We start from the raw sequence: 41,768 nt of genomic DNA, 5'->3' as shown, positions 1-41,768 counted from the left end.
GACGAAGCGGCTCTATAGACGAATATACTCTAATCCAACAGATGACTAATATACTTACATCAAAAAAAGACGATAGAACTAAATCTATCGCCTTAAATATTCACCAACACTATTTGACAAAGAACCAACTTTTATCACGATAAAAGTTGGGGGTATTTGTTTAGTCTTCTTGTTCGACTTTAGCAGTACGTTTACGCACGCCTTTGTTGATGTCTAATAAGACAGGTAAGATCATAGGACTGCGTTCTGTTTTCTCATAAATTAGTGGATGAATTTGTTCAAAGATTAAATCTCGAATCATTCGTTCGGTTACATTATTGCCATTTTCATTTAAACCACGATTGATGATTGAACGTAAGTTATTTTGTAAGTCATGAATTAAATCACCAGATTCACGCATGTAAATGAAGCCACGTGACATAATGTCTGGACCACTGACTAATTGTTTATTTTGGTAATCAATGGTTGCAGTAACAATTACTAAACCATCTTCTGACAAACTTTTACGGTCTCTTAGGACAATGCTACCAATGTCACCAATTCCACTACCATCTACATAGACATCGTTAGCAGGGAAACGACCAGCTAAACGAGCTGAGTCGGCAGTTAATGCTAACATTTGTCCATTTTCCATAACATAACAGTTTTCTTTAGCAATACCTGTTCGTTGGGCTAATCCAGCATGAATACTCAGCATACGATATTCACCATGAACTGGGATGAAATATTTAGGTTTCATTAGGCGTAGCATTAAAAGTTGTTCTTGTTGACCACCGTGACCAGATGTATGAATGTTATTAAATTTACCATGAATAACATTAGCGCCAGCTTCTGATAATTGGTTAATGACCCTATTTACACTGATCGTATTCCCAGGAATTGGAGAACTTGAAAAAATAACAGTGTCTTCAGGTTGTAAGTGGATTTGACGGTGAGAACCTGCTGCAATTCGGCTAAGGGCGGCCATTGGTTCACCTTGAGATCCAGTACAAAGAATAATCATTTGTTCAGCTGGGTGATTGTTTATATCACGGTTATCGATGATGACATCATTATTTTCATCTTGGATATAACCTAATTCACGACCAGTCTTTATTGCGCTTTCCATACTTCTACCAAATACGGCAACTTTTCTTCCAGTTTCTTTAGCTGTTTGAATAACTTGTTGCAATCTCGAAACGTTAGAAGCGAATGTCGCAAAAATAACACGACCAGAAACTCTCTGAATAATATTCTTTATAGACTGCCCTACAATTTGTTCTGATTTTGTGAATGTTGGAATTTCAGAGTTAGTACTATCGCTTAGCAAAGCTAGAACACCTTCTTCACCAATTCTAGCCATTCGATGTAAATCTGCTGGTTCTCCAACAGGAGTGAAATCAAACTTATAATCTCCAGTAAATACAATGTTTCCTGGAGGTGTTTTAACAACAACACCATATGCCTCAGGAATACTGTGAGTAGTACGATAAAAACTAACGCTTGTTTTTCTGAAGCGAATGACAGTGTTCTCGTCTATCTCTGTAATATTAGCGTCGCGTAACAAACCTCTCTCGTGTAGTTTGTTACGAATTAATGCGCTAGCTAGCTTTCCAGCATAAATAGGTACATTGATTTGTTGGAGTAAGAAAGGAATTCCTCCAATGTGGTCCTCGTGACCGTGACTAATAATTAAAGCTTTAACTTTATGACGATTTTGTAAAATATATTGATAATCTGGAATGACATAGTCAATCCCTAATAAATCGTCTTCCGGGAACATAACCCCGCTATCTAAAATAATGATCTCGTCTTGAAATTGAACGCCATACATATTCTTGCCAATTTCGTTTAGACCTCCAACAGCGAAGACTCCAGCTTCGTTGTTTTTTAAATTAACTGACATGTTTAGAACTCCACAATTTTGAAGTCTGGATTATTTTCTTGCTCATATTCTAGATGAGCGCCAGAGATTTCTTGGACCAATTCAATATTGTATGGTGTATTGTTAGCCAATTTTTCTCTAGCTTCAATAATGCTTTCAGCTTCTAAAAACATTGATTGTGTTTTCTCGCGATTTGGAATTTGATTTTTGCTTTCTTGGTAAATTACTTTAAATATCATTTGTATATTTAACTCCTTTTATTTATTTTCAACTGAGTGTTGAGCGTTAGCCACTCTTAGCCTCTTTCATTTTAGCATACTTTATTTTTCAAGTATACCAAGTGGACCTTTTGAAAAGGTATTCATTATCTTAATAAAAACTTAAACAATTAAAAAGCACAAATCGCAAAAAAAATTGTATTTATATATGACAAGTAAATTGTTAATAAAATTTGAAAGGAGCGATTAGATGATTGAACAAGATGCAAAAGATTTAATCAAAAGCAGCGGTTAAGATTGGAGTCTCTGATATACATTTGCTTCCGCTTAATGCTGAATCTTATTGTATTTATTTCAGAGTTAATGGGAAGCTCACTCAATTTGAAATAAAAAAAATTGAGTGGGGTAAACGATTGATTAGTTATTTTAAATTTTTAGCAAATATGGATGTTGGCGAGAAACGAAAGCCACAGTCTGGTGCAGCGCATTTGATGGTTGACGACCATCCCATCGAATTACGCTTTTCGACAATAACGAACGTTCTATTACTTGAGTCACTTGTTATTAGAGTGATTCGGCAACAGGCTAAAAATCAACCGACCATTCGAACATATTTCCCAGAGGACATCTTATTGCTAACTTCGTTAATTAGAAGAAAAAGTGGATTGATACTATTCTCTGGACCAGTTGGATCTGGGAAAACTACAACCATTTATCAACTGCTTAGAGCGAGGATGGCAGAAGAAACACTTCAAATAATTACAATGGAAGATCCCGTCGAAATTTACGAAGAAAAATTCCTTCAAACTGAGGTGAATGAAATGGCTGGCATTTCTTATGACGTGTTAATTAAATCATCTTTACGACACCATCCGGATGTATTGATGATTGGTGAAATACGTGATGAAGAAACAGCTCGTATGTCCATTCGCGGGGCTTTAACTGGTCATTTAATGATTGCTACTATCCATGCTAAAGATGCCTTAGGAGTAATCGCTAGATTGCAGGAGTTAAAAGTAACGAATGAACAACTTAAACAAACTTTAATTGGTGTTGTTTCTCAGCGGTTAGTTCCTCGTTATTGCTACAAATGTAAGGGGGATTGTTTACCAGATTGTGACTGGTTACCTCTAGAGAACAAAAGATCCGCAATCCTAGAAATACTAGCGGGCACTGATTTGAAGTCAGCTTTAACAGCTCAAGAACAAGACCTAAATTTTCTGACACTCAATCAAAAATTAAGAAAGGCGTGGGCTTGTGGCTATATCGACAAAAACTCTCTTACTCAATTTGAAATTCTCTAGTAATCAAGCAAAAAAATTGAAACAAAAACATAAAGCATACTTTCTTCTGACTCTCGCTGATTTACTTGAAGAAGGATTTTCAATCTATCAGAGTTTGGTTTTTATTAAATTACTGATGAAGCCTCAAGAGCACCTAATTGATGAAGTGATGGATGCGCTACAAAGTGGTCTGTCTTTTGAAAAAAGCATACATTTCCTAGGTTATTCTAATGAAGTAGTTGCTCAGTTATTTTACGCTCAAAAACAAGGAAGATTCATTCAAGCACTGCGAGCAGCAGGGCTACAAATCGAAAAAATGCATGATTATCAACAAAAAATAAAAAGAGTATTAACTTATCCTTTGCTAATGACAGTGTTTTTAGTTGCGATGATGTTTGGTATGAGATTATTACTTCTTCCTCATATTATGAGTTTCATTACCCAAGAGACTTTTGATAGTAATATTCTTGTACGCATATTAATCGTCTTCTTTAATTACTTGCCGCAAATCAGCATGATAACAGCGGCAGTGTTATTAATCGGCTATTTGATTTTTGATTTTTATTATTTAAACTTGTCATATTTATTACGCTATCAACGTCTTGTAAGAATACCAATGATAAAGCATTGGGTTAGAAGTTATTGTTCTTATAAAATAGCTAAAGAACTTGGTTATTTCTTTGAAGGAGGGTATTCACTGTTGCAAACGATAGAGGTATTGATCCTTTATCCCATAGATCCCTTTCTAACTGAAATAGCAGAGAAGCTAAAAGAAGGTATGACTTTAGGAATGCCTCTGACTGAAATATTGATTGAGTTGGAGCTTTTTACCATTGAATTACCCTTAATTATTTATCAAGGAGAATTGACAAGTCAAACAGCTCAAAAGTGTAAGGTATATTCAGAAAAATTATTTGTTGATTTAATGCAAGATGTATCAAAAAGAATTGGTTATATTCAACCGATTCTATTCTTAGTAATTGCCATATTTGTCATGGCTATGTATTTAACAATTATGTTGCCGATGTTGACAATGGATTTTTAGTAGGAGAAATTTCATGCAAATTAAGAAATTATTGAAGAATAATCGTGGGTTCACTCTTTTAGAAATGCTTATCGTATTGATTGTCGTAGCATTATTGATGGCAATCATCATACCAAACGTGGCAGGTCAAAGAGATCGCATCAACCAGCAAGCGGCCCAGAATATTGCAGATATTATTGAGACTCAGGCCAATACATATTTGCTCGTAGAGAATGATCCAGATGTTTCAATGAATGAGTTACACAATGCAGGGTATATTACAACCAAGCAAGTGTCAGAAGCTGAAAAACTATTAAATATCAGCGGAGAAACAATTCTTACTTTACCAATTGCCATTCCGAGTAACTAGTGTCCCGTATAATTAAGAAGTCAACAAACGCTTTTACATTGATTGAAACATTACTCGTGTTACTAATTATATCATTTGTATTATTATTCGCTTCGTTATATCCAAACAAGGATATTACTGAAAAAATTGAGTCGCGCCTTTTTTTTGATCAAGTTGTAGCAGGACTTAATCTTGCTCAAGGAGTGAGTGTACTACAAGAAACACAAGTAAATGTGCGTTTTTGGAAAAATCTACCTTATATTGAGTTTCAAGTAGTTGGTCAGGTGGAATCAATTAGTCAGATTAAAATCCCAGAATTTTGGTATTTAGAAACTACTTTGACCTTTACTCATTATCCTGATGGCAGAACGAATAACTTTAGCACGGTGGTTTTTAGACATCGAGAAGGTCAGCGTGTAGAAATTGTTTTTCAATTAGGAAGTGGTAAATTTGAAATTCGTCAATAAACGTGCGTTTACTTTTGCTGAAACTTTAATAGCCTTAAGTTTATTCAGCTTAATTTTAATGCTTTATTTACCGGCATTTTATTTGGAAATGACAAGGATGACAGAATTGAGGACAGAAACTCAAAAATGGAATCTGTTCCATGAATTAGTCAAACTTGATTACTTTAGTAAAAGTCAAAATTATCCAGCTGATAATTTCGAACATTACATATTTAACCATAATCAAGAGAATGAAATCTTAGATGTAGCTTCTTTTCTTTGTGAAAACTATAGATGTAAGATTGAATTTTCTGATGGATCGACATTAACGATAAATTTGGAGAAAGTCGATGTTTACGAAGCCACCGAATAGTAAACTGGGATTTACACTCTACGAAACATTGCTCACTTTGTTAGTATCTGCATTAATAATGCACAGCATGAACATGGCTGTTACAAGTTATCATCGAGTAGAGGAAACGCTTCGTACAGATAAATTCTTAGAATTTCAATTATTTATTAAAATACTTAGTTTAGAGCTAAACGCTTTTGAATCGTTGGAAGTATCTAAGGGTGAAATTCATTTAAACTCATCCAACAAATCACAAAAAGTGATTCACGCCAATCAAAAGATTTATAAGACCCCAGGCCACCAACCTTATTTATATGATGTTTTAGATTGGCAACTTACATGGAGTGAACCTTTACTTACTGTGACTGTTACTTTTAATAATAATCAAAAATTTTCTGCAACCATCCTAACAGGAGATTAAAATGCCGCAAATATTTTTAAAGCAGTTTATCAAATTTCAACCTCCGATGAATAATAAAAATCTGCGAAAACGAGGCATTGTTCTGCCGATTGTTATTGTATTTATGTTAATTAGTCAAGTAGTGTATTGGGGAATATTACATTTGAATCAACTAAATAGTCAACAATACTTGCAGTTCCAATCTTACTATCAAGATGAGATACAACATGTTATGATTGAAGATATACTAAATGATGTCACTTTCCTTTCGACAAAGTCTCTCGAGAATAAAGTTTTATCTGATTTATCTATTCAACATGAAGTGATGAAAAATAGATTAAATATAATTGAATGGGGATTAGAAGAAAATCAAGTTGGCTGGGCAACCCTACTCAGCCATAATGAAAATGAAGAAAGAATTATCATTTATCGCCATTCCCTATACATAAATGATGATTCACAAGACAATTGTAGACTATTTGAAACGATATATTGTGAAGGAGTATTAAATAAGAACGGAACATACAGCCCGTTTCCCTTAGATAACAACAATTTGAATAATCAGGTTTTTATGACTTTAAAAAATCAATTAATTAATGTGGGATTTATTTTAGAACAACAAGTTCAGCGCAATGCGATAAAAAATTGGATTTTTGAAGGACTCCCTCAAACCTTATTCACATTCAATACTGGTAGTATTTTATTAACTAATCAAATCACCCGATATCAGTTAAGTAGTCAATTAAAACAATCTAATTTTAAAAGATCTAAGTCAAAACAGATTGAACACACTCAATTTTTAATTATTTGGCAAGGAGAAATCTATTCAAAAAATAATTAAAAAATACAAGCACATATAAATACGAATCAACAAACAAACAACAAACAAACAACAAACAAACAAACAACAAACAAACAAACAACAAACAAACAACAAACAAACAAATATATATACTCCATAGATTTTAATAATAAACTCAATAGTCATAAACATAAAAACTACCGTTTAAATTGCAAAAATTTGAAAGGTAGTTTTATTTATATTTATGTGAAAATTATAAAATGCCTTTAATTATATTTAGTGATTTCAAACAAAAAAATATTTTTTTGAATTGTTTGTGCTTTCACAAAAAAACACTTGTTTTTATTCGAAATGTTGTTAATATAGTAAAGGATTAAAAGAAAGAAGGCATTATATGTATAATTTTATGAGGAAATTCCCGGGAGGACTACTGTTAGTTCCGATGTTATTAAGTGCAATATTCTATACATTTTCACCGGAATTATTTAGAATCGGAGGAATGACACAAGCGATGTTTACAACTGATGGTTTGAACTATGTAATTGGGTTAACGTGTTTTTGTTCTGGAGCAGGACTGAATGTTCATCGAATTGGGAAAGTATTGAAAAAGCAAGGGGTTTTACTGCTAACAAAAACTATCATTTGTGTCATTGCAAGTATTATTTTTATCCAGTTATTTGGACAAGCAGGTATTTGGGGAATTAGTACGGTTGCTTTTATCGCTTCAATTTGTAGTACGAACCCATCACTTTATTTGGCTCTAGAAGATGAAATGGGAACGCCAGATGATGTTTCTGCATTTGGTTTAGTGGGACTATTGTGTGTACCAGCTTATCCGATGCTAATCTTTGGTTTATCTCAAGAAACGGCTATCGACTGGATGCCAATTATTTCTACGCTAGTTCCAATTCTTTTAGGTATGTTAGTTGGTAACTTAGATGAGAATATGGCGAAATTCCTAGCTCCAGGTGTTTCTGTATTAACACCTTTCATGGGTTGGAGCTTTGGAGCGAGTATCAACTTGATTGAAGCGGTTCAGTCTGGGCTACAAGGTGTTATTATTACGATAATGTTTTACGTTTTAATGGTTCCAATTTTATTAATGGTGGAAACGAAATTTGTTAAAACGGATGGTATTTCATCATTGGCGATTAGTTCGATTGCAGGTATGTCAGTATCAGTGCCTTTTATCATTTCGCAGACTAACCCAGCAATTGAGCCTTTTGTCGCTTCTGCTACTGCTCAAATTGCTTTCGGTGTAGTGCTTTCAAGTATTATCACACCATTCTTAGCAAAAAAATTAGACATTCATAATCATTTAGATATTTCAGAAACTCATGATTTCTAGAGTGAACAGCTAATTATTAAGTGTTGATTATCAATTCATTGATAGTTGACACTTTTTTTCTGTTCAACCATTTGTTTAAACAGAAATGTTTCTTAAATGCAATAAATTTTGGTATACTATTCAAGAATGAATAGAAAGAAGGATGTTTTATGTCAAGAATTGATAAGGTAAGAAATAAATTAACAGAGCTGAATGTTGATGCTTTATTAGTGACAGAGTCTAAAAACTTACGCTACTTAGCCAACTTTACTGGTAGTGCTGGTGTCGCTATCATTACAGCAACTGAGTCATATTTTGTGACGGATTTTAGATATACTGAACAAGCTGCCGAGCAAGCAGTGGGCTTTAATATTAGAATTCATAAGCAACCGATTATGGCAGAAGTGAATGAACTTTTAAATGAAAACAATGTAACTAAAATTGCAATTGAAGCAAATCAGATGAATGTGGCGACGTATTTACAAATTAAAGAATTATTTACTGCTGAAATTGTTGAAACACAAGGTTTAGTTGAAAAAATTCGTGAAATTAAAGAGCCCGAAGAATTAGCATTAATTAAGGCTGCATGTGAGATTACAGACCAATCATTTGATCACATTCTGAAATTCATTAAACCTGGTGTAACTGAATTAGAAGTTGCCAATGAGTTGGAAGCCTTTCTAAAAAGTAAAGGTGCTTCAGCAATGTCGTTTGATACGATCGTTGCGAGTGGTGTTCGTTCTTCAATGCCACATGGCGTTGCTTCTAATAAAGTGATTGAAGATGGTGATATGATTACACTGGACTGGGGTTGTTACTACAATGGCTATAGTTCAGATATGACTAGAACGATTGCTGTTGGTAAAGTTGATCCTGAATTAGAAAAGATTTATCACATTGTTTTAGAAGCACATGAGCGTGTAAATAGTAGTGCAAAAGCAGGAATGACTGGTAAAGAAATTGATGCGTTGGCACGTGATTATATTACAGAACAAGGGTACGGTGAGTATTTCGGGCATAGTACTGGACACGGATTGGGATTAGATGTTCATGAACTACCAGCAATTTCTGTTAAAAACGATGAACCGGTTAAAGCAGGAATGGTCATTACTAATGAGCCAGGTATCTATATTCCAGGCTTAGGTGGCGTTCGTATTGAAAATGACCTAATTGTTACAGAAGATGGTGTAGAAAGTACGAATAATAGCCCAAAACATTTAATAATCTTATAGTAAATTGTGTGATTTTCAGCTAAAATATACACGATACTTAATTGTATAGAAAAGGAGGCGACAATATGTCTAAGAAAACAAATGTGCCGTTTGAATCAAATGTTTCTTTAAATTTAGGAGAAATTAATATCACGACCGGTGTTTTAGAGAGTATTGCAGCTAAAGCAGCAAGTGAAGTAGAAGGCGTATATAAATTACACGCGAGTGTTCAGAATGAAATTGGTGGTTTTGTAACGCGTAGTCGAGACCGTATTGGTGTTAAGGTACGTCGTGAAGAAAATGCGATTGCGATTGATACAGAAATTCGTTTACAATATGGGTTTTCTGTTCCAGAAGTTGCCATCAAAGTTCAAGAAAGAGTGAAAGAACAAATTTTATTTATGACAGATTTAGTTGTTCAAGAAGTAAACGTTCATGTTGTGTCAATTGAAACAGAACCAGCTTCAGAACAAGAATATTTGCATCTTGATGAAGAATTTGAAGATGGTGAAACCTTTGAATAATAAGTTAACAAGACATGAAGTGCGTATTAAAGCTGTTCAAACAGTGTTTCAGTTAATTGCGCCATTAGAAGATATTACAACAGAGGATGCATTGGACTTTGCATTATTTGCTGGCAATGATCCAGAAGAGGGATATGCAGGCAATGTAGATGCTTATTTACGTGAATTAGTTGAAGGAGTAATGGCTCAACAAGCTACACTTGATCAACAGATTTCTCAATACTTAACAGATTGGACAATCTCAACGATTGCGAAAATCGATTTGACTATTTTACGCATCGCCTTTTATGAAATTCTTTTCGTTGATAACGCACGCGTACCCAATACTGTAGCTGTAAACGAAGCGATTGAATTAAGTAAAGCTTTTAGTGACGATAAATCACGAAACTTTATCAGTGGCGTTTTAGCTAAAGTGCTCGAAAATCAAGCATAATACCTTGGACCCAAAAAGTGTGAAGATTTTTCTTCTTTTTTTGGGTTTTTGTTTGCTTAATTGTGAATAATTAGAAAGTTGCTTGTTATCATTTTTGAAAGGATTTAAACTATATATATATAATTAGTTTATTTCTTAATCGAAATTTTTATAGTATTTTGTCTGAGGGAATCAGATTCTTATAAAATTAGTAATACTAAACAATTTAGGAGTGTGGAAAATATGAAAAAAAGCTTAAGAATTGGAGCAGCACTGCTAGCAGCTATTACATTAGCGCCAGTATCTAGTCCTTTAATCAACGGTACTAGTGCATTTGTTCAAGCAATAAGTGAAGTGGAGTCTCAACAATTATTATCATTAGGTGGCTCATTGACATCTGAACAACAACAACAAACCATTCAATTATTAGGTGCATCTGACGTGACACCTACAAATACTGTATTAGTTGATGGTACAGTTATCAACCGCTTCTTACAAGATGGCTCTAATGCTGATACGATTGTTTATTCGAGTGCATTTATTCAATCACAACCAGAAGGTTATGGTGTACAAGTGCAAGTGGTAACACCACAGAATATTACGGTGGTAACACCAGCTACCTATCAAAACGCGGCAATTACAGCTGGGGCGAAAAATGTGCTGGTTAAAATTGCGACAGTTAGTCCAGTTACAGGTGAGGGAGCTCTAGCGGGTGTTTATGCTTTACTAGAACAATCAGGTGTTCAATTAAATCAACAATCTATTCAAGTTGCTGAAAAGGAAATTCAAGTTATTCAACAAGTGCAAGAAGATTCTGAATTGACAGATGAACAAGCGAATCAAATTGCATCTGAAATTAAGCAACAAATTATTATTGAAATAACTGAAAATGAGGAAACAAATTTAACTGAGGCAGATATTACTGCATTAGTTGAACAAACAATCATTAATACAATTAACAATATAGACAACAGCACAAATATTGATAATTCTACAACAGTAAATAATACTGAAGTTAATGTTTCGCCTGAGACACTTGCTGAACTAGCTGAATGGGCAGCTTCATTTGCAGAAACTGATCAAGCCAAAGATGCAGATGTAGTAAAACAACTTCAAGATACGCAAGCCAATACTGCTGGGCAATCTTGGTCTCAAATTTTAGCGAGCCAAGAAGGCTCTACAACTGTAGAGGACTTATTAGCAGCTGAAAGAAATGACTTTAGTGATGCAACGGTTTATCATCCTTTAATTCAAGCTTTCTACGATAATTTTTATAGTACTATTGAAGCTGGCGGTTCAATCGAACAATTATATGCGCATACATTTATCTTCGAAGCTTTAGTACCAGAGTTAACGCCAACTGAGTTAGATGCGTTAAATGAAATGAGAACTTTAATGTATCAATATGCAGCGAATACTGAAAGTGAAAGAGAAGCAGCCGCAGCATCTGTTGGAATTGAATATGTAACGCTAAAAGATCAGTGGTTACAACAGTTGAATGCGGTAGATAGCCTAAGAAGTGCTAATCCTGTATTAGCTGAAATCATTCAACGTATCGCAAATGCTACTGGTTTAGCGCCAGAAGTATACAGCTATTCGGAAATAACTCAAGCAAATGAATACATTAATTTCTTTATTCGTTTTGATGAGGTTAGTCACGCATCTTTAGTGGCAGATGTTGAATTTAATTTAGCGGATGATAGTATTGTTCAATATGATGAAGTGACAGGGGAAGCAATAGCTTTAGCGCCAACCTTCAATTTTGCAGCGATTTATGGGGTAGATGTTGAGAATAGTTATGTACCGGCTGAAATTCCGGCTGATTTTACTATTCCAGGATATGTTGCCCCAGCAGCAGAAGTAACGGAAGAAGAAACTTCAGAAGTATTGTCAGAAACAGAAGTTATAGAAGAAACAACTGAACAAGAAGCATCATCGGAGAATGTGTCTTCAGAAGAGACTGAAACAACAAGTGATAGTCTTGAAGAAGCAGCGAATTCTGATGAGGCAGGAGAATAATTAGTTAGTAATATATGCAGAAAGCCTAGTTAAAATTACTAGGCTTTTTGTTATTATACGAACGTAAGCGAAGTAAAGTTGAAAGTCGACAGCGTTCAATAGTTTCAATATAAAATCTATGATAAAATATGTACTAACGTGTATCTTAGGAGGATGTTCATGACAACAATAATTAATGGTAAATTACGTTCACAAAAATTGGTTGCTGATTTCACAAATGTCGTTTCTCGTTTAGCGGAAGTAAGTGTGGTTCCAAAACTGGTCGTTGTAACAGTTGGGGAAGATGAAGCGAGTAAAGTATATGTTGGTCAGAAACAGAAAACTGCCTTGAAAATTGGAATGGCTTTTGATTGGTTAACTTTGCCAGAAAGCACAACGCAAGCTGAATTATCTGAGCAAATTCGCCAACTGAACGAAGATAATAACGTTTCAGGGATGATTGTACAATTCCCACTGCCGAAACATTTAAGTGAAAAGCAAGTTAAAGAAGAAATCCTGCCTAGCAAAGATGTAGATGGTTTCCATCCTTATAATGTGGGTAAACTGGTGGCTAATGATGCGACGGTTGTGGCATGTACTCCCAAAGGTATTATTAATTTATTAGCTGCGTATGATATCGATCCTTCAGGTAAAAATATTACGATAGTTGGACGTAGTCAAATTGTTGGCTTGCCATTATCTTTATTATTAACACATTTAAATGGGACGGTTACCGTTTGTCATACGAGAACAGCTGATTTGAAAGCACACACTCGCAATGCAGATATTTTAATTTCTGCAGTTGGACGCGCAGGAACTATCACGGCAGACCATTTGAAAGACGGAGCAGTTGTCATTGATGTTGGTATCAATCGTCTACCAAGTGGAAAATTAGCAGGTGACGTTGAATATGATGAAGTATTCGATAAAGTCAGTGCAATTACACCAGTACCTGGTGGAGTAGGGCCAATGACGGTGGCGATGTTGATGGAACAAACTATTTTATGTGCTTGTTTACAAAACAATCTTGATCCACAAGACTATTTAGGACGTGATTAAATGTCAGAACAAACCACTCAGCAGCAATATTTGAGTGTTCATGCTTTAACGAGTTATCTTAAAAGAAAATTTGACGTTGATCCATACCTACAAAGAGTGTGGGTAATTGGAGAAATTTCGAATTTTCGTCCGCGTCCCAATGGGCATCAATATTTCAGTTTGAAAGATGAACGGGCGCGAATCAATGCGGTCATGTATAAAGGCGCTTTTAACAAAGTGCCGTTTAAAGTCGAAGAAGGAATGAAAGTTTTAGCTGTGGGGCGTATTACGCTCTATGAACCAAGTGGACAGTATCAATTAACCATTGACTCGATGGAGCCTGATGGGGTAGGAGCACTGTATCAAGCGTTGGAACAGTTGAAGCAGAAGTTTCAAGCAGCTGGTTTGTTTGATTTGCCTAAAAAAGCAATTCCAGTATTTCCAAAGAAAATCGCGGTTATTACGAGTCCTACCGGGGCAGTGATTCGAGATATTCTGACGACTATCCAACGTCGTTTCCCAATTGTGGAAGTGACCGTTTTTCCAACGCGTGTACAAGGTAAGGAAGCTACTGCAGAGATTGTGGCTGCTTTTAATAAAGTAGAGAACGTTGCTGAAGAATTTGATACAGTAATTTTAGCGCGTGGTGGTGGATCGATTGAGGATTTATGGTGCTTTAATGAAGAAGCGGTAGCTCAAGCAATTCTTGCGTGTAGTTTACCCGTTATTTCTTCAATCGGTCACGAAACAGATACAACTTTAGCTGATTTAGTAGCAGATATTCGCGCTGCTACTCCCACCGCAGCAGCAGAAATCGCTGTTCCGGTTTTAACGGATTTGTTGGAACGAATCGTAATTCTGAAACAACGAATGAACTATGCGATGAAGCAAAAGCTAACTGTCGCTCGCAAACAGTTTGAGCGTTCAAATGAGTCGTATGTATTAAAGCAACCAGAACGTTTATATCAAGCATATATTCAACAATTAGACCTGAGTGTGCAACGTCTTGAAGCGCAACAACATCGTTATTTTGAGCAATTAACTTATCGTTTAAATTACTTGATGCAACGTCTGAACAGTCAGCATCCGAATCAGCAGCTAAAACATTGGCAGCAAATTGTTAATAATTTAGATAATCAATTAAAACAACAATTCAAACAAGTAATGCAGCAGAAACAACAGAATTTAAAGCATCAAGCTCATTTATTGGATGCGTATAGTCCGTTAAAAAGTATGTCGCGAGGCTATGCTTTGATAGAACATGAACAACAGCATGTCACGACTATTGACCAATTATCGATTGGTGATGAAATGAAAGTGCAATTTGTTGATGGGCAAGTTGTGGCTGAAGTGAAAAGTATTCATGAAGAAAAACTAATTTAAGAGAAGGTATTAAGAAAGGAAGAAATTAATGGCTGTTAAGAAGACAGATAAACCCGCTAGTTTTGAAGTAGCGATTGAACAATTAGAACAAATTGTTCAGCAGTTAGAGAAGGGGGAGCTTCCTTTGGCCGATGCTTTAACAGCGTTCAAAGATGGTGTTGAACTGAGTCAATTTTGTCAGAAAACACTAGTAGAAGCGGAACAAACAGTAGCAAAAATGATGACAGAAACAGGTGAGGTACCTCTAGATGAGGTAAAAGCATAATGACAAACACTTTAAATGTATTACGTGATATCTTTGAGTCTACTTTAGACCAACAAATTCGCTATGTGATGACACCGATTGAAATGTTAAAACCGATGTTATACTCCTTAAAAAATGGAGGCAAAAGATTACGTCCGTTATTACTTTTGGCGATGTTAGAAATCAATTCGATGGATGATGTTAAAAAAGGTCTTCGCTCTGCGATTGCACTAGAATACATTCACACGTATTCTTTAATTCATGATGATTTACCAGCGATGGATAATGATGATTTAAGACGAGGTCAACCTACTAATCATATTCAGTTCGATGAAGCGACTGCAATATTAGCTGGAGATGCTTTATTGACAGATGCATTTGTGATTATTGCTGAGGATGACTTATTAAATGATAACCAGAAAATACGCTTAACTCAACAGTTAAGTTTAGCTGCAGGATCTCAAGGGATGGTAGCGGGTCAACTTAAAGATATTGAAGCAGAAAAGGTTAAAATTACATTGGAGCAACTCGCTCAAATCCACTTACTTAAAACGGGACAATTATTTATTTTCGCCGCGAAAGCTGCTGCAATTATTTGTAATTTGCCTCATGATGTCGCTGAACCTTTAGAAATTTTTACTCATCATTTTGGAACTGCCTATCAAATACATAATGATTTGATGGATGTTTTAGGTACTGAAGAAGAAACAGGCAAAAAAGAACAAGGTGATGCAGTTTTAGATAAGACAACTTATCCTGCAGTTCTAGGTTTAGATGGTGCAATTGAGGCGCTAAACACCGAATTAAATACTGCTCGTCAGCAACTAACACTTTTAACAGATCGTACAGGAAAAAATTATACAGGTTTATCTTATTTTCTAGATAAACTAGTGGTAGAGCGTGGAGATAAATCATGAAAAAAGAACGTGTAGATAAATTAGTAGTTCAAGCTGGTTTAACGGAGTCGCGCGAGCAAGCACGTCGTTATATTATGGCAGGACAAGTTTACGATGAAAATAATCAGCGTTACGATAAGCCAGGAGAGAAAATTGATAGCACTAAACAACTCCACATAAAGGGGAAAACAATTCCTTACGTTAGTCGCGGTGGCTTGAAATTAGAAAAAGCAATAAAGAGTTTTGGTATTGATATGACAGATCAAATTCTATTAGATATCGGTGCGTCTACGGGAGGCTTCACTGATGCTGCACTTCAATTCGGAGCGAAGCAAAGTTATGCCTTGGATGTAGGCTATAATCAGTTGGCATATTCTTTACGACAGGATGAACGAGTGGTTGTAATGGAAAGACAAAATTTCCGTTATTCAACACCGGAAGATTTCACACAAGGCCAACCAACAATTTCAAGTATTGACGTTTCGTTTATCTCATTGGCCTTAATTTTACCACCTTTAGTAGATATTCTGGAGAATAATGGGTCGGTATTGGCGCTCATTAAGCCACAATTTGAGGCTGGTAGAGAACGTTTAGGTAAGAATGGTGTCATTAAGGATCCGCAAGTACACTTAGAGGTCGTGACAGAAGTTTTACAATTCATCGCACGCATTGGTTATACAATTGTTGATTTAACTTTTTCTCCAATTACAGGAGGAGAAGGAAACATTGAATTCTTGGCACATTTGAAGAATACTAAGGAAATCAATAATGATAGTTGGCAAGCTATTGACATAAAAACAGTTGTGAAAGAAGCACATTCAACTTTTTAAATTTTCGTAATCAAAATACTTCATAAGTTATCCAGAGAATAGGTGAGAAGAACATGTTAGAGAGTTTATCAATTGAAAATTTTGCAATTATTGATCGTGTGAGTATTGATTTTTCTAGTGGTATGACTGTTTTATCTGGTGAAACAGGTGCAGGGAAATCTATTATCATTGATGCCTTAGGGATTCTATGTGGTGGTCGCGGCTCTACCGAATTTATTCGGACAGGAGAACAACGTCTTTTAGTTGAAGGATTATTTACCTTCAACACAGTGCCAGAAGGACTCTTAATAGCTTTTCAACAATTTGGTTTGGACGTAGATCAAGAATCCGCACTTACTGAAGGACTTATTATTCGCCGAGAAATTCATGCTTCAGGTAAAAATCTGATACGTATTAATGGGCAATTGGCAAATGTAACTTTATTAAAGGATATTGGAAGTTATTTGGTGGATATCCATGGACAAAATGAACATCAAGCTTTATTGGATAATCAGCAACATTTAAACTTATTAGACCAATATGCTACTAAAAAATTGGAGCCAGTTAAAAAACGCTATCAAACAGCCTATGAAACGTATCGCGAGTTGCGTCAAGCTTGGTTAAAAGCACAAAGGACTGAAACTGAGCAAGCACAAAGGGTCAGTTTCCTTGAGTTTCAAATAGCTGAAATCGAAGAAGCTGAGTTAGTGCTAGCTGAAGATGAACAATTAGAAAAACTAAGCATAAAGTTACAAGGTGCTCAGAAGATAGCCTCCAATATTGCGAGTATAAATCAGTTATTCAGTGATTCAGATACTAGTCTATTAACTCAAACGGATCAAATTATGAGATTATTAATAGAAATTCAAAGTTATGATGAAATTTACCCCGAATTACTAAAACGGTTAGAGAGTACTTACTATGATTTGCAAGAAATTGCTCATCAGCTGGCAGCATCCGAATTGAATTTAGAAACAGATGATCAGTCAATTGATGAGATTGAAAGTCGTTTGAGTCAGCTTGGGCAATTGAAACGTAAATATAATATGTCGATTGAAGAAATACTTATTTACTTTGATGAGATTTCAGAGGAAGTTTATCAAATTAAACATCGTGAACAATATTTGGATGACTTAGCTAAGCGATTAGTGTTGGCATATGAAAAAGCTAAAGCGCTAGCAGATCAATTACATGCGATTAGACAAGAGAATGCGACCGCATTGATTGGTCAAATAGAAGCTGAATTGGTCGATTTGTATATGGAAAATAGTCGCTTTGATGTTCAGTTTAAGCAAAAAATGAAAGACAATGCGTTTGTTGACATTAATGAACAATTAATTAATCAGCAAACAATTGTATCGCTAGATGAAACAGGCTATGATCAAGTAGAATTTTTTGTCGCAACTAACGTTGGAGAAAGTTTAAAACCACTAGTTAAGGTTGCGAGTGGTGGAGAATTATCGCGTTTTATGTTAGCCTTGAAAGCTGTTTTTGGGCAAGCAGAACTTGCTAAAGTCATGGTTTTTGATGAGATTGATACAGGAGTATCAGGACGAGTGGCTCAAGCAATTGCTGAGAAAATTCACCAAATTAGTTTGCGTCATCAAGTCCTATGCATCACTCATTTAGCTCAAGTTGCCGCCATTGCAGAAAATCAATTGTATATATCTAAAGCAGTAACAGGTGAAAGAACTTCAACTCGTGTTGAAAGTTTAAACCTAGATGATCGTAGTGAAGTTATTGCACAAATGATGTCTGGGAAAGTATTAACTCAAACGTCATTACAATTAGCCAAAGAACTCTTACAAGATTATCAAAGCAATCGTTAAATTGATGTTGTTATTAGTCACTAATAAAGGAGCTTTCTTTTGATGAAAATTTATGCCCATCGTGGAAATAAATCTGAATATCCTGAAAATAGTCTAGCGGCTTTTCAATCGGCTGTAGAATTAGGTGTAGAGGGTATCGAATTAGATGTACATTTGTCTAAAGACAATGAAATGGTTGTGATTCATGATGAAACACTCGACCGTACTACTAACAAATCAGGTGAAGTTCAAACACTAACACTTGCTGAATTGAAGCAAGCAAACTTATTGAATGTTGATGGCAGTGTTAGTGAGGAGCTTCTGCCGACTTTAGCTGAAGTTTTAAATTTATTAGATGAGTTGACATTTACAGGTGATTTAAATATTGAATTAAAAACAGATCAAAATGAGTATCAAGGCATTGAAAAACTAGTGAAGGAATTGATTGAAAGCAAGCCAAGAAGTTATCCAATCATTTATTCAAGTTTTAATTGGCATACGATTAATCGTATGAAAAAATTAGAACCGCAAGCTGAATTGGCATTGTTATTTGCTCAACCCTTAATGACATATCAACATTTAATTCCAGAAATAGCGCCACATGGGTTACACATTGATTTTAGATTAGTAGCACAATTAGAATCAGCTTATCAGGGTGATTTGCCATTACGACTCTGGACTGTAAATGATTTAGCTGATATTCGGAATTGGTTATTGAATGAAGAAAGAAATATAGAAGTAATCATGACGGATTACCCACGACAAGCACTTGCTTTGCGAAGTGAGTTAGCGTCAAATTAGTTAGGAGAATTTTAGTGAGTGATTTAGTCGAAATACCCTTGCTTGTTATTGGAGGTCCGACTGCCGTTGGTAAAACTGAGATGAGTATTCATCTGGCGAAAACATTTAATGGTGAAATTATTAATGGTGATAGTATGCAAGTGTATAAACACCTTGATATTGGGACCGGGAAGATTACAGTTGAAGAGATGAATGGCGTTCCACATCACTTGTTAGATATTCTTGAAGTGACTGAAGAATATGATGCTAGTCGTTTTAAAGCGGAAGCAACTCAATTAATTCAGGAAATTTGGAATAGAGGAAAACTGCCAATAGTGGTTGGCGGAACCGGACTTTATCTTGAAGGTTTACTATATGATTTAGAATTTGGTGGCCGAGCTAGTAGCAATCCCATGATACGTCAGTCGTTCGAAAACAAAGCAATCGAATTAGGTGAAGAGGTTTTATGGGAAGAATTAAATTCCTTAGATCCAGCCGCAGCTGCTAAGATACCTGCACAAAATGTACGTCGTACAATTAGAGCCTTAGAAGTTATTCATGTTACGGGAGAATTATTCTCTGCTCAACAGAGTCATAATGAACAGCAATCTGTCTTTAATGAATCTGTCTTGATATTAGATCGCCCTAGAGCTGAATTATATGATAGAATAAACAGAAGAGTTGCCATGATGGCTGAACAAGGGTTGGAAGCTGAAGCTAAGCAATTATTTGATATCGCTCAAGGAGATAGAATCCCTAGTATGAAGGGAATTGGCTATAAAGAATGGTGGCCATATTTTGCTGGGGATATTAGTAAAGAGAGTGTGATTGAAACGATTCAATTAAATTCTCGTCGATATGCCAAAAGACAATTAACTTGGTTTAGAAATCGCTTAAAAGCAGTGAATTGGCTAGATAACTCGGATGAACAACTAGCTATTGAAAAAGCAGTCGCAATTGTCAAACAACATCTTATAAAAATTGAAAAGGATTAGGTGAATTAATTATATGATAGAAGTTGAGAGTAGTCCCGAGCGAGTCATGCTCGTCGGGGTGCAAACACAAAAGTATTCAGACGAGCATTTCGCATCGTTGATGAAAGAACTTTCGTCACTAACTGAAACCGCAGGTGGTGAACCTGTAAAAATAATGACACAGAAATTAACGCGTTTAGATACTAGAACTGCTGTTGGTAGTGGGAAACTAGAGGAAATTAAAGCTCAAGTCGAAGTTGAAGAAATTGATTTAGTTATTTTCTTTAATGAACTTACGCCCAGCATGAATCGTCATATCGAAGAAGGTTTAGAAGTTAGGGTAATTGACCGTGTTCAATTAATTTTGGATATTTTTGCTTTACGAGCAAATAGTCGTGAAGGTAAATTGCAAGTTGAATTGGCTCAATATGAATTTCTTTTACCAAGAATGCATGGACAAGGTAAGTATTTGTCACGTCTGGGTGGAGGAATAGGAACGCGTGGTCCTGGTGAAACAAAGTTAGAAACAGATCGCCGTTATATTAGGTCTTTGATTAATAATATAAAAAAAGAGCTTGAAGATTTGGATAGTCATCGCGAACGAACACGTATTAGACGTCAGAGTGGGCGAGAGTTTAATTTGGGATTAGTCGGTTATACCAATGCTGGAAAGTCAACTTTATTAAGTCAGTTAACAGAAACTGAAACATATATTCAAGATCAATTATTTGCTACGCTAGATCCATTGACTCGCAAGTTAACGATTAATGGTCAAACAGCCTTTACTTTAACCGATACAGTTGGTTTTATTGAGGAATTACCGACACAGCTAATCCAGGCGTTTAAATCAACACTTGAGGAGATGCGTTATGTTGATTTGATGATTCATGTCGTAGATGCATCAAGTCCAGAACGAGATAGACATGAACAAACTGTTCTGTCTCTTCTGAAAGACTTAAACATGGAGCATATTCCCTTGTTAACAGTTTATAACAAATCTGATAAAATAGAGAACGGAAACTTTGAACCAACTCTGTTTCCGAATGTTTTAATTTCAGCTTATGAACCCGATGATCTTGAACGCTTAAAGCAAAAGATTTGGGAAGTAAGTTTAGAAAATTCAGAAAAATTCACGGTTGAAATTCAACCAGAAGAATCTGAATTACTCGCTTTGTATCGTCAGAAAACATTGATCGAATCAATCGATTTTAATGAAGAACATCAATTTTATATACTTACAGGTTATCGACGCCGATTAGTCGAAGATAACCGTAATGCAGGAGGTAATTAGTGTATGATTACGATGAAAGATATCGTAGAAGAAGGTCATCCTTCACTTCGCACACCAGCAGAAGCTGTTAAGTTTCCATTAGATGAAGAAACTCGTCAATTAGGAAAAGAAATGCTTCAATTTTTAATTAACAGTCAAGATAATGAATTAGCAGAAAAATATGGCTTGCGTCCAGGTGTTGGCTTGGCAGCAACTCAGTTAAATATTAACAAACAAATTTTCGCAGTTCATGTAATGGATTATGATGAAGAGGGGTATGAGACTGAACCTATTATTAGTGAAGTTATGTTTAACCCTCGCATTAAAAGTCACTCTGTTCAGCAAGTAGCTTTAAAAGAAGGGGAAGGCTGTTTATCAGTTAATCGTGAAGTGCCCGGCTTAGTTCCGCGTCCGAAAAGAATTCGTTTAGAGTATCAAGATTTCGAAGGCAATACCTACGAAATGAAATTAACAGATTACTTAGCGGTTGTGACACAACATGAATTAGATCATCTAAAAGGGATTATGTTTTATGATCATATCAACGCAGAACACCCTTGGACACCAGATAAGAATACAAAATTATTATAATTTTAAAGTTTTTCATAACAACTAGTTGACAGACTTATTAGTTATGTTGTATACTAATGAAGTTGTTATGAAACAAGTCATAGTAGCTCAGCTGGATAGAGCATTCGCCTTCTAAGCGAACGGTCGCAGGTTCGAATCCTGCCTGTGACGTAATTGGTACAACATGACCTTTTCTCTTTGTAAAAATAGAAAAGGTCTTTTTTGTCCAAAAATAGATTATTTCTGAATGTTTGTATCATCTCGAATCATTATAAACTAAAAGATGGAAGGTTAAATCGTGAGAAAAAAAGTTCTTAGATTTCAATTTACGAGTTGGATATTATTGTTAACAGCATCTGCAGGCTTCCTCAACGCCATAACTCTTATGCAATTTGCGATGCCAAGTTCACATCACACGGGAAATTTAACCAATAGTATGATTCGCTTAATAGAAGGCGATTTTAGCGGTTTTCTTCAAATAATTATGCTTCTCTTGTCTTACTTAATCGGAACTGTGATAAGTGGCTTTCTTTTCCCAGATCAGCAATTTAAACTGAAACGCCGTTATGGTTGGATTGAAATTATCATTAGCCTTCTAATTGTATTTGGTAGCATTTATATAAAACACTCAAATTGGTACTTGCTTGAAACGACAATGGTACTCGGTCTACAAAATGGTATGTTTGTGTATTATAAGGGGATTATAGTGCGAACGACTCATATGACTGGAAATCTAACAGACACTGGTTTAGCAATTGGCCGAGCATTAGCTGGTCGCCATTCAGAGTTGTGGAAAGCTCGTTTTCAGCTAATTAATTTAAGTTGCTTTTTATTAGGCGGTTTGTTAAGCACCTCAATACTTTTCTATACCGATCTAAACATTTGGCAAGCAGCTAGCAGTATATATATGTTTACAGGACTTTTATACTTTTTGTTATATCATCATTTTAACTATTTAGTTTCACAAAGAAATGAAAGTGCTAGTGATGATAAAAATTTATTTGACTATATAAATATCTAATAAACGAAAATTTGTAAGATATTTTTTAACATTAAATAACGACAAAAAAAGTCTATCGATAAATCGATAGACTTTTTTGTGAATTGCACAATTAATTAAATGAAATTATTTTTGAGCACGACGTTGGTAAGCACCATCAGCTGTACTAACTTCTAAAGCTTCGCCAACTTCGATAAAGTCAGGAACGTTTACTACTAAGCCAGTTTGCATTGTAGCTGGTTTACCAGAACCAGTAACTGTTGCACCTTTAATAGATGGTTGCGTTTCAACAACAGTTAATGTAACTGAACCTGGTAGTTCAACACCAATTACTTCGTGACCGAAGAATTGAATTTTAACTTCCATGTTTTCTAATAAGTATAACATTTCGTTTTCAATTGATTCAGTAGGAATCTCATATTGTTCGTATGTCTCTAAGTCCATAAAGAACGCAGTATCATCCATAGAATATAAGAATTGAACAGACTTAGAATCTAAGAAAGCACGTTCAAAGCTTTCGTTAGGTCTGAATGTAGTTTCGTAAGTCCCACCACTACGAACATCACGAAGTTTCATACGCATTACTGTGTTACCTTTACCTGGTTTGTGGTGACTAGCTTCAAGTACTTTAATTAATTTACCGTCTTGAACAAAAGTCATACCTGCTTTTAAATCTGAAGCATTAATCATTAATATTTCTCCTTTATTTCGAAATTTACTCAACCATTATATCACAAATATTCGAACTGACTATCATTGCTGAGATAAATGTTATGAAAAAGATAGATTCACCTTGTAAAAACTATTCCAAAATATTAAATGAGAGAATTTTAATTTTAATTAAATTATGTTATAATCCTTAAGTGAAAGAAAAAACATTAAAAAATTCCGGCTATATTTATAGTAGGAAAAATTTAATGTACACAACTAGGTATAAGGGGAGTGAAGAAAATGACAGAAAAACGATATACTCAAGAGGTGTTTGATAAATTAGAGGGCCTTTATCCGCATGAAGGTGAATTTTTACAAGCTGTGAAAGAATTTTTAGATGCAATTGAACCAGTGATTGAGGCTCATCCAGAGTATCGTCAACAAGCAGTATTAGAAAGAATTACTGAACCTGAACGAATTATCTCTTTCCGTGTACCATGGGTGGATGATAGTGGACAAGTTCAAGTTAACCGTGCTTACCGTGTACAATTCAGTTCGTTAACAGGGCCTTATAAAGGTGGGTTACGTTTTCATCCAAGTGTTAACCAAAGCATTCTAAAATTCTTAGGTTTTGAACAAATCTTTAAGAATAGTTTAACTGGCTTGCCAATTGGAGGCGGAAAGGGTGGTTCAGATTTTAATCCAAAAGGAAAATCTGAACAAGAAGTGATGCGTTTCTGTCAAAGTTTTATGACAGAGTTATCACGTTATGTTGGTCCAGACTTAGATGTGCCTGCTGGTGATATCGGTGTGGGAGCGCGTGAAATTGGCTATTTATTAGGACAATATAAACGTCTAAAAGGACCTGAAGCTGGCGTTTTAACGGGTAAACCAATTCCAGCTGGAGGAAGTTTAGGAAGAACAGAAGCGACAGGGTTCGGCTTAGTTTATTTCTTAAATGAAATGTTATCACAAGTTGAAACTGAGTTAGCTGGGAAACGAGTAATTGTTTCTGGTTCCGGCAATGTTGCCTATTATGCTGCTCGCAAAGTAGAAGCATTTGGTGGTGTTGTTGTATCGATGAGCGATTCAAACAGTGCAATCTATGATGCAAATGGTATTGATTTAGATACAATCTACGAATTAAAAGTGGCTGGTCGTGAAAGAATTGCGAAATATATTGAAACTCATCCTGAAGCAACTCTTTACAATGGATCTGTGTGGGACATGGAAATTGAAGCTGATGTTGCATTACCATGTGCAACTCAAAATGAAATTAACGCAAGTCAAGCTGAGAAATTAGTAGCTAACGGCGTGAAATTTGTAGCTGAAGGGGCAAATATGCCAAGTGATTCAGGTGCAGTTAAAGTTTACAAAAAGAATAAAGTTTACTACGGACCAGGAAAAGCGGCTAATGCTGGTGGAGTGGCGGTATCTGCTTTAGAAATGAGCCAAAACTCAATGAGACAAAGATGGAGCCAAGAACAAGTGGATGGAATGCTTCAAGATATCATGAAGAATATTTTCCAAAGTTGTTTAGGAGCATGTCAAACATATGACTTAGGTTTAGACTATGCTTCAGGAGCCGATATCGCATCTTTTGAAAATATGGTAGAATTAATGTTAATTCATGGTGTTGTTTAAATTTAAAACGACGAGTATTGGTATTGCACTAACAGTATGTTGCTGTTAGTGTTTTTTTTATTTTAAATTTATGCTATACGGTTACATTGTTGCTGTTATCTAAGTTTTAACTAGCTTTATAAATCCTTAATAATTGTTTTAGTTGACAAAAAAGTAAGGCTATAATAAACTTTGAACATCAAATAGTTTGATAATCAAAACATTATTTTGGAAAGAGGTGACGTTTTTGGAATTTGAGACCATCAATGAGATAAATGAATACTTAGTAATGATTTTCAATGAAATTTTGTTGATTGAAGAAGACGCTCTGAAACAAAGTGAGTTTTCGGATTTGACAATTAAAGAGATGCATACGATTGAAGCAATTGGTTTAAGCGGAAATCTGAGTTCTTCGGAGGTGGCTAAAAAGTTGAGCGTTACAGTGGGAACATTATCTGTATCGGTTCAAAACTTAGTTAAAAAGGGCTATGTTGAGAGAGTACGACTGCCTGAAGATCGAAGAGTGGTCAATTTACGTTTAACAAAACGTGGAAAATTGTTGTATCGTCTTCATCGGAAATTCCATCTCAATATGGTCAACCAAACTTTATCTGGGTTAAATGATGGTGAAGCTTTAGCTCTGCAAAAGGGTTTAAAGAATTTGCATACATTCCTAGATGAAATAAAAACCAAAACGAAATAAAAGGAAGATATCATGAGTAAACTTATTGCGACAGGATCTTACTTGCCAGAACAACTTCTGACAAATGATCAGTTAATTGAAAAATTCCAGATTGATTCAAGTCATGAATGGATTGAACAAAGGTCAGGAATCACGCAACGACACTTTGCGTACGACGATGAAACAACAGCTGATATCGCAACGAAAGCTGCTGAGAATTTACTTGCAAAAGTAGATTCAGGGATCGTCCAAGAAATTAAATTGATCATCGTTGCGACAATGTCAGCCAACGGGCCAACGCCTTCAGTTGCGAATCAAGTTCAAGCAGCTTTAGGAATTAAGGGCGCTTGGGGCTTTGATGTAAGTGGAGCATGTAGCGGTTTCGTGATGGCACTGGATATTGCAGAGCAAATGTCTCGTAGTAAAACTGACGGCTATACCTTAGTAATTGGCGCTGAAAAGATGAGTCAAATTTTAGACTTTTCTGATCGCAGTACATCTGTATTATTTGGTGATGGTGCGGGAGCTGTTCTTATCAAACATGATGGACAAGGCTTACCTGATTATCAAAGTGAATTACATGCAATGGAAGACGAAAAACTTTCTATTGCTGTTAATCCAAATGCTGATGGTCGAAATGTTATGAGTATGTTAGGACGAGACGTGTTTAACTTTGTAAATCGAACAGTTGTCAAATCTCTTGGAAACTTTATTTCAGAGAATGTTGAAGATTATGATTATTTGGTTTCACATCAAGCGAATCAACGTCTGTTAGATATTATAGCTAAAAAGCTAAAAATATCGGAGGATAAAATCCCATCTAATATAGCCAAAGTGGCAAATCTGTCGGCTGGTAGTATACCTGTTTTACTAGATAATCTAGTAGAGACGAATGAAATTAGATTGAATGGTTCTCAAAAAATCGTCATGTGTGGATTTGGCGGCGGCTTAGCTTGGGGTAATATTAGCGTTACATTATAAAAAAAAAAAGAATCTTTGGAGGAAAATTATTATGGTATTCGAGAAAGTAAAAGAAATTATTGTGGATCAATTAGGTATTGAAGAAAGTGAAGTAGCTTTAGCAACTGATTTTGAAAATGATTTAAAAGCTGACAGTTTAGATGTATTCCAAATTATCAGTGAAATTGAAGATGAATTAGACATCACAATCGATACTGACCAAAACTTAAAAACTGTAGAAGACTTAGTTAAATATATTGAAAGTCTTGAAGCTTAATTAAAAAAAGGAAGATAAAAATGAAAACAGCGATCACAGAATTATTAAATATTGAGTATCCAATCATCCAAGGTGCGATGGCATGGGTAGCAGATGCAGATTTAGCCAGCGCTGTTTCAAATGCGGGAGGACTCGGAGTTATTGGTACTGGACATGATTCAGTAGATATTGTTCAACGAAAAGTCGAAGATATGCAAAGCAAGACAGATAAACCGTTTGCGGTTAATGTTATGCTTTTGAATCCCCATGTTGAAGAAGTGGTAGACTATTTAATTGCATCAGGTATTAAAATCATTACAACAGGTGCTGGTAATCCTGGTAAGTATATGACGCGCTTCAAAGAAGCGGGAATCAGTGTGATTCCAGTTGTTGCTTCAGTTGCATTAGCTAAAAGAATGGAACGAATTGGTGCCACAGCAGTTGTAATTGAGGGGATGGAAGCAGGAGGACATATCGGTAAATTAACGACCTTAACGCTACTTCCTCAAGTTGTGGACGCTGTTTCTATTCCTGTTATAGCAGCCGGAGGTTTTGGAGATGGACGTTCTTTAGCAGCCGCTTTAATGTTGGGTGCTCAGGCAATTCAAGTCGGAACACGTTTTGTTGTATCGAACGAATCTAACGCTCACCAAAACTTTAAACAAGCAATTTTAAATGCAAGTGATATTGATACAGTCATTACTGGTCAAATCAATGGGCATCCGGTTCGAGTATTACGTAATAAACTGACAACTCAATACTTACAAATTGAGAAGGAAGAAACAGGCAAAGAAAATCCAAACTTTGATAAGATGGAAGAACTTGCTAAGGGAGCCCTAAGACGCGCAGTTGTTGAAGGGGATACAGAATCAGGTTCAATGATGGCTGGGCAAATTGCTGGCCTAATTAAGAAAGAAGAATCTGTTCAAGAAATTATTTTAGACTATGTAAATTCAGCTAAAGCTGTATACAAAGAGCGTCAATCATTTTTTGATAACTAAGCAATTATTTTATTATTATTTTGATATAAGAAGGGGCAATCAATGAAACTTGCAATTATTTTTAATGGTCAAGGTGCTCATTACGAAGGAATGGGCTTAGATTTTCAAGCAGCTTATACTGAGGCCAAAACAGAATTTGATACAGCTGAAACTGTTACAGATGGTATGCAGATTCGTCAATGGATTGAATCTGATTTAGATCAATTTAAAGCGACTCGTAATGCTCAAGTTGCGATTACAGCAACAAGTCTAGCCATTTTTAATAGTATTGCCCCAACTCTTCCAGCCATTAGTTTTATGGCTGGTTTAAGTTTAGGGGAATATACCGCATTAATGGCAAGTGGTATGCTTTCTAAAACAGAAGGTTATCAATTGTTAAAAGAACGTGGAGAGATTATGTCTCAACATTGTGAACAGTTAGCTAGCTCTACACCTGTTCAAATGTTAGCAGTAATGAATATGCCATTTGATCAGATCGAGAGTCTAGTTAATGAAATAAATATAGAACACCCAGAGTTATACATTGCTAATATTAACTCGAATCAACAAGTTATTATTGCAGGAACGGAAACAACAACTCAAGTGTTTAAAGAACGGGCAAAAGAGCTAGGTTATAAAAAGACAATGCCTTTAAAAGTGGAAGGACCATTTCATAGTCCTTTGATGTCTGGAACGCAAGCAGCATTTGCAACGGCTTTAGAGAAAGTTACATTTACTCAAGCTGAGATTCCGGTCATTAGTAACACAACGGTTACACCACATAATTTAGCAACGATTAATGAGTTATTAGTTCGTCATCTCGTTGAACCAGTAAAATGGCGACAAACAATTGATTTCTTAACAGAACAAGGCGTTACACATTTAATCCAAATTGGGCCAGGAAAAACCTTAGCGCAGTTATTAAAACGTGAGAAAAATGCACCAGCTTGTTTAGTAATCGATAAAGTAGAAGACGTAGCGGATATTCAACCGTTTCTTAATGGAGGAGAAAACGAATGAGTTTAACAGTATTAATTACAGGTAGTTCTCGTGGGATTGGTTTAGGCGTTGCTAAGCATTTAGCGAGTCAAGGACACAATGTCATTTTGAACAGCCGTAAAGAAATTGATGAAAGTATTCTAAAAGAATTTGAAGAATATGGTGTTAAAGTGGGTACAGCAATTGGTAATATTAGTGATTTTAATGTTGCTAAAGAACTAATTGATGCAGCCAAGGCAGAGTTTGGACAAATTGATGTATTAATTAACAATGCAGGGATTACGCGTGATGGATTAATGATGCGTATGAGCGAAGAAGATTTTAATTCAGTTATTCAAACTAACTTAAACGGTACATTTAATATGTGTCGTCACATTACACCAATTATGTTGAAACAAAAATCTGGTACCATTATTAACTTATCAAGTATTGTCGGTGTTATGGGTAATGCTGGACAAGTTAATTATGCTGCAAGTAAGGCCGGTGTGATTGGTTTGACTAAAGCTTTAGCGCGTGAATTATCTTCACGAGCGATTACAGTTAATGCGATTGCCCCAGGTTTTATTGAGACCGATATGACCGATCAACTTAGCGACCGGGTGAAAGATTCAATGTTAACTCAAATTCCTTTAAAACGCTTTGGTCAAGTAGAAGAGATAGCTCAAACAGTTGATTTCTTAATTAATAATCGTTATATCACGGGTCAAGTGATTGAAGTAAACGGTGGAATGAATATGTAGCTTAATCGCTACTACTAGTAAAAGGTTGAGGAGGCCAATTATGAAAAGAGTAGTAATTACGGGGATGGGAACAGTATCACCAATTGGTAATAATGTTGAAGATTTCTGGGGAAATTTAAGAGATGGAAATACAGGAGTTGCGCCAATTACACGTTTTGATGCAAGTCAAACTGGGGTTTCAGTAGCTGCTGAAGTAAAAGATTTTGATCCTACTTTAACGATGGATCGTAAAGAATACAAACGTATGGATTTATTCTCACAATATGGAGTTGCTGCTTCTGTTGAAGCGCATAAAATGAGTGGCTATGATATTGAAGCGAACGCTCACCGTGTAGGTGTATTAGTTAGTTCAGGGATTGGCGGCTTAGTAGAGATTGAGAATGGTATTCGCAAGATGATTTCTAAAGGACCTAAACGTGTTCCGCCATTATTTGTACCATTAACAATTGGTAATATGGGCGCTGGAAATATTTCAATGAAACTTGGAGCTAAAGGCGTTAGTTTAGATATCGTGACTGCGTGTGCAAGTGCGACCAACTCAATTGGTGAAGCGTTCTTGAAAATTCAAGCCGGCTTATTAGATGCAGCTTTTGCAGGTGGAGCCGAAGGGACAATCAACGAAATTGGTATTGCAGGCTTTGCGGCTTTAACGGCTTTATCTACAAATGAAGATCCTAAAACGGCTTCTCGTCCATTTGATAAAGATCGTGATGGTTTTGTTATGGGTGAAGGTGCTGGTGTTGTCTTCTTGGAGTCTTTAGAATCCGCACAAGCTCGTGGCGCTAATATTCTAGCTGAGGTTGTTGGCTATGGTACAAACTCAGATGCATATCACATGACTGCACCTAGTCCTGATGGTAGTGGAGCAGGTGAAGCAATGAAATCTGCCATTTCAATGGCTGGAATTGAGCCGGAACAGGTAGACTACATTAATGCTCATGGAACGAGTACACCAACGAATGACTCTGGTGAGACAGTTGCAATTAAGTATGCGTTGGGAGACCATGCGAAGAAAGTTGCGATTTCTAGCTCGAAAGGTCACTTTGGACATTTGCTGGGAGCTGCTGGTGGTGTTGAAGCAATTGCATGTGTTAAAGCATTGCAAGAAGGTTTCGTGCCTGCAACTTTAGGTTTAGAGAATGTTGACCCATCATGTGATTTAGATTATGTTCCAGGTGAAGGTCGCCAACAAGAATTAAATTACGTTTTATCAAATTCATTAGGATTTGGTGGACATAATGCGGTTCTATGCTTTAAACGTTGGGATGGTGCTTAATTTTGCAATTTGAAGAATTATTGAAATTAATAGATCGTTTAGAAACTTCAAGTATTCGTTATGTAGATTACAGTCATGCGGGAGACCATGTTGTCTTATCAAAAGAAGCCTTAAACACTTCAGCAACTGCTGTAAATCCGACTAATGTAATTGGTCAAGCTGAAGCTCCTACTAACATGTATGTTCTCGAAAATGAAACTAAAACAGTTCCAAGTGAAGTATTAACTAAAACAGAGGTTGAAACATCGGAAACTACATCTGTAGAGGTTGAGGGCGAAGCAGTATTATCACCGATGGTAGGTGTTGCATACTTGCAAGCTAATCCAGACGCAGCTCCGTTCGTACAAGTGGGCGATACAGTTAAACAAGGTGACGTAATAGTTTTAATCGAAGCGATGAAGTTAATGAATGAAATTCAAGCACCTAAATCAGGTGTTATTACTGAAATTTTAGTAGATAACGAAGCGGTCGTAGAATTTAATCAACCGTTAATTCGAATTAAATAGTTTAATCTAGGAGGATTTAATCAATGAATATTTTATCAGCACAAGAAATTATGGATATTATTCCAAACAGATACCCAATTTTCTTTATCGATGCAGTCGATGAATTAATTCCAGGTGAAAAAGTAGTATGTCGTAAAAACGTTACAATTAATGAAGAAGTTTTCCAAGGACACTTCCCAGGTGAGCCAGTTTTCCCTGGTGTTTTAATTGTTGAAGCACTAGCTCAAGCAGGCTCAATTCCTTTGTTAAAAATGGATGGGTTTGAAGGTAAAACAGCTTATTTAGGTGGTTTAAATAAAGTGAAGTTCCGTCAAAAAGTTAAACCTGGCGATGTATTAAGATTACAAGTAGATATTGTTAAATTAAAAAGTAATGCAGGGATTGGGTACGGCCAAGCCTTTGTCGGCGACAAAAAAGTTTGTGAAGCCGAAATGACCTTTATTATTGGTGCCAAATAAAATGTTTAACAAAGTTCTGGTAGCTAATCGAGGGGAGATTGCCGTACGTGTTATCCGTGCATTAAGAGAGTTGAATATTACATCTGTTGCAGTCTATAGTGAAGCTGATCGTAATGCGCTTCACACTGAGCTAGCCGATGAAGCAATCTGTATTGGGCCCGCAAAGAGTTTAGACTCATATGCGAATCCAGTGGCAGTATTATCAGCTGCGCTAGTGACTGGTGCTGATGCTATTCACCCTGGTTACGGTTTTCTTTCAGAACGTAGTGACTTTGCGTCAATGTGCGAAGAATTAGGGATTAAGTTTATTGGTCCTAAAAGCTGGATTATTAATGATATGGGAAATAAGCAAAATGCTCGTGAAACGATGAAGGCTGCTGGCGTTCCAATCACACCAGGTAGTGAAGGCTTAGTGGAATCTCTGGAAGAAGCGAAGAAAATCGCATCTGAAATAGGCTATCCATTAATGGTTAAAGCTGCTGATGGTGGTGGCGGGAAAGGTATGCGAAGAGTTGAAAATGCTGAAATGCTTGAGCCGATGTTTAAACAAGCTCAGCAAGAAACGCAATCAGTTTATGGCAATCAGCACCTATATATTGAAAGAATCATTTACCCGGCTAAGCATATTGAAGTGCAATTATTAGGTGATGAACATGGAAATGTTGTACACTTAGGTGAACGTGATTGTTCATTGCAAAGAAATAACCAGAAAGTAATTGAAATTGCACCAGCACAATCACTTACTGAAGATGTGCGCAATGCATTATGTTCAACAGCGGTTAAAGCTGCTTCTGCAATTGGATATACTAATGCTGGTACCATTGAGTTTTTAGTAGATGATCAAAATAATTTTTACTTTATGGAAATGAATACTCGTTTACAAGTTGAACATCCAATTACGGAAATGATTACTGGGATTGACATTGTGAAAGAACAAATTCGTATCGCAATGGGACAAGCCTTATCATTTAAACAAGAAGATGTTGAATTTTCTGGAGTTGCCATTGAGTGTCGCTTAAACGCTGAAGATCCTAAAAATAATTTTAGACCTTCAAGTGGTTATATTGATCGCTTAATTATGCCGTCGGGTGGTATGGGCTTGAGAATTGAAAGTGCGATTTATCCTCGTTATACGTTGCCACCTTTCTATGATTCAATGATTGCAAAAATTATTGTTCATCGTCCAACACGTGAAAAAGCTTTCACATTATTAAATCGTGCTTTAGTTGAAGTTGTGGTTGAAGGCTTAGAAACTAACGTTGAATTACTTGAAGAATTAGCTTTCCATCCTGATGTACAGGCTGATCGAACGCATACTAAGTGGTTGGAAGAGATATTTATGCCAGAATGGCTAGATACGTTGAATGAAGAAATGGACGAAATATCAAACAAAGAGGTAACAGAGGAGGGATAATATGGCTTTATTTCGTAAGAAAAAAACAATTCGATTAAATCCCGAATTGCCAACAAAATCCGTCCCTAAAAGAACAGATATTCCGGATAACCTAATCGAACGTTGTCCGAAATGTCGTAAAGTGATTTTTCAAACACAATTACCAACCAATCATTGTTGTCCACATTGTCAGAACCATTTACAGTTTCCAGCTGAAAAGAGAATTGCTTGGCTGACTGACGACAATAGCTTTATTGAGTGGGATAAAGAATTAGGATTAGCTGATCCTCTTGAATTCCCTGGATATGAAGCAAAATTGGAAGCTGCACAAGAACTAACCGGACTCAAGGAAGCTGTATTAACTGGTCAAGCGACACTAAATCAAATACCTTTTGCAATTGGTGTGATGGATAGTCGTTTTGTCATGGCTAGTATGGGGACTGTAGTAGGTGAAAAACTCGTTAGATTGTTTGAACAAGCTACTGAAAAATCATTATCTGTTGTCTTGTATATTGCTTCTGGTGGTGCTCGAATGCAAGAGGGAATTCTATCTCTAATGCAGATGGCTAAAGTCAGTCAAGCAGTTGCGAAACATAGTGAAGCTGGATTATTCTACTGTGCTATTCTTACAAATCCTACTACTGGTGGTGTTACGGCTAGTTTTGCTATGCAAGGCGACATGATTTTAGCTGAACCCGATGCAACAGTAGGATTTGCTGGTAAACGTGTCATTGAACAAACAATCAAGGCTACGTTGCCTAAGGAGTTTCAAAAGGCTGAATCAGTACTTGAGAATGGCTTTATTGACCAAATAGTCAAAAGAGATGATCAAGTACAAATTTTGCATTTATTATTAACGATTCATCAAAAGCAAGCGTAAAGGAGTGAGAACATGCAAGCTTATCAAATCGTACAAAAAGCGCGTGAAATCTCACGACCTTCTACTATTGAAGTAATCGATTATTTATGTACCGATTTTATTGAATGCCATGGCGACCGTTTAATGGCGGATGATGCTGCAATCGTTGGAGGTGTTGGCTTGTTCAACAATCAACCGATTACTGTTGTAGGGATTCAAAAAGGTAATAACACGAAAGAAAATATTCGTCGTAACTTTGGTTCCGCAGGACCAGCAGGCTATCGTAAAGCTCAACGTTTAATGAAGCAGGCAGAGAAATTTAATCGACCTGTCTTAACATTGATTAATACAGCAGGCGCTTATGCAGCGCCAGAATCTGAAGATTATGGGATCGGAGAAGCGATTGCAAGTAGTTTGTTATTAATGAGTGAATTAAAAGTTCCGACTATCGCCATTATTTTAGGTGAAGGTGGTAGTGGTGGAGCCATTGCATTGGCATTATCTGATCGAGTATGGATGCTAGAGAATAGTATTTATTCGATTCTTTCACCAGAAGGCTTTGCGTCAATATTATGGAAAGATTCTAAACTTGCGTCACAAGCAGCGGATGTTATGAAATTAACAGCAGCGGAACTTTTAGAAATGAAAGTAATTGACCAAATTATTCCAGAATCACATAATGGTAAAGCTCTTTCAAAAGATGCCATTTTAGCTGAGATAGATCGAAATGTTAGAAAAACATTTGAAGAATTAAATCAACTTTCAATTGAAGAGTTACTTCAAGCTAGACACGAACGATTTAGAAAATATTAGAAAAAAAACCGCCATGGCGGTTTTTTTCGCATTAATGAGTATTCTGGAATGATAGGTTTTAGGAGGGATTATATGTTCTCAATTCGTCAAGTGGAATTAACGGACTATATTGCGATACATGAGCTTAATTGTCAAGAAATGGGGTATGAGTTTCCATTACACTCTACAAAAGTAAAAATAAACGCATTGATGGCCAACAGTTCTAATCAAATTTTTGTAGCAATTATGAATGAAATGGTCGTGGGTTATATTCATGCTAATGACTATGACACATTGTATGCACCCCATATGAAAAATATTATGGGAATTGCTGTAAATGCTGACTACAAGCGGCAAGGGATTGGAAAAGCTTTGCTTCAGGCAGTTGAAACATGGGCAATGGACTCAGGAGCAACTGGCGTTAGACTCGTATCAGGTAGCACTAGGAAAGAAGCACACATTTTTTATCGGCACTGTGGCTATACGGGAGATAAACTGCAGTTGAATTTATGCAAGAAGATAATTTGAGGTAATGGGTGTTTTTGCCTAGCAGGGGAGCTAAGAAGGAAGGTGAAATGATCTCTTTATTGAGAAGCTATTTCACAAACCATCTCAAAAGAGGATTGTTGGTGATGAGTTTATAAATAATGAAAAGATTAGTCTCTGAATTATAAATGAATCAAAACAGAAAATATAATTCGAGGAACAGCATAAAATCAAAGCGTTTTTTCAAATGAATAACGGTCGTTATAAAATCTACAAAAATTTTTGGTAATTATACATTAAACATGGTAATCACGAATAAAAACTAACAAAATATTATTGTAAAAATATTCACAAGAGAATAGTAGTTGTTTACATAAAATCAAACATTTGGTATTAAATCTATAAAACCTCTAGGGATATTAGTACAGTTTTTAATATGTGCCATAACAGTTGAAAGTGTGAAAAATAGCATAAAACGTGCAAAATACGATAAAAACAAAGAAAAAACTGTTTCTTATTTTTGCATGCTAATTTTTCACATACTTTGGTTTAATCAATTGAAAAACGCTATCACAACGCTTGGGGCTTGCATTTTGAAGTCATAGGTGGTAAATTAATAGGTGTAAGAGTAATGAAACAGTTTCTACGGCTGTGTATTACTAACAACAATTTTAGAGAGGAATGTGTATAGGATGGCAGAAAAGAAAGCAAATGTTAAAATCGAAGATTTATTAAATCCACAAAACTTTGATTTTAGCACAGTACAAGTATTAGATGAGAACGGGACTATCGTTAATCCAGATTTAATGCCAGATTTATCAGACGAAGAATTAGTTAAATTGATGGAGGATATGGTGTGGGCGCGTGAATTATTCAACCGTTCAACTGCATTAGCTCGTCAAGGTCGTTTAGGATTCTACGCTCCAACAGCTGGTCAAGAAGCATCGCAAATTGGTTCAATTTCAGTAACAACTGAGGATGACTTTATTTTACCTGGTTACCGTGATATTCCACAATTAATCAAACATGGTTTACCATTATCTAAAGCTTTCTTATGGTCTAAAGGACACGTTGAAGGTAACAATTATCCAGAATCATTACGTGCTTATCCGCCTCAAATTATCATCGGTGCACAATATGTTCAAGCAGCTGGAGTAGCTGTAGGGATTAAGAAAAATGGTCGTAAAGCAATTGCGATGACTTGGACTGGAGACGGTGGATCTTCACAAGGTGACTTCTATGAAGGTATTAACTACGCTGGAGCTTATAAAGCACCTGCAGTATTCTATATCCAAAACAACGGTTGGGCAATTTCAACACCACGTGAATTACAAACTGCTGCAGCTACATTAGCTCAAAAAGCAGTAGCAGCTGGAATTCCAGGTATCGTTGTAGATGGTATGGATATTTTAGCAGTTTATGCTGTATCTAAAGCAGCTCGCGACTTTGCAATCGCTGGAAATGGACCGGTTTTAATTGAAACATTATGTTATCGTTTCGGTGCTCACTCATTATCAGGGGATGATCCAAAACGTTACCAACCAGATGGAATCCAAGACGAATGGCAAGCAAAAGACCCATTAATTCGTTACCGTAAATTCTTAACTGACAAAGGCTTATGGTCTCCAGAAAAAGAAGAAGAAGTAATCGAACGTACTAAAGAAGAGTCTAAAGCAGCGATTAAAGAAGCTGACCAAGCTCCAAAACAAAAAGTTTCTCAATTCTTAAGAAATATGTATGAAACACCTGACTATGTTACACAAGAACAAATTAACAAATACGAAGCAAAGGAGAATAAATAATCATGGCTCAAAAAACAATGATTGAGGCTATCACAGAAGCGTTAGCCACTGAATTACGTAATGATGACCGTACTTTAATCTTTGGGGAAGACGTTGGTAAAAACGGTGGAGTTTTCCGTGCGACTCAAGGATTACAAGATGAATTCGGTGAAGACCGCGTTTTCAACACTCCTTTAGCTGAGTCTGGTATTGGTGGTATGGCAATTGGTTTAGCCTTAGAAGGCTTCCGCCCAATCCCAGAAATCCAATTCTTTGGATTTGTCTTTGAAGTAATGGATTCGATTGTAGCACAAGCGGCTCGTACACGTTACCGTATGGGAAATACGCGCAATATTCCAATTACAATTCGTTCACCATTTGGTGGTGGTGTACATACACCCGAATTACACGCGGATTCATTAGAAGGATTAATTGCACAATCACCAGGTATTAAAGTGGTTATTCCATCGAATCCTTACGACGCAAAAGGTTTATTAATTTCTGCTATTCGTGACAATGACCCAGTTGTCTTTTTAGAACATATGAAATTATACCGTTCATTCCGTGAGGAAGTGCCAGAAGAAGAATATACAATTCCTTTAGGAAAAGCTAACGTTGTTCGTGAAGGTACAGATGCTACTGTAATTACTTACGGTGCTATGGTACAAGAATCAGTTAAAGCTGCTGAAGTATTGGCAGAAGAAGGCGTGTCTGTAGAAGTTATTGACTTACGTACAGTTCAACCTTTAGATATTGAAACAATTACAGCATCAGTTGAAAAAACTGGACGTGTAGTAGTTGTACAAGAAGCACAACGTCAAGCTGGTGTTGGATCTAAAGTAATCGCTGAAATTTCTGAAAGATCAGTTCTTTCATTGGTTGCACCAATTGGTTTTGTAGCTTCACCAGATACTGTATTCCCATTTGGTCAAGCAGAAAAAGATTGGTTACCAAACGCTGAAGATATTGCAGACAAGATTCGCGAACTAAAAGAATTCTAATTTAATTGACTTTAAATAGATGGCCCTTTAAAAGGGCTGTCTTTTAAAGGCTTGTTAGACTAGCGATATAACTTATAAGAGCTAAGAGAAAAGGAGCAAACATAATATGGCATTCAAATTCAAATTACCTGCCTTAGGTGAAGGAATTATGGAAGGCGAAATCGTATCTTGGGCAGTAGCTGAAGGCGATGAAGTTAAAGAAGACGACACATTAGTTGAAATCCAAAACGATAAATCAGTAGAAGAATTACCATCACCAGTAAATGGTAAAGTAGTGAAAATTCACGTAGCAGCAGGTGAAGTAGCACAATTAGGTCAAGTGATTATTGAAATCGACGCACCTGGCTACGAAGACGATTCAGCAGAAGAGGCTGCACCAGCGACACCAGCAGCAGCTCCGGCAGGTGCACCAGCACAAACTGCGGCTCCAACAGGTTCGACAAGTAGTTACTTCCAATTCAAATTACCAGCTTTAGGTGAAGGAATTATGGAAGGTGAAGTCGTATCTTGGGCTGTAGCTGAAGGTGACGAAGTTAAAGAGGATGACACATTAGTTGAAATCCAAAATGATAAATCAGTAGAAGAATTACCATCACCAGTCGATGGTAAAGTTGTGAAAATCCATGTACAAGCTGGAGAAGTTGCAACATTAGGTCAAGTAATCATTGAAATTGATGCGCCTGGACACAATGGACCAGCAGCAGCAGTAGAATCTACACCAGCATCACCTACAGCTGTTGAAGGATCAGTACCAGCTACAGCATCAGCACCTGTGGTAGCAGCTGATCCTAATAGACGTGTATTAGCAATGCCATCAGTACGTAAATTAGCGCGTGAAAAAGGAATCGACATTACATCAGTAAACGGAACTGGTAAAAATGGACGTATTACTGCAGATGACGTGAATAACTTTAACGGCTCAGCAGTTGCAGCGCCAGCACCAGTAGCTGAAGAAACAGCGACAGTTGCTTCAACACCAGCAGCGGCAGCAGCTCCGGCAGCTAAAGCGGCACCAACAACACCTTATGTATCACAACGTGGTGAAGCAGAAACTCGTGAACCAATGACAGGAATGCGTAAAGCAATTTCTAAAGCAATGGTTAACTCTAAACATACTGCGCCTCATGTAACTCACTTTGATGAAATCGAAGTAACTAAATTATGGAACCACCGTAAGAAATTTAAAGATATTGCATCAGAACGCGATACTAAATTAACATTCTTACCTTATGCAGTTAAAGCTTTAATCGCTGCCGTTAAGAAATACCCAATCTTGAATGCTTCATTAGATGATGCTACTCAAGAAGTTGTTTATAAAAACTATTACAACATCGGTATTGCAACAGATACTGATCGTGGTTTATATGTACCAAACATCAAAGATGCTAATACTAAGAGCATGTTTGACATCGCGGATGAAATTACTGACTTAGCAGCTAAAGCGCATGACGGTAAATTATCTGCAGGTGATATGGGACAAGGAACTATTACAATTTCTAACATCGGATCTGCAGGTGGTAAATGGTTTACTCCAATTATCAATCATCCAGAGGTAGCTATTTTAGGATTTGGTTCAATCGTTCAACAACCAATTGTTAACGAAGAAGGCGAATTAGCGGTAGGCCGTGTCATTAAGTTATCACTTTCTTATGACCACCGTGTAATTGATGGAGCAACAGCTCAGAAAGCTATGAACGAAATTAAGAAATATTTAGCTGATCCAGAATTGTTATTAATGGAAGGATAAGGTGAGACATAAATGGTAGTAGGAGATTTAGCACTAGACTTAGAAACAGTCGTAGTTGGTTCAGGCCCTGGTGGATATGTAGCAGCGATTCGTGCAGCTCAACTAGGTCAAAAAGTAGCCATTATCGAAAAAGAATACATCGGAGGCGTTTGTTTAAACGTAGGATGTATCCCTTCTAAGGCTTTAATTAACGCAGGACATGTTTACCACAGTGCTTTGACAGGAGACCAATTTGGTATTACTGCAAGCGATGTGAAAATTGATTTTGCTAAAACACAAGAATGGAAAGATACACAAGTAGTTAACAAATTAACGAGTGGTATTGAGTACTTATTGAAAAAGAATAAAGTTGAAATTATCCGCGGAGAAGCTTTCTTCATTGATGAATCTTCATTAAGAGTTATGGAAGAAGACGGTCCAGGACAAACTTATAACTTTAAGAACGCGATTGTAGCTACTGGATCACGCCCAATTGAAATTAAAGGTTTCAAATTTGGTCAACGTATCATTAACTCTACTGGCGCATTAAATTTAAAAGAAATTCCTAAAGAAATGGTTGTAATCGGTGGAGGTTACATCGGCTCTGAATTAGCAGGCGCGTTTGCTAACTTAGGAACTAAATTAACGATTCTTGAAGGATCTTCTCAAATTATCCCAACGTTTGAAAAAGACATGGTTAAACTAGTTGAGAAAGAATTCAAGAGCAAAGGCGTAGACATTGTAACAAATGCAATGGCTAAAAACGCTGAAGTTAATGGCGATCGTGTAACTGTTACATATGAAGTAGACGGAAAAGAAAATAAAATCGAATCTGACTACGTTTTAGTAACAGTAGGACGCCGTCCAAACACTGATGAGCTTGGTTTAGAAGTTGCTGGTGTGGAAATGACTGACCGCGGTATGGTAGTTGTTGACAATCAAGGACGTACTAACAAAAAGAACATCTTTGCAATTGGTGATATCGTTGCAGGTGCTGCACTTGCTCATAAAGCAAGCTACGAAGGTAAAGTAGCTGCAGAAGCAATTGCTGGGCAACCTTCAGTGATTGACTATGTAGCTATGCCAGCGGTATGTTTTACAGACCCTGAATTAGCATCTGTTGGACACACTAAAGCATCAGCTAAAGAAGCTGGCTTAAGTGTTAATGTATCTAAGTTCCCATTCTCAGGAAACGGACGTGCGTTATCATTAGGTCAAGCCGAAGGATTTGTACGTTTAGTAACGACAAAAGAAGATAATGTTATCGTAGGGGCACAAGTTGCTGGACCAAGCGCTTCAGATGTACTTGCAGAGTTAACATTAGCTGTTGAAGGTGGATTAAATGCGGAAGATATTGCATTAACTATTCACTCTCATCCATCATTGGCAGAAACAATTATGGATACAGCTGAATTAGTGTTGGGCCACCCGATTCATATTTAAGACTTAAACTTAATAACGAAACGTCTTGCATCATGTGTGCAAGACGTTTTTTTTATGTTTTCGAAAACCCCTGGCTATGCCGGGGGTTCCGGAGAGCTTCCAGCGTGGGGACAAAAACACCTCCTTTTATGCTAGAATATGGCTGGTTTCCCGACCGCCACATTCATGTTAAAA

Annotated in this window: 44 protein-coding genes and 1 tRNA gene; 42 read left to right on the top strand and 3 right to left on the bottom strand. The window is 36.4% G+C overall.

Annotated features, from left to right (window positions below; genetic code table 11):
• Positions 1-160: 160 nt before the first annotated feature.
• Complete coding sequence (rnjA, locus tag GF867_RS11370; RefSeq protein WP_153833228.1) at positions 161-1,885, bottom strand: ribonuclease J1; 1,725 nt, start codon at positions 1,883-1,885, stop codon at positions 161-163.
• Positions 1,886-1,887: 2 nt separating this feature from the next.
• Positions 1,888-2,103: a DNA-directed RNA polymerase subunit epsilon gene (locus tag GF867_RS11365; RefSeq protein ID WP_153833227.1), complete on the bottom strand. Its 216-nt coding sequence runs from the start codon at positions 2,101-2,103 to the stop codon at positions 1,888-1,890.
• 275 nt (positions 2,104-2,378) lie between these two features.
• On the opposite strand from GF867_RS11365, the gene comGA reads away from it, so the two are divergent.
• The 24 genes from comGA to GF867_RS11245 all read left to right on the top strand — a co-directional run bounded on the left by comGA (position 2,379) and on the right by GF867_RS11245 (position 23,003).
• Positions 2,379-3,386, top strand: a complete 1,008-nt coding sequence (gene comGA / locus GF867_RS11360; protein WP_366927827.1) for a competence type IV pilus ATPase ComGA — start codon at positions 2,379-2,381, stop codon at positions 3,384-3,386.
• Positions 3,340-4,410, top strand: coding sequence for a competence type IV pilus assembly protein ComGB (comGB, locus tag GF867_RS11355; protein WP_153833225.1), 1,071 nt, complete (start codon positions 3,340-3,342; stop codon positions 4,408-4,410). The genes comGA and comGB overlap by 47 nt, the downstream gene beginning before the upstream one ends.
• A 13-nt stretch (positions 4,411-4,423) precedes the next feature.
• A complete protein-coding gene (gene comGC / locus GF867_RS11350; RefSeq protein ID WP_153833224.1) occupies positions 4,424-4,759 on the top strand; it encodes a competence type IV pilus major pilin ComGC in 336 nt (111 codons plus the stop codon).
• Positions 4,759-5,205, top strand: coding sequence for a competence type IV pilus minor pilin ComGD (gene comGD, locus GF867_RS11345; protein ID WP_366927825.1), 447 nt, complete (start codon positions 4,759-4,761; stop codon positions 5,203-5,205). Before comGC ends, comGD begins: the two co-directional genes overlap by 1 nt.
• Positions 5,189-5,557, top strand: coding sequence for a type II secretion system protein (locus tag GF867_RS11340; protein WP_153833222.1), 369 nt, complete (start codon positions 5,189-5,191; stop codon positions 5,555-5,557). Before comGD ends, GF867_RS11340 begins: the two co-directional genes overlap by 17 nt.
• Complete coding sequence (locus GF867_RS11335) at positions 5,535-5,957, top strand: ComGF family competence protein (RefSeq protein WP_153833221.1); 423 nt, start codon at positions 5,535-5,537, stop codon at positions 5,955-5,957. Before GF867_RS11340 ends, GF867_RS11335 begins: the two co-directional genes overlap by 23 nt.
• Position 5,958: 1 nt before the next feature.
• Positions 5,959-6,777, top strand: a complete 819-nt coding sequence (locus tag GF867_RS11330) for a hypothetical protein (RefSeq protein WP_153833220.1) — start codon at positions 5,959-5,961, stop codon at positions 6,775-6,777.
• Positions 6,778-7,132: 355 nt separating this feature from the next.
• On the top strand, positions 7,133-8,086 hold the full coding sequence (locus tag GF867_RS11325) for a 2-keto-3-deoxygluconate permease (RefSeq protein WP_153833219.1): 954 nt from the start codon (positions 7,133-7,135) through the stop codon (positions 8,084-8,086).
• Between the two features lie 149 nt (positions 8,087-8,235).
• Positions 8,236-9,297: a M24 family metallopeptidase gene (locus GF867_RS11320; RefSeq protein WP_153833218.1), complete on the top strand. Its 1,062-nt coding sequence runs from the start codon at positions 8,236-8,238 to the stop codon at positions 9,295-9,297.
• Between the two features lie 65 nt (positions 9,298-9,362).
• On the top strand, positions 9,363-9,800 hold the full coding sequence (locus GF867_RS11315) for an Asp23/Gls24 family envelope stress response protein (protein ID WP_153833217.1): 438 nt from the start codon (positions 9,363-9,365) through the stop codon (positions 9,798-9,800).
• Entirely contained in the window at positions 9,793-10,233 is a 441-nt protein-coding gene (nusB, locus tag GF867_RS11310) for a transcription antitermination factor NusB (protein ID WP_253940815.1), read from the top strand. Before GF867_RS11315 ends, nusB begins: the two co-directional genes overlap by 8 nt.
• Before the next feature lie 222 nt (positions 10,234-10,455).
• Positions 10,456-12,231 (top strand): DUF1002 domain-containing protein, encoded by a 1,776-nt coding sequence (locus GF867_RS11305; protein ID WP_153833215.1) that lies wholly within the window; start codon positions 10,456-10,458, stop codon positions 12,229-12,231.
• A gap of 159 nt (positions 12,232-12,390) precedes the next feature.
• The gene (locus GF867_RS11300; RefSeq protein WP_153833214.1) at positions 12,391-13,269 is read left to right on the top strand and encodes a bifunctional 5,10-methylenetetrahydrofolate dehydrogenase/5,10-methenyltetrahydrofolate cyclohydrolase; all 879 of its coding nucleotides are present in this window, start codon (positions 12,391-12,393) and stop codon (positions 13,267-13,269) included.
• Positions 13,270-14,631, top strand: coding sequence for an exodeoxyribonuclease VII large subunit (gene xseA / locus GF867_RS11295; RefSeq protein WP_153833213.1), 1,362 nt, complete (start codon positions 13,270-13,272; stop codon positions 14,629-14,631).
• A 28-nt stretch (positions 14,632-14,659) separates the two neighbouring features.
• The gene (xseB, locus tag GF867_RS11290) at positions 14,660-14,896 is read left to right on the top strand and encodes an exodeoxyribonuclease VII small subunit (RefSeq protein ID WP_153833212.1); all 237 of its coding nucleotides are present in this window, start codon (positions 14,660-14,662) and stop codon (positions 14,894-14,896) included.
• Positions 14,896-15,792: a polyprenyl synthetase family protein gene (locus GF867_RS11285; RefSeq protein WP_153833211.1), complete on the top strand. Its 897-nt coding sequence runs from the start codon at positions 14,896-14,898 to the stop codon at positions 15,790-15,792. The genes xseB and GF867_RS11285 overlap by 1 nt, the downstream gene beginning before the upstream one ends.
• On the top strand, positions 15,789-16,601 hold the full coding sequence (locus GF867_RS11280; RefSeq protein WP_153833210.1) for a TlyA family RNA methyltransferase: 813 nt from the start codon (positions 15,789-15,791) through the stop codon (positions 16,599-16,601). Before GF867_RS11285 ends, GF867_RS11280 begins: the two co-directional genes overlap by 4 nt.
• A gap of 53 nt (positions 16,602-16,654) precedes the next feature.
• Positions 16,655-18,409, top strand: coding sequence for a DNA repair protein RecN (gene recN / locus GF867_RS11275; RefSeq protein WP_153833209.1), 1,755 nt, complete (start codon positions 16,655-16,657; stop codon positions 18,407-18,409).
• A gap of 42 nt (positions 18,410-18,451) precedes the next feature.
• Positions 18,452-19,189 (top strand): glycerophosphodiester phosphodiesterase, encoded by a 738-nt coding sequence (locus GF867_RS11270; protein WP_253940817.1) that lies wholly within the window; start codon positions 18,452-18,454, stop codon positions 19,187-19,189.
• A gap of 14 nt (positions 19,190-19,203) precedes the next feature.
• Positions 19,204-20,163, top strand: coding sequence for a tRNA (adenosine(37)-N6)-dimethylallyltransferase MiaA (gene miaA, locus GF867_RS11265; RefSeq protein ID WP_366927824.1), 960 nt, complete (start codon positions 19,204-19,206; stop codon positions 20,161-20,163).
• A 13-nt stretch (positions 20,164-20,176) separates the two neighbouring features.
• Positions 20,177-21,433, top strand: a complete 1,257-nt coding sequence (gene hflX / locus GF867_RS11260) for a GTPase HflX (RefSeq protein WP_153833207.1) — start codon at positions 20,177-20,179, stop codon at positions 21,431-21,433.
• A gap of 3 nt (positions 21,434-21,436) precedes the next feature.
• Complete coding sequence (def, locus tag GF867_RS11255) at positions 21,437-22,003, top strand: peptide deformylase (RefSeq protein ID WP_153833206.1); 567 nt, start codon at positions 21,437-21,439, stop codon at positions 22,001-22,003.
• 76 nt (positions 22,004-22,079) lie between these two features.
• Positions 22,080-22,153 (top strand) — tRNA-Arg (locus tag GF867_RS11250).
• A gap of 127 nt (positions 22,154-22,280) precedes the next feature.
• Positions 22,281-23,003, top strand: a complete 723-nt coding sequence (locus GF867_RS11245; RefSeq protein WP_366927823.1) for a YoaK family protein — start codon at positions 22,281-22,283, stop codon at positions 23,001-23,003.
• A gap of 105 nt (positions 23,004-23,108) precedes the next feature.
• Here the strand turns inward: GF867_RS11245 and efp are convergent, their stop codons facing one another.
• Positions 23,109-23,672, bottom strand: coding sequence for an elongation factor P (gene efp, locus GF867_RS11240; RefSeq protein ID WP_153833205.1), 564 nt, complete (start codon positions 23,670-23,672; stop codon positions 23,109-23,111).
• A 261-nt stretch (positions 23,673-23,933) separates the two neighbouring features.
• Between efp and gdhA the strand changes: the two genes are divergently transcribed.
• The 18 genes from gdhA to lpdA all read left to right on the top strand — a co-directional run bounded on the left by gdhA (position 23,934) and on the right by lpdA (position 41,594).
• On the top strand, positions 23,934-25,277 hold the full coding sequence (gene gdhA, locus GF867_RS11235) for an NADP-specific glutamate dehydrogenase (protein WP_153833204.1): 1,344 nt from the start codon (positions 23,934-23,936) through the stop codon (positions 25,275-25,277).
• 226 nt (positions 25,278-25,503) lie between these two features.
• Positions 25,504-25,959 (top strand): fatty acid biosynthesis transcriptional regulator FabT, encoded by a 456-nt coding sequence (gene fabT, locus GF867_RS11230; RefSeq protein WP_436718605.1) that lies wholly within the window; start codon positions 25,504-25,506, stop codon positions 25,957-25,959.
• 12 nt (positions 25,960-25,971) lie between these two features.
• Positions 25,972-26,919 (top strand): beta-ketoacyl-ACP synthase 3, encoded by a 948-nt coding sequence (locus GF867_RS11225; RefSeq protein ID WP_153833203.1) that lies wholly within the window; start codon positions 25,972-25,974, stop codon positions 26,917-26,919.
• Between the two features lie 31 nt (positions 26,920-26,950).
• Positions 26,951-27,175 (top strand): acyl carrier protein, encoded by a 225-nt coding sequence (locus GF867_RS11220; RefSeq protein WP_153833202.1) that lies wholly within the window; start codon positions 26,951-26,953, stop codon positions 27,173-27,175.
• The gene (gene fabK, locus GF867_RS11215) at positions 27,175-28,155 is read left to right on the top strand and encodes an enoyl-[acyl-carrier-protein] reductase FabK (protein WP_366927826.1); all 981 of its coding nucleotides are present in this window, start codon (positions 27,175-27,177) and stop codon (positions 28,153-28,155) included. Before GF867_RS11220 ends, fabK begins: the two co-directional genes overlap by 1 nt.
• Positions 28,156-28,197: 42 nt before the next feature.
• Positions 28,198-29,154, top strand: a complete 957-nt coding sequence (locus GF867_RS11210) for an ACP S-malonyltransferase (protein WP_153833200.1) — start codon at positions 28,198-28,200, stop codon at positions 29,152-29,154.
• Positions 29,151-29,873, top strand: coding sequence for a 3-oxoacyl-[acyl-carrier-protein] reductase (fabG, locus tag GF867_RS11205; protein WP_153833199.1), 723 nt, complete (start codon positions 29,151-29,153; stop codon positions 29,871-29,873). Before GF867_RS11210 ends, fabG begins: the two co-directional genes overlap by 4 nt.
• A gap of 40 nt (positions 29,874-29,913) precedes the next feature.
• The gene (gene fabF, locus GF867_RS11200; RefSeq protein WP_153833198.1) at positions 29,914-31,149 is read left to right on the top strand and encodes a beta-ketoacyl-ACP synthase II; all 1,236 of its coding nucleotides are present in this window, start codon (positions 29,914-29,916) and stop codon (positions 31,147-31,149) included.
• Between the two features lie 2 nt (positions 31,150-31,151).
• Positions 31,152-31,655, top strand: coding sequence for an acetyl-CoA carboxylase biotin carboxyl carrier protein (accB, locus tag GF867_RS11195; protein WP_253940814.1), 504 nt, complete (start codon positions 31,152-31,154; stop codon positions 31,653-31,655).
• Between the two features lie 23 nt (positions 31,656-31,678).
• The gene (gene fabZ / locus GF867_RS11190) at positions 31,679-32,113 is read left to right on the top strand and encodes a 3-hydroxyacyl-ACP dehydratase FabZ (protein WP_153833197.1); all 435 of its coding nucleotides are present in this window, start codon (positions 31,679-31,681) and stop codon (positions 32,111-32,113) included.
• A 1-nt stretch (position 32,114) separates the two neighbouring features.
• Positions 32,115-33,527, top strand: a complete 1,413-nt coding sequence (gene accC, locus GF867_RS11185) for an acetyl-CoA carboxylase biotin carboxylase subunit (RefSeq protein WP_153833196.1) — start codon at positions 32,115-32,117, stop codon at positions 33,525-33,527.
• A 1-nt stretch (position 33,528) separates the two neighbouring features.
• On the top strand, positions 33,529-34,386 hold the full coding sequence (gene accD / locus GF867_RS11180; RefSeq protein ID WP_153833195.1) for an acetyl-CoA carboxylase, carboxyltransferase subunit beta: 858 nt from the start codon (positions 33,529-33,531) through the stop codon (positions 34,384-34,386).
• A 12-nt stretch (positions 34,387-34,398) separates the two neighbouring features.
• Complete coding sequence (gene accA / locus GF867_RS11175) at positions 34,399-35,178, top strand: acetyl-CoA carboxylase carboxyl transferase subunit alpha (RefSeq protein WP_153833194.1); 780 nt, start codon at positions 34,399-34,401, stop codon at positions 35,176-35,178.
• A 72-nt stretch (positions 35,179-35,250) separates the two neighbouring features.
• Positions 35,251-35,685 (top strand): GNAT family N-acetyltransferase, encoded by a 435-nt coding sequence (locus tag GF867_RS11170; RefSeq protein WP_153833193.1) that lies wholly within the window; start codon positions 35,251-35,253, stop codon positions 35,683-35,685.
• A 650-nt stretch (positions 35,686-36,335) separates the two neighbouring features.
• On the top strand, positions 36,336-37,445 hold the full coding sequence (gene pdhA, locus GF867_RS11165) for a pyruvate dehydrogenase (acetyl-transferring) E1 component subunit alpha (RefSeq protein ID WP_153833192.1): 1,110 nt from the start codon (positions 36,336-36,338) through the stop codon (positions 37,443-37,445).
• A gap of 2 nt (positions 37,446-37,447) precedes the next feature.
• Positions 37,448-38,425 (top strand): alpha-ketoacid dehydrogenase subunit beta, encoded by a 978-nt coding sequence (locus GF867_RS11160; RefSeq protein WP_153833191.1) that lies wholly within the window; start codon positions 37,448-37,450, stop codon positions 38,423-38,425.
• Positions 38,426-38,531: 106 nt separating this feature from the next.
• Positions 38,532-40,172 (top strand): dihydrolipoyllysine-residue acetyltransferase, encoded by a 1,641-nt coding sequence (locus GF867_RS11155; RefSeq protein ID WP_153833190.1) that lies wholly within the window; start codon positions 38,532-38,534, stop codon positions 40,170-40,172.
• A 12-nt stretch (positions 40,173-40,184) separates the two neighbouring features.
• On the top strand, positions 40,185-41,594 hold the full coding sequence (lpdA, locus tag GF867_RS11150; protein ID WP_153833189.1) for a dihydrolipoyl dehydrogenase: 1,410 nt from the start codon (positions 40,185-40,187) through the stop codon (positions 41,592-41,594).
• Positions 41,595-41,768 lie beyond the last annotated feature (174 nt).

Origin of the sequence: Fundicoccus ignavus (assembly GCF_009659375.1) — a bacterium.
Taxonomy (GTDB): domain Bacteria; phylum Bacillota; class Bacilli; order Lactobacillales; family Aerococcaceae; genus Fundicoccus; species Fundicoccus ignavus.
Note: the sequence above shows the minus strand (reverse complement) of the source record. Positions and strands in the feature narration are given on the sequence as shown.

Bases quoted from the DNA above. Each gene is read 5' to 3' on its own strand.
- rnjA (WP_153833228.1), bottom strand. From the start codon at position 1,885: ATGTCAGTTAATTTAAAAAACAACGAAGCTGGAGTCTTCGCTGTTGGA.
- GF867_RS11365 (WP_153833227.1), bottom strand. From the start codon at position 2,103: ATGATATTTAAAGTAATTTACCAAGAAAGCAAAAATCAAATTCCAAAT.
- comGC (WP_153833224.1), top strand. From the start codon at position 4,424: ATGCAAATTAAGAAATTATTGAAGAATAATCGTGGGTTCACTCTTTTA.
- GF867_RS11335 (WP_153833221.1), top strand. From the start codon at position 5,535: ATGTTTACGAAGCCACCGAATAGTAAACTGGGATTTACACTCTACGAA.
- GF867_RS11330 (WP_153833220.1), top strand. From the start codon at position 5,959: ATGCCGCAAATATTTTTAAAGCAGTTTATCAAATTTCAACCTCCGATG.
- GF867_RS11325 (WP_153833219.1), top strand. From the start codon at position 7,133: ATGTATAATTTTATGAGGAAATTCCCGGGAGGACTACTGTTAGTTCCG.
- GF867_RS11320 (WP_153833218.1), top strand. From the start codon at position 8,236: ATGTCAAGAATTGATAAGGTAAGAAATAAATTAACAGAGCTGAATGTT.
- GF867_RS11315 (WP_153833217.1), top strand. From the start codon at position 9,363: ATGTCTAAGAAAACAAATGTGCCGTTTGAATCAAATGTTTCTTTAAAT.
- GF867_RS11305 (WP_153833215.1), top strand. From the start codon at position 10,456: ATGAAAAAAAGCTTAAGAATTGGAGCAGCACTGCTAGCAGCTATTACA.
- GF867_RS11300 (WP_153833214.1), top strand. From the start codon at position 12,391: ATGACAACAATAATTAATGGTAAATTACGTTCACAAAAATTGGTTGCT.
- xseA (WP_153833213.1), top strand. From the start codon at position 13,270: ATGTCAGAACAAACCACTCAGCAGCAATATTTGAGTGTTCATGCTTTA.
- xseB (WP_153833212.1), top strand. From the start codon at position 14,660: ATGGCTGTTAAGAAGACAGATAAACCCGCTAGTTTTGAAGTAGCGATT.
- GF867_RS11285 (WP_153833211.1), top strand. From the start codon at position 14,896: ATGACAAACACTTTAAATGTATTACGTGATATCTTTGAGTCTACTTTA.
- GF867_RS11280 (WP_153833210.1), top strand. From the start codon at position 15,789: ATGAAAAAAGAACGTGTAGATAAATTAGTAGTTCAAGCTGGTTTAACG.
- recN (WP_153833209.1), top strand. From the start codon at position 16,655: ATGTTAGAGAGTTTATCAATTGAAAATTTTGCAATTATTGATCGTGTG.
- GF867_RS11270 (WP_253940817.1), top strand. From the start codon at position 18,452: ATGAAAATTTATGCCCATCGTGGAAATAAATCTGAATATCCTGAAAAT.
- hflX (WP_153833207.1), top strand. From the start codon at position 20,177: ATGATAGAAGTTGAGAGTAGTCCCGAGCGAGTCATGCTCGTCGGGGTG.
- def (WP_153833206.1), top strand. From the start codon at position 21,437: ATGATTACGATGAAAGATATCGTAGAAGAAGGTCATCCTTCACTTCGC.
- efp (WP_153833205.1), bottom strand. From the start codon at position 23,672: ATGATTAATGCTTCAGATTTAAAAGCAGGTATGACTTTTGTTCAAGAC.
- gdhA (WP_153833204.1), top strand. From the start codon at position 23,934: ATGACAGAAAAACGATATACTCAAGAGGTGTTTGATAAATTAGAGGGC.
- GF867_RS11225 (WP_153833203.1), top strand. From the start codon at position 25,972: ATGAGTAAACTTATTGCGACAGGATCTTACTTGCCAGAACAACTTCTG.
- GF867_RS11220 (WP_153833202.1), top strand. From the start codon at position 26,951: ATGGTATTCGAGAAAGTAAAAGAAATTATTGTGGATCAATTAGGTATT.
- GF867_RS11210 (WP_153833200.1), top strand. From the start codon at position 28,198: ATGAAACTTGCAATTATTTTTAATGGTCAAGGTGCTCATTACGAAGGA.
- fabG (WP_153833199.1), top strand. From the start codon at position 29,151: ATGAGTTTAACAGTATTAATTACAGGTAGTTCTCGTGGGATTGGTTTA.
- fabF (WP_153833198.1), top strand. From the start codon at position 29,914: ATGAAAAGAGTAGTAATTACGGGGATGGGAACAGTATCACCAATTGGT.
- fabZ (WP_153833197.1), top strand. From the start codon at position 31,679: ATGAATATTTTATCAGCACAAGAAATTATGGATATTATTCCAAACAGA.
- accC (WP_153833196.1), top strand. From the start codon at position 32,115: ATGTTTAACAAAGTTCTGGTAGCTAATCGAGGGGAGATTGCCGTACGT.
- accD (WP_153833195.1), top strand. From the start codon at position 33,529: ATGGCTTTATTTCGTAAGAAAAAAACAATTCGATTAAATCCCGAATTG.
- accA (WP_153833194.1), top strand. From the start codon at position 34,399: ATGCAAGCTTATCAAATCGTACAAAAAGCGCGTGAAATCTCACGACCT.
- GF867_RS11170 (WP_153833193.1), top strand. From the start codon at position 35,251: ATGTTCTCAATTCGTCAAGTGGAATTAACGGACTATATTGCGATACAT.
- pdhA (WP_153833192.1), top strand. From the start codon at position 36,336: ATGGCAGAAAAGAAAGCAAATGTTAAAATCGAAGATTTATTAAATCCA.
- GF867_RS11160 (WP_153833191.1), top strand. From the start codon at position 37,448: ATGGCTCAAAAAACAATGATTGAGGCTATCACAGAAGCGTTAGCCACT.
- GF867_RS11155 (WP_153833190.1), top strand. From the start codon at position 38,532: ATGGCATTCAAATTCAAATTACCTGCCTTAGGTGAAGGAATTATGGAA.
- lpdA (WP_153833189.1), top strand. From the start codon at position 40,185: ATGGTAGTAGGAGATTTAGCACTAGACTTAGAAACAGTCGTAGTTGGT.